This is a genomic window from Paracoccus sp. NFXS7, from assembly GCF_040148865.1.
GTDB lineage: Bacteria > Pseudomonadota > Alphaproteobacteria > Rhodobacterales > Rhodobacteraceae > Paracoccus > Paracoccus marcusii.
Window position 1 is genome coordinate 110,381 of sequence record NZ_JAKEKV010000004.1, and the last position, 55,474, is coordinate 165,854.

The 55,474-nt window shown below is 68.7% G+C and carries 55 protein-coding genes, 1 tRNA gene and 1 other RNA gene (2 of these 57 cut by a window edge); 43 read left to right on the forward strand and 14 right to left on the reverse strand.

Annotated features, from left to right (window positions below; genetic code table 11):
- Positions 1-1,931 carry the 3' portion of a vitamin B12-dependent ribonucleotide reductase gene (locus tag LZ686_RS08995; RefSeq protein WP_349547556.1) on the forward strand. It extends 1,642 nt beyond the left edge of the window, so the window shows 1,931 of its 3,573 coding nt (coding positions 1,643-3,573); its start codon lies beyond the left edge, outside the window; it ends in the stop codon at positions 1,929-1,931.
- Between the two features lie 253 nt (positions 1,932-2,184).
- Positions 2,185-3,612 carry a mannose-1-phosphate guanylyltransferase/mannose-6-phosphate isomerase gene (locus tag LZ686_RS09000; protein ID WP_502921996.1) on the forward strand — a complete coding sequence of 476 codons (1,428 nt, stop codon included), beginning with the start codon at positions 2,185-2,187 and terminating at the stop codon, positions 3,610-3,612.
- Here the strand turns inward: LZ686_RS09000 and LZ686_RS09005 are convergent, their stop codons facing one another.
- Positions 3,613-4,365, reverse strand: a complete 753-nt coding sequence (locus LZ686_RS09005; protein ID WP_349547558.1) for a DsbA family protein — start codon at positions 4,363-4,365, stop codon at positions 3,613-3,615.
- 156 nt (positions 4,366-4,521) lie between these two features.
- On the opposite strand from LZ686_RS09005, the gene LZ686_RS09010 reads away from it, so the two are divergent.
- The 6 genes from LZ686_RS09010 to LZ686_RS09035 all read left to right on the forward strand — a co-directional run bounded on the left by LZ686_RS09010 (position 4,522) and on the right by LZ686_RS09035 (position 12,959).
- Positions 4,522-5,658, forward strand: a complete 1,137-nt coding sequence (locus LZ686_RS09010) for a pyridoxal phosphate-dependent aminotransferase (protein ID WP_349547559.1) — start codon at positions 4,522-4,524, stop codon at positions 5,656-5,658.
- The gene (locus LZ686_RS09015; protein ID WP_349547560.1) at positions 5,655-6,863 is read left to right on the forward strand and encodes an N-acetylmuramoyl-L-alanine amidase; all 1,209 of its coding nucleotides are present in this window, start codon (positions 5,655-5,657) and stop codon (positions 6,861-6,863) included. The genes LZ686_RS09010 and LZ686_RS09015 overlap by 4 nt, the downstream gene beginning before the upstream one ends.
- A 75-nt stretch (positions 6,864-6,938) precedes the next feature.
- Positions 6,939-9,482: a penicillin-binding protein 1A gene (locus LZ686_RS09020; protein ID WP_349547561.1), complete on the forward strand. Its 2,544-nt coding sequence runs from the start codon at positions 6,939-6,941 to the stop codon at positions 9,480-9,482.
- A 217-nt stretch (positions 9,483-9,699) separates the two neighbouring features.
- On the forward strand, positions 9,700-10,824 hold the full coding sequence (gene prfB, locus LZ686_RS09025) for a peptide chain release factor 2 (protein WP_045999394.1): 1,125 nt from the start codon (positions 9,700-9,702) through the stop codon (positions 10,822-10,824).
- Complete coding sequence (locus tag LZ686_RS09030) at positions 10,821-11,807, forward strand: aldo/keto reductase (RefSeq protein ID WP_349547562.1); 987 nt, start codon at positions 10,821-10,823, stop codon at positions 11,805-11,807. The genes prfB and LZ686_RS09030 overlap by 4 nt, the downstream gene beginning before the upstream one ends.
- Before the next feature lie 87 nt (positions 11,808-11,894).
- The gene (locus LZ686_RS09035; protein ID WP_045999393.1) at positions 11,895-12,959 is read left to right on the forward strand and encodes a patatin-like phospholipase family protein; all 1,065 of its coding nucleotides are present in this window, start codon (positions 11,895-11,897) and stop codon (positions 12,957-12,959) included.
- Here the strand turns inward: LZ686_RS09035 and LZ686_RS09040 are convergent.
- Genes LZ686_RS09040 through LZ686_RS09050 form a run of 3 tightly spaced genes read right to left on the reverse strand, consistent with a single transcriptional unit; the run spans position 12,956 to position 15,088 of the window.
- Entirely contained in the window at positions 12,956-13,873 is a 918-nt protein-coding gene (locus tag LZ686_RS09040) for a pseudouridine-5'-phosphate glycosidase (RefSeq protein WP_349547563.1), read from the reverse strand. The two genes, LZ686_RS09035 and LZ686_RS09040, sit on opposite strands and share 4 nt — an antisense overlap.
- Positions 13,870-14,748, reverse strand: a complete 879-nt coding sequence (locus LZ686_RS09045; protein WP_349547564.1) for a PfkB family carbohydrate kinase — start codon at positions 14,746-14,748, stop codon at positions 13,870-13,872. The genes LZ686_RS09040 and LZ686_RS09045 overlap by 4 nt, the downstream gene beginning before the upstream one ends.
- Positions 14,732-15,088, reverse strand: a complete 357-nt coding sequence (locus LZ686_RS09050; RefSeq protein ID WP_330448150.1) for an ArsR/SmtB family transcription factor — start codon at positions 15,086-15,088, stop codon at positions 14,732-14,734. The genes LZ686_RS09045 and LZ686_RS09050 overlap by 17 nt, the downstream gene beginning before the upstream one ends.
- Positions 15,089-15,277: 189 nt before the next feature.
- On the opposite strand from LZ686_RS09050, the gene LZ686_RS09055 reads away from it, so the two are divergent.
- From LZ686_RS09055 to LZ686_RS09075, 5 genes are all read left to right on the forward strand, one after another.
- Positions 15,278-15,652, forward strand: a complete 375-nt coding sequence (locus LZ686_RS09055) for an AtpZ/AtpI family protein (RefSeq protein WP_349547565.1) — start codon at positions 15,278-15,280, stop codon at positions 15,650-15,652.
- Positions 15,653-15,654: 2 nt separating this feature from the next.
- Positions 15,655-16,404: a F0F1 ATP synthase subunit A gene (locus tag LZ686_RS09060; RefSeq protein WP_045999389.1), complete on the forward strand. Its 750-nt coding sequence runs from the start codon at positions 15,655-15,657 to the stop codon at positions 16,402-16,404.
- Between the two features lie 88 nt (positions 16,405-16,492).
- A complete protein-coding gene (locus LZ686_RS09065) occupies positions 16,493-16,729 on the forward strand; it encodes a F0F1 ATP synthase subunit C (protein WP_022707390.1) in 237 nt (78 codons plus the stop codon).
- Between the two features lie 75 nt (positions 16,730-16,804).
- The gene (locus LZ686_RS09070; protein ID WP_084693672.1) at positions 16,805-17,440 is read left to right on the forward strand and encodes a F0F1 ATP synthase subunit B'; all 636 of its coding nucleotides are present in this window, start codon (positions 16,805-16,807) and stop codon (positions 17,438-17,440) included.
- Positions 17,437-18,000 carry a F0F1 ATP synthase subunit B gene (locus tag LZ686_RS09075; protein WP_045999388.1) on the forward strand — a complete coding sequence of 188 codons (564 nt, stop codon included), beginning with the start codon at positions 17,437-17,439 and terminating at the stop codon, positions 17,998-18,000. The genes LZ686_RS09070 and LZ686_RS09075 overlap by 4 nt, the downstream gene beginning before the upstream one ends.
- Positions 18,001-18,061: 61 nt before the next feature.
- Here LZ686_RS09075 and LZ686_RS09080 read toward each other — a convergent pair whose 3' ends face one another.
- Both LZ686_RS09080 and LZ686_RS09085 read right to left on the reverse strand, forming a co-directional pair.
- Positions 18,062-18,844, reverse strand: coding sequence for a FadR/GntR family transcriptional regulator (locus LZ686_RS09080; protein ID WP_349547566.1), 783 nt, complete (start codon positions 18,842-18,844; stop codon positions 18,062-18,064).
- A 99-nt stretch (positions 18,845-18,943) separates the two neighbouring features.
- The gene (locus LZ686_RS09085) at positions 18,944-19,615 is read right to left on the reverse strand and encodes a YiaD family glycine zipper/OmpA-like lipoprotein (RefSeq protein ID WP_045999386.1); all 672 of its coding nucleotides are present in this window, start codon (positions 19,613-19,615) and stop codon (positions 18,944-18,946) included.
- Positions 19,616-19,860: 245 nt separating this feature from the next.
- Between LZ686_RS09085 and nth the strand changes: the two genes are divergently transcribed.
- The 5 genes from nth (at position 19,861) to LZ686_RS09110 (ending at position 24,679) form a co-directional block, all read left to right on the forward strand.
- Positions 19,861-20,523, forward strand: a complete 663-nt coding sequence (gene nth, locus LZ686_RS09090) for an endonuclease III (RefSeq protein ID WP_349547567.1) — start codon at positions 19,861-19,863, stop codon at positions 20,521-20,523.
- The gene (locus LZ686_RS09095) at positions 20,520-21,548 is read left to right on the forward strand and encodes an adenosine kinase (RefSeq protein ID WP_349547568.1); all 1,029 of its coding nucleotides are present in this window, start codon (positions 20,520-20,522) and stop codon (positions 21,546-21,548) included. Before nth ends, LZ686_RS09095 begins: the two co-directional genes overlap by 4 nt.
- Positions 21,549-21,697: 149 nt before the next feature.
- Positions 21,698-22,960 (forward strand): beta-ketoacyl-ACP synthase II, encoded by a 1,263-nt coding sequence (fabF, locus tag LZ686_RS09100; protein ID WP_045999383.1) that lies wholly within the window; start codon positions 21,698-21,700, stop codon positions 22,958-22,960.
- Positions 22,960-24,141, forward strand: a complete 1,182-nt coding sequence (gene mltG / locus LZ686_RS09105; protein WP_176695014.1) for an endolytic transglycosylase MltG — start codon at positions 22,960-22,962, stop codon at positions 24,139-24,141. The genes fabF and mltG overlap by 1 nt, the downstream gene beginning before the upstream one ends.
- A gap of 88 nt (positions 24,142-24,229) precedes the next feature.
- A complete protein-coding gene (locus LZ686_RS09110; protein ID WP_349547569.1) occupies positions 24,230-24,679 on the forward strand; it encodes a hypothetical protein in 450 nt (149 codons plus the stop codon).
- 1 nt (position 24,680) lies between these two features.
- Here LZ686_RS09110 and rnpB read toward each other — a convergent pair.
- From rnpB to gatC, 5 genes are all read right to left on the reverse strand, one after another.
- An RNA gene (rnpB, locus tag LZ686_RS09115) (RNase P RNA component class A) lies at positions 24,681-25,055 on the reverse strand.
- A 33-nt stretch (positions 25,056-25,088) separates the two neighbouring features.
- On the reverse strand, positions 25,089-25,679 hold the full coding sequence (locus LZ686_RS09120; protein ID WP_349547570.1) for an N-acetylmuramoyl-L-alanine amidase: 591 nt from the start codon (positions 25,677-25,679) through the stop codon (positions 25,089-25,091).
- 61 nt (positions 25,680-25,740) lie between these two features.
- Entirely contained in the window at positions 25,741-26,007 is a 267-nt protein-coding gene (locus LZ686_RS09125; RefSeq protein WP_127898309.1) for a hypothetical protein, read from the reverse strand.
- A gap of 29 nt (positions 26,008-26,036) precedes the next feature.
- A complete protein-coding gene (gatA, locus tag LZ686_RS09130; RefSeq protein WP_349547571.1) occupies positions 26,037-27,521 on the reverse strand; it encodes an Asp-tRNA(Asn)/Glu-tRNA(Gln) amidotransferase subunit GatA in 1,485 nt (494 codons plus the stop codon).
- Complete coding sequence (gene gatC, locus LZ686_RS09135; RefSeq protein ID WP_042244485.1) at positions 27,518-27,805, reverse strand: Asp-tRNA(Asn)/Glu-tRNA(Gln) amidotransferase subunit GatC; 288 nt, start codon at positions 27,803-27,805, stop codon at positions 27,518-27,520. Before gatC ends, gatA begins: the two co-directional genes overlap by 4 nt.
- Positions 27,806-27,879: 74 nt before the next feature.
- On the opposite strand from gatC, the gene LZ686_RS09140 reads away from it, so the two are divergent.
- The 8 genes from LZ686_RS09140 to LZ686_RS09175 all read left to right on the forward strand — a co-directional run bounded on the left by LZ686_RS09140 (position 27,880) and on the right by LZ686_RS09175 (position 34,298).
- A complete protein-coding gene (locus LZ686_RS09140) occupies positions 27,880-28,809 on the forward strand; it encodes an AEC family transporter (RefSeq protein ID WP_304615246.1) in 930 nt (309 codons plus the stop codon).
- Between the two features lie 113 nt (positions 28,810-28,922).
- A tRNA-Glu gene (locus tag LZ686_RS09145) sits at positions 28,923-28,997 on the forward strand.
- A 234-nt stretch (positions 28,998-29,231) separates the two neighbouring features.
- On the forward strand, positions 29,232-29,399 hold the full coding sequence (gene rpmG, locus LZ686_RS09150) for a 50S ribosomal protein L33 (RefSeq protein WP_042244479.1): 168 nt from the start codon (positions 29,232-29,234) through the stop codon (positions 29,397-29,399).
- Positions 29,400-29,506: 107 nt separating this feature from the next.
- Complete coding sequence (locus LZ686_RS09155; RefSeq protein WP_349547572.1) at positions 29,507-29,965, forward strand: (2Fe-2S)-binding protein; 459 nt, start codon at positions 29,507-29,509, stop codon at positions 29,963-29,965.
- On the forward strand, positions 29,893-32,190 hold the full coding sequence (locus LZ686_RS09160; RefSeq protein ID WP_349547573.1) for a xanthine dehydrogenase family protein molybdopterin-binding subunit: 2,298 nt from the start codon (positions 29,893-29,895) through the stop codon (positions 32,188-32,190). Before LZ686_RS09155 ends, LZ686_RS09160 begins: the two co-directional genes overlap by 73 nt.
- The gene (locus LZ686_RS09165; RefSeq protein ID WP_349547574.1) at positions 32,187-32,801 is read left to right on the forward strand and encodes a hypothetical protein; all 615 of its coding nucleotides are present in this window, start codon (positions 32,187-32,189) and stop codon (positions 32,799-32,801) included. Before LZ686_RS09160 ends, LZ686_RS09165 begins: the two co-directional genes overlap by 4 nt.
- A gap of 79 nt (positions 32,802-32,880) precedes the next feature.
- Positions 32,881-33,714, forward strand: coding sequence for an XdhC family protein (locus tag LZ686_RS09170; protein WP_349547575.1), 834 nt, complete (start codon positions 32,881-32,883; stop codon positions 33,712-33,714).
- A complete protein-coding gene (locus LZ686_RS09175; RefSeq protein ID WP_349547576.1) occupies positions 33,711-34,298 on the forward strand; it encodes a nucleotidyltransferase family protein in 588 nt (195 codons plus the stop codon). Before LZ686_RS09170 ends, LZ686_RS09175 begins: the two co-directional genes overlap by 4 nt.
- Before the next feature lie 27 nt (positions 34,299-34,325).
- On the opposite strand, the gene LZ686_RS09180 is transcribed toward LZ686_RS09175, so the two are convergent.
- Positions 34,326-35,696 carry an aspartate aminotransferase family protein gene (locus LZ686_RS09180; protein ID WP_349547656.1) on the reverse strand — a complete coding sequence of 457 codons (1,371 nt, stop codon included), beginning with the start codon at positions 35,694-35,696 and terminating at the stop codon, positions 34,326-34,328.
- A 93-nt stretch (positions 35,697-35,789) separates the two neighbouring features.
- Positions 35,790-36,293 carry an Lrp/AsnC family transcriptional regulator gene (locus LZ686_RS09185; protein WP_349547577.1) on the reverse strand — a complete coding sequence of 168 codons (504 nt, stop codon included), beginning with the start codon at positions 36,291-36,293 and terminating at the stop codon, positions 35,790-35,792.
- Here LZ686_RS09185 and ehuR point away from each other — a divergent pair.
- The 7 genes from ehuR to doeB all read left to right on the forward strand — a co-directional run bounded on the left by ehuR (position 36,292) and on the right by doeB (position 43,867).
- Positions 36,292-37,719, forward strand: coding sequence for a MocR-like ectoine utilization transcription factor EhuR (gene ehuR, locus LZ686_RS09190; RefSeq protein WP_349547578.1), 1,428 nt, complete (start codon positions 36,292-36,294; stop codon positions 37,717-37,719). The genes LZ686_RS09185 and ehuR overlap by 2 nt on opposite strands.
- Positions 37,720-37,906: 187 nt before the next feature.
- The gene (locus tag LZ686_RS09195) at positions 37,907-38,932 is read left to right on the forward strand and encodes a TRAP transporter substrate-binding protein (protein ID WP_139597512.1); all 1,026 of its coding nucleotides are present in this window, start codon (positions 37,907-37,909) and stop codon (positions 38,930-38,932) included.
- Positions 38,933-38,996: 64 nt separating this feature from the next.
- A complete protein-coding gene (locus LZ686_RS09200) occupies positions 38,997-39,662 on the forward strand; it encodes a TRAP transporter small permease (RefSeq protein ID WP_349547579.1) in 666 nt (221 codons plus the stop codon).
- Positions 39,659-40,945, forward strand: coding sequence for a TRAP transporter large permease (locus tag LZ686_RS09205; RefSeq protein WP_349547580.1), 1,287 nt, complete (start codon positions 39,659-39,661; stop codon positions 40,943-40,945). The genes LZ686_RS09200 and LZ686_RS09205 overlap by 4 nt, the downstream gene beginning before the upstream one ends.
- 10 nt (positions 40,946-40,955) lie before the next feature.
- Positions 40,956-41,657, forward strand: coding sequence for a maleate cis-trans isomerase family protein (locus LZ686_RS09210; protein ID WP_349547581.1), 702 nt, complete (start codon positions 40,956-40,958; stop codon positions 41,655-41,657).
- A gap of 27 nt (positions 41,658-41,684) precedes the next feature.
- Complete coding sequence (gene doeA / locus LZ686_RS09215) at positions 41,685-42,881, forward strand: ectoine hydrolase DoeA (RefSeq protein ID WP_349547582.1); 1,197 nt, start codon at positions 41,685-41,687, stop codon at positions 42,879-42,881.
- Positions 42,878-43,867 carry a N(2)-acetyl-L-2,4-diaminobutanoate deacetylase DoeB gene (gene doeB / locus LZ686_RS09220; RefSeq protein ID WP_127898323.1) on the forward strand — a complete coding sequence of 330 codons (990 nt, stop codon included), beginning with the start codon at positions 42,878-42,880 and terminating at the stop codon, positions 43,865-43,867. The genes doeA and doeB overlap by 4 nt, the downstream gene beginning before the upstream one ends.
- Here the strand turns inward: doeB and LZ686_RS09225 are convergent.
- Complete coding sequence (locus LZ686_RS09225; RefSeq protein ID WP_349547583.1) at positions 43,864-44,490, reverse strand: alpha/beta fold hydrolase; 627 nt, start codon at positions 44,488-44,490, stop codon at positions 43,864-43,866. The two genes, doeB and LZ686_RS09225, sit on opposite strands and share 4 nt — an antisense overlap.
- Before the next feature lie 90 nt (positions 44,491-44,580).
- On the opposite strand from LZ686_RS09225, the gene LZ686_RS09230 reads away from it, so the two are divergent.
- The 10 genes from LZ686_RS09230 to ihfB all read left to right on the forward strand — a co-directional run.
- On the forward strand, positions 44,581-45,459 hold the full coding sequence (locus LZ686_RS09230; RefSeq protein WP_139597519.1) for a LysR family transcriptional regulator: 879 nt from the start codon (positions 44,581-44,583) through the stop codon (positions 45,457-45,459).
- 90 nt (positions 45,460-45,549) lie between these two features.
- Complete coding sequence (locus LZ686_RS09235; RefSeq protein WP_045999367.1) at positions 45,550-46,023, forward strand: formate dehydrogenase subunit gamma; 474 nt, start codon at positions 45,550-45,552, stop codon at positions 46,021-46,023.
- Positions 46,020-47,537, forward strand: a complete 1,518-nt coding sequence (locus LZ686_RS09240; RefSeq protein ID WP_349547584.1) for a formate dehydrogenase beta subunit — start codon at positions 46,020-46,022, stop codon at positions 47,535-47,537. The genes LZ686_RS09235 and LZ686_RS09240 overlap by 4 nt, the downstream gene beginning before the upstream one ends.
- On the forward strand, positions 47,534-50,461 hold the full coding sequence (gene fdhF / locus LZ686_RS09245) for a formate dehydrogenase subunit alpha (protein WP_349547585.1): 2,928 nt from the start codon (positions 47,534-47,536) through the stop codon (positions 50,459-50,461). Before LZ686_RS09240 ends, fdhF begins: the two co-directional genes overlap by 4 nt.
- A gap of 2 nt (positions 50,462-50,463) precedes the next feature.
- Positions 50,464-51,288, forward strand: a complete 825-nt coding sequence (fdhD, locus tag LZ686_RS09250) for a formate dehydrogenase accessory sulfurtransferase FdhD (RefSeq protein ID WP_084693669.1) — start codon at positions 50,464-50,466, stop codon at positions 51,286-51,288.
- A complete protein-coding gene (locus LZ686_RS09255) occupies positions 51,278-51,481 on the forward strand; it encodes a formate dehydrogenase subunit delta (RefSeq protein ID WP_127898328.1) in 204 nt (67 codons plus the stop codon). Before fdhD ends, LZ686_RS09255 begins: the two co-directional genes overlap by 11 nt.
- A gap of 71 nt (positions 51,482-51,552) precedes the next feature.
- A complete protein-coding gene (locus tag LZ686_RS09260; RefSeq protein WP_349547586.1) occupies positions 51,553-52,509 on the forward strand; it encodes a diacylglycerol/lipid kinase family protein in 957 nt (318 codons plus the stop codon).
- 6 nt (positions 52,510-52,515) lie between these two features.
- Positions 52,516-53,307 (forward strand): metallophosphoesterase family protein, encoded by a 792-nt coding sequence (locus LZ686_RS09265; RefSeq protein WP_349547587.1) that lies wholly within the window; start codon positions 52,516-52,518, stop codon positions 53,305-53,307.
- 187 nt (positions 53,308-53,494) lie between these two features.
- Positions 53,495-55,174, forward strand: a complete 1,680-nt coding sequence (rpsA, locus tag LZ686_RS09270; protein WP_084693668.1) for a 30S ribosomal protein S1 — start codon at positions 53,495-53,497, stop codon at positions 55,172-55,174.
- Between the two features lie 239 nt (positions 55,175-55,413).
- Positions 55,414-55,474 carry the 5' end (the start) of an integration host factor subunit beta gene (gene ihfB, locus LZ686_RS09275; protein WP_045999360.1) on the forward strand. The gene runs 224 nt beyond the window's last position, so the window shows 61 of its 285 coding nt (coding positions 1-61); the start codon lies at positions 55,414-55,416; its stop codon lies off the right edge, out of view.

The following is a 55,474-nucleotide window of genomic DNA, read 5'->3' on the forward strand; positions in this document are numbered from 1 at the left end:
GTCTGCTGATGAACATGGGCCTGGGCTATGACAGCGATCAGGGCCGCGCGATCTGCGGGGCGCTGTCGGCGATCATGACCGGCACGGCCTATGCGACCAGCGCGCGGATGGCCGCCGAACTGGGCGCGTTCCCGGGCCATGCCCGCAACGCCGATCACATGCTGCGCGTGATCCGCAACCACCGCGCAGCGGCGCATGGCACGGCGTGCGAGGGCGTGAACGTCGCCCCCGTGTCGCTGGACGCCGCGAACTGCCCAGATGCCGGCCTGGTCGAGCTGGCCCGCGCAGCCTGGGACGAGGCACTGGCCCTGGGCCAGGCGCACGGTTTCCGCAACGCCCAGACCACCGTCATCGCGCCCACCGGCACGATCGGCCTGGTGATGGATTGCGACACGACCGGGATCGAGCCGGACTTTGCCCTGGTCAAGTTCAAGAAGCTGGCGGGCGGCGGCTATTTCAAGATCATCAACCAGTCGGTCCCGGCGGCGCTGGAAAAGCTGGGCTATGCGCCCGCGCAGATCGAGGAGATCGTGGGCCACGCGGTGGGCCACGCCACCTTGGGCAACTGCCCCGGCATCAACCATGCGTCGCTGGCCGGTCACGGCTTTGGCGCCACCGAGATCGCCAAGGTCGAAGGCGCGCTGCCGTCGGCCTTCGACATCCGCTTTGTCTTCAACCAGTGGACGTTGGGAGAGGATTTCTGCCGCGGCACCTTGGGCATCCCGGCGGACAAGCTGTCGGACCCGACCTTCGACCTGCTGCGCCACCTGGGCTTCAGCAAGGCGCAGATCGACGCGGCCAACGACCACGTCTGCGGGACGATGACGCTGGAAGGCGCGCCGCATCTGCGGGCCGAGCATCTGCCGGTGTTCGACTGCGCCAATCCCTGCGGCAAGACCGGCACGCGCTATCTGTCGGTGGAAAGCCACATCCACATGATGGCCGCGGCGCAGAGCTTCATTTCCGGGGCGATCAGCAAGACGATCAACATGCCCTCCAGCGCGACCATTGGGGACACGCTGGCGGCGTACGAGCTGTCGCACAGCCTGGGGATCAAGGCCAACGCCCTCTATCGCGACGGCTCCAAGCTGAGCCAGCCGCTGGCCAGCGCCCTGATCGACGACGACGACGAGGCCGAGGAGATCCTGGCCCACGGGTCCACCCACGACAAGGCCCGCGTCCTGGCCGAGAAGATCGTCGAGCGCGTCATCGTCAAGGAGATCGTCCGGTCGAACCGCGAGAAGCTGCCGCAGCGCCGCAAGGGGTACACCCAGAAGGCCATCGTCGGCGGTCACAAGGTCTATCTGCGCACCGGCGAATATGACGACGGCAAGCTGGGCGAGATCTTTATCGACATGCACAAGGAAGGCGCGGGCTTCCGGGCGATGATGAACAACTTTGCCATCGCCGTGTCGGTGGGCCTGCAATACGGCGTGCCGCTGGAGGAGTTCGTGGACGCCTTCACCTTCACCCGGTTCGAGCCGGCGGGCATGGTGCAGGGCAATGACAGCATCAAGAACGCGACCTCGATCCTGGACTATGTGTTCCGCGAGCTGGCCGTCAGCTATCTGGACCGCACCGACCTGGCCCATGTCGCCCCCGAGGGCGCGCGTTTCGACGAGATGGGCGGCGGCGAGGACGAGGGGCGCCCCAGCCAGCCGTCCGAGCTGAAGTCGCTGACGATGCTGAAGCAGATCAGCAGCGCGGGCTATCTGCGCAAGCGGATGCCGCAGGACCTGATGGCGCTGCAGGCCGGCGTGTCGGTGTCGGCGGTCACGACGGGCATGGCCACGGGGCTGGACCTGCGCGCCAAGGCCCGGATGCAGGGATACGAAGGCGATCCCTGCGGCGAATGCGGCAACTACACGCTGGTGCGCAACGGCACCTGCATGAAATGCAACACCTGCGGCGGCACCAGCGGCTGCAGCTGAGCATGGGTGGGGAATAAGGCGGCCCCCCGCGCCGTTTCCCCATCGACAGGCCCGGCCCGTCGCAGCAGCAAGCGCGCACAGACGCGCGACGACTGACCCCCGTGCGCGGCCCCGTGCACGGGGGTCTTTTTCACGGCGATTTCAGGGCGTGACTTGACGCTGACGGCGCTTGGCCCTTGACTGCGGGAACGACCGGCTGCAACCGGCAGGAATGATGACAGGGCGGGGTTCGCCCAAGGGGTTTGCGATGACGATGATTACACCGGTGCTGATGGCGGGCGGTTCGGGCACGCGGCTGTGGCCCGTGTCGCGCAAGAGCTTTCCCAAGCAGTTCGCCGCCCTGACCGGGGACGAGACGCTGTTCCAGGCCTCGGCCCGGCGGTTGTCGGGCGCGGGATTCGCGGCGCCGGTGGTGATGACCAATTCCGACTTCCGCTTCATCGTGGCCGAACAGCTGGAACAGGCGGGCATCGCGCCGGGCCGCATCGTGATCGAACCCACGGGCCGCAACACCGCCCCCGCGATCCTGGCGGCGGCGCTGATGGTCGCCGCGGACGATCCCGACGGACTGGTGCTGGTCGCGCCGTCCGATCACGTGATCCCCGATGCCGCGGCCTTTGCCGCGACCGTGGCCCAGGGTGCAGAGGCCGCGGCCCAGGGGCGCATCGTGACCTTCGGCATCACCCCCGACCGCCCGGAGACGGGTTACGGCTATCTGGAACTGGCCGGTGCCGGAGAGGGGCCGCAGCCCCTGGCGCGGTTTGTCGAGAAGCCTGACGCCGATCGGGCGGGCCAGATGCTGGCAGCGGGCAACTATCTGTGGAACGCGGGTATCTTCCTGTTCAGCGCCCGCACCATGATCGAGGCGTTCCGCGCCCACGCCCCCGCCTATCTGGAGCCGGTCCAGCAGGCGCTGGACCAGGCGCATCTGGACCTGGGTTTCTTGCGGCTGGCCAAAGCGCCCTGGGCCGGGGTCGAGGATCAGTCGATCGACTATGCCGTGATGGAAAAGGCCGACAACCTGACCGTAGTGCGGTTTTCGGGTCGCTGGTCGGACCTGGGCGGCTGGGACGCGGTCTGGCGCGAGGCGCTGGACCATGCGCCGTCGGATCACGGCGTGGTCACCGACGGCAATTCCACCGCGATCGACTGTCAGGACGTGCTGCTGCGGTCGGACAGCGACGATCTCAAGGTCGTGGGCATCGGGCTGCGCGACGTGATGGTGGTGGCGACCTCGGACGCGGTGCTGGTCGCCGACCGGGGCCGGGCGCAGGACGTGCGGCTGGCCGTGTCCGCGTTGAAGGCCAAGCGCGCCAAGCAGGCCGAGGCGTTCCCCCGCGACCACCGCCCCTGGGGCTGGTTCGAGACGCTGGCCCTGGCCGACCGCTTTCAGGTCAAGCGCATCGTGGTGAAACCCGGTGCGGCCCTGTCGCTGCAAAGCCATGTCCACCGGTCTGAACACTGGATCGTGGTGTCGGGCACCGCGCGGGTCACCGTCGACGACAGCGTGACCCTGGTGACCGAGAACCAGTCGATCTATGTGCCCCTTGGCGCCGTCCACCGGATGGAGAACCCCGGCAAGGTGCCGATGGTCCTGATCGAGGTGCAGACCGGCAGCTATCTGGGCGAGGACGACATCATCCGCTACGAGGATGTCTATTCGCGCAGCAGCGCCGACTGATCACATGCTTTCGCGGATCTGGGCGATGGTATGGGCCACGCCCGCCCGCGGAACGCCGCGCAGCATCTGGTCGCCGATCACGAAGGTCGGCGTCCCCTGGATCGCCATCGTCTGGCCCAGCTCGTGGTTCTTCTGCAGGACCGTGTTCACCGCATCCGTGTCCATATGCGCCATGATCGCGTCGGCATCGACGCCGATCTCTTCGGCTATGCCGCGCAGCGATTCATCCGTCGCGGGCGCGCGCAGGGCCATCAGCGCGTCATGGGCCTCTTCATAGGCCTCGTCCCCGGCGATCTGGTGGACCGAGATGGCAAAGCGGCTGGACAGCACGCTTTCCTCTCCAAGAATCGGAAATTCCTTCAGGATCAAGCGGATGTTTCCATCTTCCTCGACCGCGTCATGGACCTCGGCGTTGAACTGGCGGCAGACGCCGCAGCGATAGTCGATGAACTCGACCATCGTCAGGTCGCCGTCCGGGTTGCCGCCCACCCAGCTGTGCCCATCGTCGAACAGCGCATCGCTGTTGGTTTCGACCAGCTGCAGGTCGGTCTGCGCCGCATCCTGGGCCTGGCGGTTCTCCAGCACGTTGATCGATTCGATCAGCACCTGCGGGTTCTCCATCAGATAGTCGCGCACCGCCTCGCCGAAGGCGGCCTTTTCATCGTCGGTCATGGCGGAGATGTCGAAGGCCATCGCGGGCGCGGACAGGGCCAGGCTGGTCCCCAGGAAAAAGGCGGCGGTCAGGCGTGTCATGGGCATCCCTTGGTCTGATGTGGGCGACAGCTTGGACCGCCGCGTCCGCGATGGCAAGAACGCCCCCGACACGGCTGCGTGACGGCACGCCCCCGCCTAAAGGCTGGAGCGTGCCGCCGTCCCGCGCTATCACAAGGCAAAAATGAGGCCGAGCGAATGCGACACTCCCTGCGCGGACAGGTTGACCCGTTCATCGTGATGGACGTGATGGAGGCGGCCGCCCGGGCCGAGGCGGCAGGTCGCCACGTCATCCACATGGAGGTCGGCCAGCCCGGCACCCCCGCCCCCCTGGGCGCGCGACAGGCGCTGGCGCAGGCGCTGGAACAGCCTTTGGGATATACCGTGGCCCTTGGCCTGCCGGCGCTGCGACAGGGGATCGCGGACCTGTACCGCCGCTGGTACGGGGTCGATCTGGACCCGGCGCGGGTCGTGGTCACGCCGGGCAGCAGCGGGGCCTTCATCCTGGCCTTTTCGGCGCTGTTCGATGCGGGCGACAGCGTGGCGATGGGCTATCCGGGCTATCCCAGCTATCGTCAGATCCTGCGCGCGATGTCGCTGACCCCGGTCGGCATCCCGACCCGGCCCGAGGACCGCTATCAGCCCCGGCCCCAGGATCTGCCCGACGACGTGCAGGGGCTGATCCTGGCCTCTCCGGGCAATCCGTCGGGGACGGTGCTGACCGTGCCGGAGCTGGCGGGCCTGACCCAGGCCGCTGCCGCGCGGGGCATGGCGGTGATATCGGACGAGATCTATCACGGGCTGTCCTATGCCGACCGCTGCCATTCCGCGCTTGAGGTGACGGATGAGGTTCTGGTCGTAAACTCTTTCAGCAAATACTTTTCCATGACGGGGTGGCGGGTCGGATGGATGGTCGTGCCGCCCGATATGGTGCGCACGGTCGAGCGTCTGGCCCAGAACCTGTTCATCTGTCCGCCCCATGCCAGCCAGGTGGCGGCCCTGGCCGCGCTGGACTGCATCCCCGAGGCCGAGGCCAACCGCGCCGTCTATGCCGAGAACCGCCGCCTGATGCTGGAGGGGCTGCCGCGCGCGGGCTTTGACCGCATCGCCCCGCCCGAGGGCGCGTTCTACATCTATGCCGACGTGTCGCACCTGACCGGTGATTCCGTGGCCTTCGCGGCCGAGATCCTGGACAAGGCGGGCGTCGCGGTCACGCCGGGGCTGGACTTCGACCCCGACCGCGGCGTGCGCACGCTGCGCTTTTCCTATGCCCGCGCAACGGCGGACATCGCCGAGGGCCTGGCCCGGCTGACGGCCTTCATGGCGGCCAGATGAGGCGTCTGCTGCTGATCCTGCTGCTGCTGGCGGGGCCGGTCCAGGCCCAGGAACCGGCACGGCTGATCCTGGGCGGGTCGTCCCTGACGCAGGCGCCGCAGGGCTGGTGGCACCGCGCCTTTGGCCCGCAGCCGCTGGAGCTGTCTCTGGCGCTGGACCGCCCGGTGCCGTGGCGGACATTCCTGGTCGGCGATCCCGCGCGCCTGGTCGTCGACCTGCAGGGCGTCGACCTGAGCGGCCGCAGCCCTGCCGACCTGTTCGGACAGGACCTGGCGCCTGCGATCCGGTGGGGCAGCTTTCGGCGCGGCTGGTCGCGGATGGTGATCGAACTGCCGGGGCCGTTCCGCGTGGCCGAGGCCGGGATGCGCACCCAGGGGGCCGAGGCGCGGCTGCGCATCGCCCTGAACCCCGTCCCGCCCGAGGATTTCGCGCCGCGCCCGTCGGCCGCGGCGGCGCTGCGCAACCTGCCCGATCCGGCGGACCTGCCGCCGCCCGCCACCGCGACGGGGCTGGCGGTGACGCTGGACCCCGGACACGGCGGCTTCGACCCCGGCGCGCAGGCGGGCCCCGATACCGAAGCTGCGCTAGTCCTGACATTCGCGCAGGAGCTGCGCACCGCCCTGGAGGCGCGGGGCGTGACGGTCACGATGACCCGCGACAGCGACGTCTATGTCAAGTTGGAGGACCGGATGACCGCGGCGCGGAGGTCGGGGTCCCACCTGCTGCTGTCGCTGCATGCCGATGCGCTGCCGCAGGGGCAGGCGGCGGGGGCCACGGTCTATGTCTGGAACAGTTCGTCCGACACGCGGGCGGGCCAGCAGCTGACGATGCGCCATCAGCGCGACGACCTGCTGGCGGGGATGGACCTGCGCGGCCAGGACGACGCGCTGGCCACGGTGCTGATGGATTTCGCGCGCACCGACACCCAGCCCCGGTCCGAGGCCTTCGCGCGGCTGCTGACCTCGCGCATGGCGCTGCGGGGGATCGGGCTGCACGGGCGGCCGGTGCAGGGGGCGGCGTTCTCGGTGCTGAAATCGCCCGACATCGCGTCTGTCCTGCTGGAGCTGGGGTTCATCTCGGACCAGACGGACCTTGCGAACCTGACCGACCCCGAATGGCGCGCCCGCATGGTCGAGGCCGTGGCCGAGGCCACGACCGGCTGGTGGCGCGACGAACAGGCGCGCGCGGGGCTGCTTCGTCACTGACACACCCAGTGTTGCTTTGACCGGGGCACCCGTGGCCGCTATAGACGCGGCGAAACCCCGACAAAGGCTGACCCCGTGCTGCGACCCATCCTGTCTTTCTTCGGTGCGATCTTTTCCTGGGTGGTCACCGGGGTGTTCTTTGCGGCCCTGACCGTCGGCGGCATCTTCTGGATCTATTCGCGCGACCTGCCCAGCCACGAGACGCTGGCCCAGTATTCGCCCAAGACCATCAGCCGCATCTATTCCGCCGAAGGCCAGCTGATCGACGAGTTCGCCGAGGAGCGCCGCATCTTCGTGCCCATCGACGAGGTGCCCGACCTGATCAAGCAGGCCTTCGTCAGCGCCGAGGACAAGAACTTCTACAGCCATCCGGGCTATGACCTGCGCGGCATCCTGTCCGCCGCCTTCGAGGCCGCGGTCTCGGGTGGGTCCAGCGTGCGCGGCGCGTCCACGATCACCCAGCAGGTGATGAAGAACTTCCTTCTGTCCAGCGACCGCAGCGTGGAACGCAAGGTCAAGGAGCTGATCCTGGCCGCGCGGCTAGAGCGCAGCCTGTCCAAGGACCAGATCCTGGAACTGTACCTGAACGAGATCTTCCTGGGTCAGAACAGCTTCGGCGTGGCCGCCGCGGCGCAGACCTATTTCAACAAGTCGCTGTCCGAACTGGCCCCGCACGAGGCCGCGATGCTGGCCGCCATGCCGCAGGCGCCCGGCCGCTATCACCCCGTGACCGCCAAGGAGCGCGTGACCGAACGGCGCAACTATGTCCTGCGCGAGATGTGGCAGAACGGCTTCATCGATGAGGCCACCTATGAGGCCGAGGCCAAGCTGCCGCTGCGGTCGGTGCAGAACGGGGACTATCCGTCGTTCCGCCGTGCGCTGCCGCCGCGCGACTATTTCACCGACGAGATCCGCCGCCAGCTGAGCCTGGAGTTCGGCCAGGAGGAATTCTTTGGCGGGGGGCTGACCATCCGCGCGACCGTCGATCCCGACCTGCAGTCGGAGGCTGCAAGCGCGCTGCAGACCGCGCTGGAGGATTACGACCGCAACCGCGGCGTCTGGCGCGGCACCGGAGAGGTGATCGAGGCCGGACTGCTGACCGACGAGGCCAGCTGGCGCGGCGCGCTGTGGGACCTGCGCCTGCCGCGCGACATTCCGGGCTGGCACCCGGCCGTGGTGCTGGAGGTCGGTGCCTCCGACGCCCGCATCGGCATCGAGGGGATCGAGGAGGACGCCGACGGTCACTGGATCCCCGCATCCGACGTGCAATGGGCCCGGCCCCTGGACCGCGAGACGCGCACGCTGGGTTCGCGCGCGCAGGTGGCGGGCGATCTGGTGCGGGTGGGCGACGTGGTCCTGGTCCGCGCCATGATGGATGGTGCCGATTTCAACCGCTGGAGCCTGCGCCAGGTGCCGGAGGTGCAGGGCGGTTTCATGGCGATGGACGTCAATACCGGCCGCGTCCTGGCGATGCAGGGCGGGTTCTCGTACGAGAGCAGCGTCTTCAACCGTGCCACGCAGGCGCAGCGCCAGCCGGGGTCGTCTTTCAAGCCCTTCGTCTATGCCGCAGCGCTGGACAACAACTATACCCCCGCGACCATCGTCGTGGACGAGCCGATCCGCATCAACACGCCCCAAGGCCTGTGGGAACCGCAGAACTCGTCGGGGCGCCATTACGGGCCGACGCCGCTGCGGACGGGGATCGAGCAGTCGCGCAACCTGATGACCATCCGCATTGCCGACGACATCGGCATGGATCGGGTCGCCAAGTATGCCGAGGATTTCGGCGTCTATGACACGCTGGCGCCGTTCCTGGCCAACGCCCTGGGCGCGCAGGAGACGACGCTGTTCAAGATGGTCGCCGCCTATGCGATGTTCGCCAATGGCGGCGAGCGGGTCGAGCCGACGCTGGTCGACCGTGTCCAGGACCGCCGCGGGCGCACCGTCTATCGCCACGACCAGCGCGTCTGCGAAACCTGCGCGATGCAGGCCATGCCCGCCGGGCAGGCGCCGGTAATCGACACCAACCGCGAACGTGTGATGGACGCGGTCACGGCGTATCAGCTGACCTCGATGCTGGAGGGCGCGGTCGAGCGCGGGTCGGGGTCGGGCGTCGATCTGCCCGTGCCGATCGCGGGCAAGACCGGCACGACCAACGATGCCAAGGACGTATGGTTCATCGGCTATTCCAGCAACATCGTGGCGGGTTGCTATCTGGGCTATGACCAGCCGCGTTCGCTGGGCGAACGGGCCTATGGGGGGACGCTGTGCGTTCCGGTCTTCAACGCCTTCATGCGCGAGGCCGTGGCCGAGTATGGCGGGACGGAGTTCACCGTCCCGCCGGGCGGCTATTGGGTCAAGATCGACCGCATCACCGGCCAGCGCTTGCCGGACGATGCCAGCGGTCCGAACGTCATCGCCGAGTATTTCCGCGACGGCACCGATCCCGACTGGCTGACACCCTACGTCGTGTCGGGCTTTGGCGACGAGGTGGTGATCCTGCCCTGGGAAGCCGGGGCCAGCGGTGGGGGGCAGGCGATCACGACCTCGACCGGCGAGAGGCGGGTCATTCCGGGGCGGACCGATTTCGGCACCATGTCGTCGGGCGGGCTGTACTGAGGCCGCGCGCCCGTTTGCGTCCCGCGACGGGCGGGGGGCCTGCTGCCCCCCGCACCCCCCGCCCATCGCGGTGACGATGGGGGGTCTGGGGGGCGTCCGGGGCGGAACCGGTGCGCACATGGCGCATGGGGCGTGGCGTGGGGCCGTGCCGGTCTTGCCCAAGGGCGGCCTTCGCGGTATCACCCCGGACCTGACGCCTGACCGAAGGAATCCGCCCATGCGCGCCGAGACGCAGTCCACCATCGAGGCCATCCGCCGTTCCCTGACCCTGCTGGGCCAGCGCCTGGACTGGACCACCGCGCCGCATCGCCTGGAAGAGATGAACGCCATGATCGAGGATGGCGACCTGTGGTCGGACCCGGCCCGCGCGCAGAAGCTGATGCGCGAGCGGCAGTCGCTGTCGGATGCCATCGAGACCTATCGCCGGATCGAGGGCGACCTGTCGGCCAATGCCGAGATGATCGAGCTGGCCGAGGAGGAGGGCGACGCCGAACTGGTGTCCGAGGCCGAGGGCAACCTCAAGGCGCTGGCCAAGATGGCCGCCCAGAAGGAGCTGGAGGCGCTGCTGAACGGCGAGGCCGACGGCAACGACACCTTCCTGGAGATCAACGCGGGCGCGGGCGGTACGGAAAGCTGCGACTGGGCGTCGATGCTGGCGCGCATGTACGTGCGTTGGGCCGAAAAGAAGGGATACGAGGTCGAGCTGCTGTCCGAGACGCAGGGCGAGGAGACCGGTATCCGCAGCGCCGCCTACAAGGTCAGCGGGCACAACGCCTATGGCTGGCTGAAATCGGAATCGGGCGTGCACCGGCTGGTGCGCATCAGCCCCTATGACAGCGCGGCGCGGCGGCACACCTCGTTCAGCAGCGTCTGGGTCTATCCGGTGGTCGACGACAACATCGAGATCGACATTCCCGACCGGGACATCCGCATCGATACCTATCGGTCGTCGGGCGCCGGCGGTCAGCACGTGAACACCACGGATTCCGCCGTTCGGATCACCCACCTGCCCACCAACATCGTCGTCACGTCGTCGGAAAAATCCCAGCACCAGAACCGCGCCAACGCCATGGCCGCGCTGAAGGCGCGCCTGTATCAGATGGAGCTGGACCGCCGCAACGCGGAGGTGAACGCCCAGCATGCCGCCAAGGGCGATGCGGGCTGGGGCAACCAGATCCGCAGCTATGTCCTGCACCCCTATCAGATGGTCAAGGACCTGCGCACCAGCGAGGAGACCAGCGACACCCAGGGCGTGCTGGACGGCGACCTGGACCGCTTCATGGCCGCGACCCTGGCCCTGGACGTGGCCGGGAAAAGCCGCGCCGAGGCCAACGCCGAGTGATCCCGCGGCGCCAGCTGGGGCAGGGCGGTCCCCAGGTCGGGGCCGTGGCCTTAGGGACGATGAACTTTCAGGGCACCTATGGCGCGGCTGATGCGGCGGAGAGCCAGCGGGTGATCGACGCCTGCATCGACATGGGGATTGACCATATCGACACCTCCGACGTCTATGGCGCGGGCGGGGCCGAGGAGATGCTGGCCCCGGTCCTGGCGCGCCACCGGGGCCGCGTGACCATCGCCAGCAAGGCGGGCATCACCCGCAATCCGGACCATCCCTTCGACAATTCGCCCGCCTATCTGCGCGCCGCGCTGGAGCGGTCGCTGCACCGCATGGGGGTCGAGCGGATCGACCTTTACTATCTGCACCGCCGCGAGGCCGCACGCCCGGTCGAGGAGGCGATGGAGACGCTGATGCGCGTGCACGACGAGGGCAAGATCGGCGCGATCGGCCTTTCCGAGGTGGCGCCGTCCACGCTGGAACGCGCCTGCGCCGTCGGTCCGGTGGCCGCCGTGCAGTCGGAATATTCGCTGTGGTCGCGCCAGGTTGAACTGGGCATGGTCGATGCCTGCGCGCGTCACGGGGCGGCGCTGGTCGCGTTCTCTCCGGTCGGGCGGGGGGTCTTTGCCGATGTGCCGCCGGACCCGGCGGGCTTTGCGCCGGGCGATCTGCGCGCCGGCATGCCGCGATTTCAGGCCGACACCTGGGCGCGCAACCTGCCGCGGTTGCGGGCCTTTGCAGACTGGGCACGCGATCAGGGCGAAAGCCCGGCGGCCGTGGCGATCGCATGGGTGCTGTCGCGCGCGCCGCATGTCATCGCGCTGCCCGGATCGCGCAGCCTGGAGCATTGGCGTCAGATCGCCCGCGGCGCGGGCCTGTCGCTGAGCGCCGATCAGCTGGCCCGGATCGACGCGATCCTGCCCGCCGGGTGGGCGCATGGCGCGCGCTATGGGACCGCGATGGCGCAGGGGCCCGAAGGCTGGGCGTGATGCCGCAGCGCGGCATCGGCGCGGAACTTGCCATGATATCGGACCTTTGTATGATGCTGCGACTGCATCATGAACAAGGGGCGGGCCATGGAGATCAAACGCATCAATCTGGCCCTGCAGGGCGGCGGCGCGCATGGGGCCTTTACCTGGGGCGTCCTCGACCGCCTGCTGGAGGAGGAGTGGCTGGAGTTCGCGGCGATCAGCGGCACTTCGGCCGGGGCGCTGAATGGGGCGGCGCTCAAGGCGGGGCTGGCGGCAGGCAAGGGCCTGGCCGGGCGGCGTGCCGCGCGCGAGAACCTGGATGCCCTGTGGATGCAGGTCGGATCGAAAAGCGACAACCGCGTGGTGCGCTGGACGCAGTCGGTGATGCCCATGTCCCGCGGCATGCAGCGCTGGACCGAGATGGTGTCCCCGGCCGCCTGGATGGACAACCTGACGCGGCTGTTCAGCCCCTATGATTACGGCCCGTTCTACGTCAACCCGCTGGAATCGCTGCTGCGCGACCTGCCTTGGGCGGATTTCACCTGTGATCGGGGGCCGGACCTGTATGTCGCCGCCACGAACGTCCGCACGGGCCGCATCAAGGTCTTCACCGGCGGCCAGGCGACGGTCGATGCAGTGATGGCCTCGGCCTGCCTGCCGACGCTGTTCCGCGCGGTCGAGATCCACGACAGCGACACCGGGCGGATCGAGGCCTATTGGGACGGCGGCTATGCGGGCAACCCGGCGCTGTTCCCGCTGTATCGCGCCAGCCTGCCGCGCGACATCCTGATCGTGGCGATCAACCCGCTGATGCGCGAGGTGCTGCCCCGCACGCCGGTGGAAATATCGGACCGCGTGAACGAGGTCAGCTTCAACAGCAGCCTGATGAACCAGCTGCGCGCGATCAATTTCGTCAAGCGCCTGTTCGCCCAGGGCAAGATGGACGGCGACGCGATGAAGAACGTGCTGATTCACCTGATCGACGACGACAAGCTGATGACCGACCTGTCGGCGCGCTCCAAGCTGATGCCGCGCCCGGGCCTTCTGGCGGCGATGAAGGCGGCAGGCCAGCAGGCCGCCGACACGTTCCTGTCAGACCATGCGGACAAGCTGAACAGGGCCGACAGCTTCGATCTGGCGGCCCTGTTCCCGGCGCAGCGCGTGGTCTAGGCCATCGCGGCGGCGATGCGCGCCGCCAGCCGCGCGTTGTTCAGCACCAGTTCGATATTGCTCTCCAGCGAGCGACCTTGGGTCAGTTCGAAGATGCGCGACAACAGGAAGGGCGTCACGGCCTTGGCGGCGATGCCTTGGGCCGCGGCCTCGGACAAGGCCTGTTCGATCACGGGCATGATCTGGTCCTTCGGGATCTCGGCCTCGACCGGGATCGGGTTCGCGACCAGCTGGCCACCCTTGAGGCCCAGGGCCGCGCGCATCGCGGCGGCGGCGGCGATCTCCTCGGGGCTGTCCATGCGCAGCGGCGCCTTGAGGCCCGAGGCGCGCGACCAGAAGGCCGGCAGCTCGTCCTGGCCATAGGCGATGACCGGCACGCCCAGGGTCTCCAGCACTTCCCAGGTCTTGGGCAGGTCCAGGATGGCCTTGGCGCCTGCGGCCACGACCGTCACGGCGGTCTGCGCCAGCTCCTGCAGGTCGGCCGAGATGTCAAAGCTGTCCTCGGCCCCGCGATGGACGCCGCCGATGCCGCCGGTGGCAAAGACCTTGATGCCCGCCAGCTGGGCGCAGATCATGGTGGCCGCGACCGTGGTGGCGCCGGTGCGGCCGTTCGCGATGCAGACGGCCAGGTCGGCGCGGCTCAGCTTCATCGCGTCTGCCGGCGGGGTCTGGGCCAGGGCGCGCAGGGCCGCAGGCGTCAGGCCGATATGGATCTGGCCGCCCATGACGGCGATGGTCGCGGGGACGGCGCCGCCCTCGCGGATGGTGGCCTCGACCTTCTCGGCCATCTCCAGGTTCTGGGGCCAGGGCATGCCATGGGTGATGATCGTCGATTCCAGCGCCACCACGGGCAGGCCGCGATCCAGCGCGTCGCGAACCTCGGGGGCGAAGGTGAGGGGGGCAGTGTGGGTCACGGGACGTCCTTTCCGGAGACATGCGCGGCCGAGGCCCTGACGGCCTGCCGCAGCGCCGCGTCGCGCGGCATTTCCTTGAGTTCGGCGGCCAGATGGGCCGCAAGAAAGCAGTCGCCCGCACCGGTCACGCGTTCCACGGTGACGGTGGGGGGCTGATGGGTCAGCGTGGGGCCCCCGGCGATCGCCTCGGCCGCGGGATTCGGGCCGTCGGTGACCAGCACGCGGGCGGCGCCGCGCGCCACGACCGCTTCGGCGGCCAGGGCCGCGTTGGCGCAGGCGCGCCCGGCCAGGATCTCGGCCTCCAGCCGGTTCAGATAGAAGCAGCCGCGCCGCGCGGCGATCAGCGGCTCCAGGCGTTCGGCCTTGCCGGGGCTGGCGGGCACCACGCGCAGGTCGGCGCGCATCAGGCGCGGATCGCGGGCAATGGCAGACAGCAGCTCCTCGGTCAGGTTGCCGTCCAGGACCACGGGGCCGGTCCAGGCGGGCAGGGTGTCCAGCGGCGCCAGGATCGCGGCGCCGGCCAGCTCCAGGCTCAACGCGTCGGCCACGGCAGCGATCAGCCCCTCGCTGTCCTCGATTGCCATATAGCAGTCGGTGGGCAGGCCCGCATCGCGCGTCAGATGCTCGGTCATTACGCCAAGGCGCTGCGCCTCGGCGATCAGGCCCTCGCCCTCGGAATCGCGGCCCACGGCGGACAGGACCGACGGTGTCATGCCCCACCGCGCTAATGCGACCGCCACGTTCAGCGCCACGCCGCCCGGCAGGTGGCGGATGCGGCCCGGTACGTCGGCCCCCGGCGCCATGCGGCGCGGCGCGCGGCCGATCACGTCCCACAGCATCGCGCCGATGCACAGCACGTCAGGCCTCTTGCTCATCGTCATCCCCCAGCTGGGCGTTCAGAAAACGTTCGAAATCGTCCAGGTCCACCGGGTCGAACTGCCCGAACCCCTGCATCCAGACCGAGGCCTGGCGCATCCCGTCCGGGTCCAGCTTGCACCAGGTGATCCGGCCGCGCCTCTCCTGCCGGATCAGGCCGGCGGCCGCAAGCACCGCCAGATGCTTGGAGATCGCCGCAAGGCTGACCTGGAACGGATCGGCCACGTCGCTGACCGCCATGTCATCCTCCAGCAGCATCGACAGCACCCGACGCCGCGTCGGGTCCGACAGGGCCGCAAAGATCAGGTCCAGCCGGTCCGGCGGGGTGGGCGGGGTCATGGCGGGGCTTTCTGCGGAGGGCGATGGTCAACCGGGCGGTTGAATGATGGCGCGGCGCGATCGGGATTGCAAGATTGCCGCCACCGAAGAAAGACAATGTGGATCAATGCGTTGCAGGCAGGTCTCAGTTGCTTGACTTGGGGGGCGTCTGCCCCTAGACAGCGCCCAACGACGTCAGGGGCGTGACAGATGGCCGAAAGACCCCATGGCGATGCGGACAGGGCGGCGGATGCCGACCGGCTGCGCGCACTGGAGGCCAAGCTGGCCGCCCTGACGCCAAAACCCGAGGGCCCCGGCCCGATGGGAAAGTACGAACAGGCAAACCTTGCCTGGCGGATGGTGATCGAACTGGTGACCGGCCTGGGGCTGGGCTTTGTGTTCGGTTACGGGCTGGATTATCTGATGGGCACGACGCCCTTCCTGATGGTCCTGTTCATCTTCCTCGGCCTTGCGGCTGGCGTCAAATCCATGATGCGCACCGCGTCCGAGCTTGACAGGAAATCCGGCCCCGCGCCGGAAGGCGAAAAATCCGGCGAACGGCCGGACCGTGACGAAAGGGACTGATCGTGGCGACGGAAGCGACTGGCGGCGGCCTTGAATTCCACCCGATGGACCAGTTCGTGGTCTCGCCGCTGTTCGGTGACGGGCCCGTGGCGTGGTACACGCCCACCAACGTGACGCTGTGGCTGGCGCTGACGGCGCTGGCGTCCATCGCGCTGCTGGTGCTGGGCACCCGCGGCCGCGCCATCGTGCCGAACCGCGCCCAGTCCATCGCCGAGATGGCATACGGCCTGGTCCACAAGATGATCGAGGACATCGCCGGCAAGGATGGCCTGCGGTATTTCCCCTACATCCTGACGCTGTTCATGTTCGTGGTCTTCGCGAACCTGCTGGGCCTGCTGCCGCTGGCCTTCACCACGACCTCGCACATCGCCGTCACCGGCGTTCTGGCGCTGGCGGTGTTCTTCGGCGTCACCATCATCGGCTTCGTCAAGAACGGTGCGCATTTCCTGGACCTGTTCTGGGTGCGCTCGGCGCCGCTGGCCGTGCGCCCGGTCCTGGCCGTGATCGAGGTCATCAGCTACTTCGTGCGTCCGCTGTCGCTGTCCATTCGTCTTGCGGGCAACATGATCGCCGGCCACGCCGTCATCAAGGTTTTCGCGGGCTTCGCGGCCATCGCCGCGGTCGCCCCTGTCGCCATCATCGCGGTCATCGGGATGTACGCCTTCGAGGTGCTGGTCGCCATCGTCCAGGCCTATGTGTTCACCATCCTGACCTGCGTTTACCTCAAGGACGCGCTGCACCCGTCGCACTGACGCGACGGTCCTCGCAGCCCCTGCGCGGTCCCGCATCGGGTCCGCATCCACCAAGATCGACCAACTTCCAACCGCAAGGAGAAATACCATGGAAGGCAATATCGCAGAACTGGGCCAGTACATCGGCGTCGGCCTGACCGCGTTCGGCATGGGCTTTGCCGCCCTGGGCGTCGGCAACGTCGCCGGCAACTTCCTGGCCGGTGCCCTGCGCAACCCGTCGGCCGCTGCCGGCCAGACCGCCACGCTGTTCATCGGCATGGCATTCGCCGAAGCACTGGGGATCTTCTCGTTCCTCGTCGCGCTTCTGCTGATGTTCGCGGTCTGATCCACGGCCATCCTTGCGGCGGGGTGGGGGCCTGTCCCCCGCCCCTTCGTTCGTTCCAAGGCCATGGGGTAGGATATGTTCAGCCTGTTGCAAGAGGCCGCCACCACCGCGGTCGAAACCACTGAGGGCGCGATCGTCATCGACGATGCCGCGACCCACGGCGCCGATGCCGCGACCCACGGGGTCGATGCAGCCGGACACGCCGCCGAAGCCGCGGGCCTGCCGCAGCTGGATATCGCCACATTCGGCAACCAGATCTTCTGGCTGGTCGTCACACTGGTGGTCCTTTATCTGGTCCTGTCGCGCGTGGCCCTGCCGCGGATCGCGGCCGTTCTGTCCGACCGTCAGGGTGCCGTCACCGGCGATCTGATGGCCGCCGAAGAATTCAAGCTGAAGGCCCGCGAGGCCGAGGCTGCCTATGACAAGGCGCTGGCCGATGCCCGCACCGAGGCTCAGGCCATCGTCGCCCGCAACCGTGCCGAGATCCAGGCGCAGTTGGACCAGGCAATCGCTAAGGCCGATGCCGAAATCGCCGCCCGCACCGCCGAATCCGAGGCGCGCATCCGCGAGGTCCGCGCATCCGCCGATGTCAGCGCGCGCGAGGTGGCTCAGGATGTCACCGCCGAACTGGTCCGCACCTTTGGCGGCCAGGCCGACGACGCCACCGTGGGCGCAGCCCTGGACGGGCGCATGAAAGGGGCCGTGCAATGAACCGCATGATCGCAACGCTGATCCTGTTCAGCGCCGGACCCGCCATGGCCGCATCGGGCGACTACGGCTTCTTCTCGCTGCGCAACACCGACTTCATCGTGCTGCTGTCCTTCCTGGGCTTCATTGGGGTGCTGGTCTATTTCAAGGTCCCCGGCCTGATCGGCGGCCTGCTGGACAAGCGCGCCGAGGGCATCCGCAACGACCTGGACGAGGCCCGTCGCCTGCGCGAGGAAGCGCAGGAGATCTATGCCAGCTACGAGCGTCGCTCGCGCGAGGTCAAGACGCAGGCCGACCAGATCGTCGCCAACGCCAAGCGCGAGGCCGAGGCCCAGGCCGCCACGGCACGCGAGGATCTGTCCCGGTCGATCGACCGTCGCCTGCAGGCGGCCCAAGACCAGATCGCCAGCGCCGAGAACGACGCCGTGCGTGCAGTCCGCGACCGTGCGGTCGCCGCGTCCATCGCCGCCGCCGCCGAGATCCTGGCAGGCCAGGTGCGCGCCGGACAGCGTTCGGCCGGCATCGACGATGCCATCGAGGACGTGGCGCGTCGCCTGAACTGAGATCGCCCGGTCCCACACCCGGCCAAGACTGATCGAAAGGGCCCCTTCGGGGGCCTTTTTGCTATGGCGCGCGGCGGTTCTGCAGGCGCAGCCGTGCGACGGCCGCGTGATCGTCGGCACGCCGTTGCGCGGTCAGGGTGCGGGCGACCAGGTCCAGATGATCCTCCAGCACGGCACGGGCGCGGGGGCCGTCGCGGGCCTGCAGCGCATCGTTGATCGCGATATGCTGGTCCAGCAGGCGGTCGCGCAGTTCCGGGCTGGCAAAGATGCGCGGGCGGTTAAATAACATCCCCTGGCGCAGCAGGTCCTGCATCGCGCGCATCAGGTGCAGCGCGATCAGGTTGTGGCTGGATTCCACGATGGCCATGTGGAAATCGGCGTCCAGCGCGGCCTCGATCTGCGGATCGGGGCTGGCATGGGCATGGCGCATGGCCTGGACGATGCGGTCCAGCACGGCCAGATCGGTCTCTCCGGCGGCCATGGCGGCGCGTTCGGCGGCCAGCCCCTCCAGGTCCTTGCGGAAGGACAGATAGTCGTCGGCCGCCTGCGGATGGCGCGCGATCAGGCGAACCAGGGCAGGAGAGAACGCGCTGCCCAGCACGTCGGCCACGAAGACGCCCGCGCCCGGCCGGGTGACCAGCAGCCCGTCGGCCTGCATCGCGGCCAGCGCCTCCCGCAGGGAAGGGCGGCTGACGCCCATGCGTTCGGCCAGTTCGCGTTCGCCCGGCAGGCGTTCGCCGGGGCGCAGCACGCCCTGCAGGATCAGGGCCTCGATCTGGGCCACGACGGCGTCGGACAGGCGGGCGGCGTCAATGGGCTGGAAGGGGCTGTCGGCGTCGGACATGGCGGTATCCCGGGGTTCTGGAAGGCCATCCTAGAACCGGACCCCGCCAATGCAAAGAGGCCGGGCGATGGCCCGGCCTCTGGTCGCGATGCGGCAGGATTACTGCGTCGGACGGATCAGGATCTCAACGCGACGGTTCTGCGCGCGGCCCGCGGCGGTGTCGTTCGATGCGATCGGCTGGTTGTAGCTGGCGCCAAGCGCCGACAGGCGACCCGATGCCACACCGGCGGCGGCCAGGATGCCCGCGACCGATTGCGCGCGGCGCTGCGACAGGTCCTGGTTCAGGGCGGCGCTGCCGGTGTTGTCGGTGTGGCCCACGACCTCGACCCGGCTGTTCGGGTACTGGTTCAGGTTGCGCGCGACAGCATAGAGGTCGGTCTGCGCCGGGCCGGACACGGCGGCCGATCCGGTGGCGAACAGGATGCCTTCCGGCAGGATGACCTGCAGGTAGCTGCCGCGGTTGATGATCTGCACGTTGGGGTTGCTGATCGACTGTTCCAGCGCCGCCGCCTGGCGGTCCAGGATGTTGCCGGCCACGGCACCTGCGGCGGCACCGATGATCGCGGCGCGTGCGGCGTCGCGGCCTTGGTTGTTGCTGTCGCTGTCACGCGTGCCGCCATAGAGCGCGCCCACGGCGGCGCCGGCCAGCGCGCCCTGCTGGGTGCGGCTGAGGCCGGTGGCACCGGTGCCGGTATCGGTCATCGCGGGCGCGCAGGCGCCCAGCAGGGTCAGGCCACAAACGGCCAGGATCGAAGTCTTGCGGAGGTTCATCGGGCTCCCTTTCCTTGGGTCGCGGGCGGGCCTTGGTGCCGCACCCGGTGCGTTCGTGGCTGCCCCGGCGGTTCGGTGGAACCGATTCCGGGATCTGCCGTCAACGCGTGGCAAGCTGTCGCAGTTCCGCGCCAAAGGAAAGTCACTGTTTCGTGGAGGCCACTGGAAACGCGGCAGAAACCCGCCCGTGGCCCGTCGGGACGGGGCGCGCTTGCAAACGGGCGCGGCGGCGGTCACAAGCAGGCATGGCCATCCAGCGTCGCATTCCGCCCCCGTTGCCCTTTGCCGATCAGGTCGCGATCTTTTCGCGCCTGGCCGAGGCGAACCCGGCCCCCGAGACCGAACTGCTGTTCGTGAACCCCTTCACCCTGGTCGTGGCGGTCGCGCTGTCGGCGCAGGCGACGGATGTGGGCGTGAACCGCGCGACGCGGGGCCTGTTCGCGGTGGCCGACACGCCCGAGAAGATGCTGGAACTGGGCATCGAGGGCGTGACCGAGCATATCAGGACCATCGGGCTTTATCGTCAGAAGGCCAGGAACGTCATCGCCCTGTCGCGCATCCTGGTCGACGATTACGCCGGGCAGGTGCCCGACAGCCGCGCCGCCCTGACCAGCCTGCCGGGTGTCGGGCGCAAGACGGCCAATGTCGTGCTGTCCTGTGCCTTCGGCCATCCGGCGCAGGCGGTCGACACGCATATCTTTCGGGTGGGCAACCGCACCCGCATCGCCCCGGGCCGCGACGTCGACGAGGTCGAGCGCGCGATCGAGGACAACGTCCCCGCCCGGTTCCAGACGCACGCGCATCACTGGCTGATCCTGCACGGGCGCTATGTCTGCCAGGCGCGCAAACCCCGCTGCGGCATCTGCCCGATCCGCGACCTGTGCCCCTATGAGGAGAAGACCGCATGACCACCCCGGACCGGACTGGGCCCTATATCATCGGCATCGGCAATGCCGTGATGGACATCATCGCGCCGACCGAGGAAGCGCGGCTGGAGGCCCTGGGCATCACCAAGGGCATCATGCAACTGGTCGACCGAGAGCGGTCGGAATACCTGATGGCCGCCCAGGCCGACGACCATTCGTCGCGCCGCGATCAGGCGCGCATGGTCGCGGGCGGCAGCGTGGCGAACACGCTGGCGGGCATCGGCGTGCTGGGCCTGCGCACGGCCTTCATCGGCAGTGTCGCCGATGACGAGATCGGGCGGCTCTATGCACGCCAGACCGAGGCCGCGGGCACGCGCTTTGTGAACGCGCCGGTGGCGGGGGCGGGGCTTCCCAGTTCGCGCACGATCATCTTCGTCACGCCCGACGGAGAGCGGTCGATGAACACCTATCTGGGCATCTCGGCCGAGCTGGGGCCGGAGGATGTCGCGCCCGAGGTGTTCGACGGCGCGGGCTGGCTGTTCCTGGAGGGCTATCTGTTCGACAAGGACAAGGGAAAGGCCGCGTTCCTGAAGGCCGCCGACTGCTGTCACGCGGCGGGGGGACAGGCGGGCATCGCGCTGTCGGACCCGTTCTGCGTGGACCGTCACCGCGACGATTTCCGCCGCCTGGTCGCGGGTCCGATGGATTACGTGATCGGCAACGTCCACGAATGGCAGTCGCTGTACCAGGTCGAGGACCTGGAGGAGGCGCTGCGCCTGGCGCAGGCGGATTGCGGCACGGTGATCTGCACGCGGTCGGGCGACGACGCGATCCTGATCCGGAGTGGCGAGCGCGTGACGGTGCCGGTCCGGCGCGTCGTGCCGGTGGACGCGACGGGGGCGGGCGATCAGTTCGCGGCGGGGCTGATCTATGGCCTTGCCTCGGGGCATCCGCTGGAGGTCGCGGGACGCATGGGCATCATCGCGGCCTCCGAGGTGATCGGCCATGTGGGCGCGCGCCCGCAATCCGACATCCGGGCCCGGTTCCGGGCCGAGGGCCTGGGCTGATCTGCGTCCCGCGACGTGCCGGGGGGCCAGCCCCCCGGACCCCCCGGCGGCGCGCCGCCATGGCCTGCCCATCGCAATTTCGTGGCGTTGCGCGGCAGGGGGGGCGCGTGTATCAGGGCTGAAATTGCGAGCAGCTGAAGGAATTGCCGATGCGCAGGGTTGTTGTCACCGGGCTTGGGATGGTCACGCCACTGGCGTCCGGCGTCGAGGCGACGTGGGAACGTCTGCTGGCCGGTAAATCCGGCGCGGGGCCGATCACGCGCTTTGACGCGTCCGACGTGGTGACGAAATACGCCTGCGAGATCCCCCTGGGCGACGGCAGCGACGGCACCTTCAACGCGAACGACTGGATGGAGCCCAAGGACCGCCGCAAGGTGGACGACTTCATCCTGTACGGCATCGCCGCCGCGCATCAGGCGGTGACCGACGCGGGCTGGATGCCCGAGGACGAGGAAAGCCGCCTGCGCACGGGCGTGATGATCGGCTCGGGGATCGGCGGGCTGTCGTCCATCGCGGACACGGCGGTGCTGATCAAGGAGCGCGGGCCTAAGCGGGTGTCGCCCTTCTTCATTCCCGGCGCGCTGATCAACCTGATCTCGGGGCAGGTGTCGATCCGCTACGGCTTCAAGGGGCCGAACCATGCGGTGGTCACGGCCTGTTCGACCGGCGCCCATGCCATCGGCGATGCGTCGCGGATGATCCGCTATGGCGATGCCGACGTGATGATCGCGGGTGGCGCGGAAAGCCCGATCAGCGAGATCGGCATCGCGGGCTTCAACGCCTGCAAGGCGCTGTCGACCAAGCGCGAGGACGACCCGCAGGCGGCCAGCCGCCCTTATGATGCGGATCGCGACGGGTTCGTGATGGGCGAGGGCGCGGGCGTCGTCGTGCTGGAGGAATACGAGCACGCCAAGGCGCGGGGCGCCAAGATCTATGCCGAGGTGCTGGGCTATGGCATGTCGGGCGATGCCTATCACATCACCGCGCCCTCCGAGGACGGCGATGGCGGATACCGCGCGATGGAGGCGGCGCTGCGCAGCGCGAACCTGACGCCGGACCGCATCGATTATATCAACGCGCACGGCACCTCGACCATGGCCGACACGATCGAGCTGGGCGCGGTCGAACGGCTGATGGGCGATGCCGCGTCTGGTGCGGTCATGTCGTCGACGAAATCCAGCATCGGTCACCTGCTGGGCGCGGCCGGCGCGGTCGAGGCGATCTTCTGCGTGCTGGCGATCCGCGACCAGATCTGCCCGCCGACGATCAACCTGGACAACCCCGCCGTGACGCCGAAGCTGGATCTGGCGGCCAATGCCGCGGTGCGCCGCAAGGTCGACGTGGCGCTGTCCAACAGCTTCGGCTTTGGCGGGACCAATGCTAGCCTGGTGCTGGGGAAGGTCGCCGGATGATCTGGCGCAACATCGCCTCGAACTTCCTGACGCTGGCCATCGTGCTGCTGATCGCGGCGGCGGCGGCGGTGGCCTGGGCCAAGCGCGAATTCAGCGGGCCGGGCCCGAGCGCCATCGCGCAATGCGTCCAGATCTCTCCGGGCGCCAGCCTGAACGCGGTCAGCAACCAGCTGGCGGCGCAGGGGGCGATCTCGAACGCCTATATCTTCCGCGCGGGCGCGGACTACATGGACAAGGCGCGCGACCTGAAGTTCGGCAGCTTCCTGATGCCGCCGCAGGCCAGCATGGAGCAGATCGTCGAGACGGTGACCGCGGGCGGCCCCTCGACCTGCGGGACAGAGGTCGTGGTGCGCGTCGGCGTGCGCGAGAACACTGTCCTGCTGCGCGACACCAACCCCGAGACCGGCGCCTATGAGGAAATGGCGCGCTGGACCCCCGGCAGCGGCGACCGCCCCGCGCCCCTGGTCCAGGCCCAGGACCGCGCCGACGTGCGCCTGTCGCTGGTCATGGCCGAGGGCGTCACCAGCTGGCAGGTGGTCGAGGCGCTGCGCGCCGCCGATTTCCTGACCGGAGAGGTGGCCGAGATCCCGGCCGAGGGAAGCCTGGCGCCCGACACCTACCTGCTGGAGAAGGGCGGCGACAGGAACGCGATCCTGGCCCAGATGGCCAGCCGCCAGGCTGCCATCCTGGCGCAGGAATGGGAGGCGCGTCCCTTCGGCATGCCCTATGAGACGCCCGAGGAGGCGCTGATCATGGCCTCGATCGTCGAGAAGGAGACGGGGCAGGCGGACGAACGCCCGCAGGTCGCCAGCGTTTTCGTGAACCGCCTGCGCCAGGGGATGCGCCTGCAGACCGACCCCACGGTGATCTATGGCGTGACGAACGGGCAGGCGGTGCTGGACCGCGGCCTGCGCCGGTCGGAGCTGGACACGCCCACGCCTTTCAACACCTACCGGATCGACGGGCTGCCGCCCACGCCCATCGCCAATCCGGGCCGGGCTGCGATCCGCGCGGCGCTGAACCCCGACGAGACGGACTATCTGTACTTTGTCGCGGACGGCACCGGCGGGCACGCCTTCAGCCGCACGCTGGAGGAGCACAACGCCGCCGTCGCCCGCTGGCGCGAGATCGAACGGCAGCAGGGCCTGCCCGCGGACAGCCCGGTCCAGACCGCGGATTGATCGCGCAGGTTTGACAAACACGGCCCCCGGACGCAGGCTTGCATCCGGGGGCCTTTCTCATGGCCCCATAGCCTTGGGAGGAGCCGTGATGATACTGCCCGACATGCTGAAGACGCTGACCGACAATGCCCGCCAGTTCCAGGAACGCCTGACCGAATGGCAGGCCGCGATGGCCAAGGGCCAGGAGGAGGCGATGGAGCAGGCCCGCCAGTGGCAGGCCCAGGCCATGCAGCAGCAGCAGGAGGTCAACGCCCGCGTCATGGCCCAGATGGAAGGCGCCAGCGAGGCCATGCAGAGCCAGTGGCAGCAGATGCAGAAGGCCTGGGAGGACCAGTTCGCCACCATGCAGAAGCAGGGCGAGGAGATGCGCGCCAAGGCCATGTCCGCCGCGGGCGGCACCGGCGGCAGCGCATTCGCCGATTGGGCCGAGACGTACGCCGCGCAGATGGTCGCCTTCACCCAGAAGATGCAGGGCGAATCCGCCAAGGCGATCGCCACCGCGACCGAGGCGCGGGGCAAGGGCGGCAAGAATGCCTGAGTTGCGCGGAGGGCCTGTAAGCCGGATTTTGTCCACCGCTTGCGCGGCTGGATGACCATTCCTCTGGTCCGTCCGTTACCGGACGGATCTAGCTGCCTACCCGGATCTGCTGGGGCAAGGCGGCCCTGCGGATTGCTCCGCGCGCGATCCCTATTCGGCATTGCTCCTGGTGGGGCTTGCCATGCGGGCGCTGTTGCCAGCCCCCCGGTGGGCTCTTACCCCACCGTTTCACCCTTACCCATCCGGGGATGGGCGGTCTGTTCTCTGTGGCGCTATCCCTGGGGTTGCCCCCGCCGGGCGTTACCCGGCACCATCGCCTCATGGAGTCCGGACTTTCCTCGACAGGTCGCCCTGCCGCGGTCATCCAGCCCTCCGCGCGCCGCCCGTATGGGACGCGGCGCGGGGGGCGTCAAGGGGCCGCGGTCCCAAGAAGCCGCGCGACGGTGCGGCGGTCGTCGGCCGTCTCCGGGCCCGCGGCCCAAGGACGGTGGCGCAGGCGGAACGCATCCAGGCGCGCCGGCACGTCGGGATAGCCCAGGGCGGACAGGCCCTCCGCCAGAGCGGGGTCAGGGTCGGTCGGCGCGGGGCGGGCGAATGTCGCCAGACCCTCGGCCGCCAGGGCCTCCCAGTCAAAGCGCGGGCCGGGGTCGATCTTGCGGCCCGGCGCCAGGTCGGAATGGCCGATCACGGCGGCGGGCCCGATGGACCAGCGGTCCATGATGTCGCGCAGCAGGCGGCGCAGCGCGTCCATCTGCGGCGCGGGATAGGGGCGGTCGCCGGGATTGGCCAGCTCGATCCCGATGGACCGGCTGTTGACGTCGTCCAGCCCCTGCCACCGTCCGGCCCCCGCATGCCACGCCCGGCGGGTTTCGCAGACCAGCTGCTCCGTTGTGCCGTCCGCATCGACCAGCCAATGGGCGCTGACCTCGGCCGCGGCATCGCACAGCCGCGCGCGTGCCGACGGTCTGTCCGCCATGCCGGTATAGTGGATCACGATCAAGGACGGCACCTGCCCGCGGCGGTCGCCGTGATTCGGACTGGGAAAGGCTGTCACGGTCGCCCTATGGCGCGGGGCGCCGGATGCGCAGGCCCATCGTGGGCGGGATCGGCACGGGGTCCGAGCCCGCGATCTGCGCGCCGGTGGGCGCCTGGACCGGCAGGGCGATGGGGATCGTCGCGGCCGGGGTCGTGCCGGTGACCAGCGCCGCCTCGCGTGCGGTGCGGTACTGGCCGTACCGGTCGGCCTCGAACTGATAGTTCGGGTTCCAGCCCCGATGTTCCCCGCATCCGGCCAGCGCCAGCACCCCGATCATCCACCAGCCGCGCATGACGCCTCCATCGGTCCGTTTCGCGGACGTTACCACCAGCGATCCGGCTTGGCCACAAATCCCGAAGCGCGTTCCAGCACCTGCGCCTGGTTCAAGAGATCGCCCTCCTCGAAGGGGCGACCGATCAGCTGCAGGCCCAGGGGCAGGCCCTGCGCGTCCTGTCCCACCGGCACCGCGATGCCGGGCAGGCCCGCCAGGTTCAGCGTCACCGTGAAGACGTCGTTCAGATACATCTGCACCGGATCGCCCTTGTCGCCCGAACCAAGCGGGAAGGCCGCCGAGGGCGTCGCGGGCGCCAGGATCGAATCGACGCCGGCCGCAAAGGCCTGGTCGAAATCGCGCTTGATCAACGCGCGCACGCAGCGGGCGCGGTTGTAATAGGCATCATAGAAGCCCGCCGACAGCACATAGGTGCCGATCATCACCCGGCGCTGGACCTCGGGGCCGAAGCCTTGGGCGCGGGTCTTCTCGTACATCTCGGTGATGCCGTCGCCCTTGCCCAGGGTCGCGCGGTGGCCGTAACGCACGCCGTCATAGCGGGCCAGGTTCGACGAGGCCTCGGCGGGCGCGATCACGTAATAGGCGGGCAGGGCGTATTTCGTGTGCGGCAGGCTGATGTCGACGATCTCGGCGCCCGCATCGCGCAGCATCTCGGCCCCCTGACGCCACAGGGCGTCGATGGCGTCGGGCATGCCGTCCACGCGGTATTCACGCGGGATGCCGATGCGCTTGCCACGGATGTCGCCGGTCAGCGCGGCCTCGAAATCGGGGACGGGCAGGTCGGCGCAGGTGCTGTCCTGGGGATCGGCGGATGCCATCGCGCCCAGCATGATCGCGGCGTCCCGCACCGTGCGCGTCATCGGCCCCGCCTGATCCAGGCTGGAGGCATAGGCGATGACGCCCCACCGGCTGACCCGGCCATAGGTCGGCTTCAGCCCCACCGTGCCGGTGAAAGCCGCGGGCTGGCGGATCGATCCGCCCGTATCGGTGCCGGTCGCGCCCAGGCACAGATCGGCCGCGACGGCTGCGGCCGAACCGCCGGAACTGCCGCCCGGGGTCAGCTGCGCGCCGTCAGGCCCGCGCCACGGGTTCACCGCCGGACCATAGCAGCTGGATTCGTTGGTCGATCCCATCGCGAATTCGTCCTGGTTCAGCTTGCCCAGCATCACCGCGCCCGCGTTCCACAGGTTCTGCGTCACGGTCGATTCGTATTCCGGGGTGAAGCCCTGCAGAATGCGGCTGCCGGCCTGCGACGGCACGCCCTTGACGCAGAAGACGTCCTTGACGCCCACCGGGATGCCGGTCATCGGCGCGGCATCACCCGCCTTGATGCGCTGATCGGCGGCGCGGGCCATGTCGCGCGCCATGTCGGGCGTGTGATGCACGAAGGCGTTCAGCGCGCCCGCGGCGTCGATGGCGCCCAGGCAGGCATCGGTCAGCTCGACCGAGGTCAGATCGCCTGCGCGCAGCGCGTCGCGCGCGTCGGCAATGGTCAGTCGGTTCGCGTTCGTCATTCCACCACCTTCGGCACGGCAAAGAACCCCTCGCGGGCGTCGGGGGCGTTGGACAGGATCTTGTCGGCCATGCCGCCCGAGGTCACGACATCCTCGCGCCGCTTCAGGCGCATGGGGGTGACGCCGGTCATGGGTTCCACGCCCTCGACATCGACCTCGTTCAGCTGGTCCATGAAATGCAGGATGCCGGACAGATCGCGCGCCAGGGCGGGCAGGGCGGCATCATCGACCGCGATGCGCGCCAGATGGGCGACCTTGCGGGCCTGATCCTCGGTGATCGACATGACGTTTCCTTTCGTTGGCCGCGGGTCTACAACCCCGCGCGAAAGGCCGCAAGACGCACGGCCGAAAGGTCCCCATGCAAGCAGCCCTGGCCGTCATCCCCGTCATAGCCCTCGTCCTGCTGGGCCATCTGGCGCGGCGGGGCGGGCTGATTCCCGCCGCCAGCTGGCCGGGAATCGAGCAGTTGGGATACCGCGTGCTGTTCCCGGCGATCCTGCTGACGTCGATCTATCGGTCGGAGCTGTCCCTGGGGCGGCTTGGCCCCTATCTGGGCGCGATGGCGCTGGCCTTTGCGGCGACCGGGGCGCTGGCGCTGATCTGGGCCGCACGCCGGGATCAGACCGGGCCGCGCAGCAGCTCGCTGTTCCAGGGCGCGCTGCGGTTCAATTCGCTGCTGATCCTGGCGGTCGCGGCCCAGGGCCTGGGCGGGCAGGCGCTTGGCGACCTGGCGGTGGCCTTTGCGTTCCTGATCCCGGCGTTCAACATCTCGGCCATCGTGGCGCTGACGCTGCTGTCGGACGGGCCGCGCCCCGCGGGGGCGACGGCCCGCATCGGCGCCGAAATCGGCCGCAACCCGATGGTGCTGTCCTGCGCGGCGGGGCTGGCGCTGAACCTGTCGGGCGTCGTCCTGCCCGCGGTGGTGCTGTCACCGCTGGACTGGCTGGGGCAGGGGGCGCTGGCCGTGGGTCTTCTGGCGGTGGGGGCGGGGATCGATCCCGCGCGCCTGTGGCAGCGCGATCCGGCGCTGTGGCTGGGGGTGTGGTTGCGGCTGGCGCTGTGCCCGGTGATCTTCCTGGCCGCCGCGCTGGCCATCGGCCTGCCTGCGGGGCAGGTCGCGTCGGGCGTGCTGGCCACGGCCGCACCGGGGGCGCCCGTCGGCTATATCCTGGCGCGCCAGATGGGCGGGGACGCCGATTTCTATGCCGCGATCTTCACCTGGCAGACTGTCCTTGCGGCACTGACCTTGCCCTTGTGGCTTATTTTCGCAGGATTTCTTGGGGCCTGAGGGCCGCGTGCGATTTTTTTCGGGCAGGTCCGTTTTTTTGGCTTGCAGCCTCTCGCGGCTTTGCCTAAACACCGCCTCACGCCGCCAGGGAAGACTGGCAGCGGACAGAAAGTGGCCCGTTCGTCTATCGGTTAGGACGTCAGGTTTTCAACCTGAAAAGAGGGGTTCGACTCCCCTACGGGCTGCCACTTCTTTCCCCACATCGACGGACTGACCAACGCCTCGGCTTCGTGCCAGGGTCGTTTCGCATGGTGCAGGGCGTTTATCGGCGGCGCGCCGTTTTCTGCGACCAAGACCCATGTTTTCGTGCCAATCCGCGGCTTTGGCGGTTGACTCCGCCACCTGCGGGGCTAAAAGGCGGCTTCGATAAGAATTCCACGGGGTTTGCGGCGCGCGATTGCCCCGAAGCAGGAGCAACAACCATGGCGAAGCCGACCACCATCAAGATCCGGCTGAACTCGACCGCCGGCACCGGCCACTTCTATGTGACCAAGAAGAATGCCCGCACGATGACCGAAAAGATGTCCGTCCGGAAATACGACCCGGTCGTGCGTCAGCACGTCGAATACAAGGAAGGCAAGATCAAGTAAGATCTTCCCGTCCGACTGTGCAAGGGCCGCCATCCGCAAGGACTGGCGGCCTTTTGCCATGGATGCGCCCGCTTGCGCGACGCGGCGGGCTGCGGCAGATTGCGTCCATGCGACTGATCGTCAACGGAAACACCCATGACCTGGACGCCGACCCGCAGATGCCGCTGCTGTGGGCGCTGCGCGATCTGCTGGGCCTGACCGGCACGAAATACGGCTGCGGCATCGCGCAATGCGGGGCCTGCACGGTGCACATGGATGGCATGGCGGTGCGCGCCTGCCAGATCCGCCTGGCCGACGTGGCCGGAGAGATCACCACGATCGAGGGGCTGGGCACGCCCGAGGACCCGCACCCGGTCCAGGCCGCCTGGATCGAACAGCAGGTCGCCCAATGCGGCTATTGCCAGTCCGGCCAGATCATGCAGGCCGCGTCCCTGCTGGCGCTGAATGCAGACCCGTCAGACGCGGACATCGACCGCGCGATGTCGGGCAACCTGTGCCGCTGCGCGACCTATCCCCGCATCCGCGCGGCGATCTGGTCGGCGGCGATCCGCATCGGGCCTGCCTGATGTCGCGTGCGGGGCGCATCGCGCGGCGTGGTTTCCTGATCGGGTCGGTCGCCGTGGCCGGGGGCGTGGCCTTTGGCGCCTGGCGCTATGCGCGCCCGCTGCCGGATCCTTTTGCGGGGAGGGATGCGGGGGCGCTGAACCCCTATGTCTTGATCGACGCGGATGGCGTCACGCTGGTCGCGCCGCGCGCCGACAAGGGGCAGGGGGCGCGCTGGCTGCAGGCCGCCCTGATCGCCGAGGAATTGGACATCGACCCCGCCACCGCCCGCATCGTGCCCGGCCCGGTCAGCGCCACGTACTATAACCGCGCGTTGATCGCGGATTTCATGCCCTTTGCGCCGACAGATACCGGTTGGCTGGCCGAAACCGCGCGGGGCGCCGCCGACATTCCCGCGCGCCTGCTGGGCTGGCAGATGACCGGCGGGTCCAGTTCGACCACCGACGGCTTCGACAAGCTGCGCCAGGCGGGCGCCGTCGCGCGCGAGACGCTGAAGCAGGCCGCCGCCTTGCGCCACGGGCTGGACCGCACCGATCTGGACACCGCAGAGGGCGCGGTGATCCTGCCCGACGGCACGCGCATCCCCTATCCCGACCTGGCCCGCGACGCCGCCGCGATGCCCCCCGTGACCCAGATCGTGCTGCGCGACCGGTCGCAGTGGCGCTGGCTGGGCAAGCCGATGGCGCGCACCGACGTGGTCGCGAAATCGACCGGCACGCAGGTCTATGGGATCGATCTGGTCCTGCCCGACATGCTGCACGCGACGGTGCGGATGGCGCCCTGGGGCGGGACGGTCGCACGGCTGGACCCCGTCGCGGCCGAAGGCCTGCCCGGCGTCATGCGCGTGCTGCCGATCACCGGGGGTGTCGCGGTTCTGGCGCGCGACACCTGGTCCGCGATGCGCGCCGCGCAGGCGCTGTACGTCGAATTTGCGGCCCCCGATACGGCGGGCGATCAGCAGGCGATCTGGGCGGCGCTGCAGGCCGCCCATGACGCGGGCGACATCGACAGCCGCAAGCGGGACGATGGCGACGTGGATGCGGCCATCGGCCCCGGCGATTTCACCGCCGAATACCGCGTGCCCTTTCTGGCCCATGCGCCGTTGGAGCCGATGAACGCCACCGTGCTGGTGACGGACGATGCCTGCACCATCTGGGCCGGCACGCAGGTCCCCGATTTCGCGGTCGCCCGCGCCGCCGCCCTGACCGGCCTGCCCGAAACCGCGATCCGGCTGGAGAACCAGATGATCGGCGGCAGCTTCGGCCGCCGGCTGGAGATCGACTTCATCGCCCAGGCTGTCCAGATCGCGATGGCCGTCCCCGGTCGCCCGGTCAAGCTGACCTGGTCGCGCGAGGAGGATTTCGCCCATGACCAGCCCCGCCCCGCGCAGATCGCCCGCGTCCGGGGCCGCGCGACCGCCGATGGCGTGCAGGCGCTGGACCTGACGGTGGCCAGCCCATCGGTCATCGCCTCCTGGTTCGGGCGCGTGGCCAGCGCGCCCCCCGGACCTGACCTCAGCATCACCACCGGCGCATGGGACCAGCCCTTTGCGATCCCGCATTTCCGCGTGACGGGCCTGCGCGCGCCCGAATCGGTGCCGGTCAGCAGCTGGCGGTCGGTGGGCGCATCGTCGAACGGCTTCTTCCTGGGCACCGCCCTGGACGAGATGTTCGCGCAGGCCGGCATCGACCCGCTGGAGGGGCTGTTGCGCCTGTGCGACCACGCCCCCTCGCGCGCGGTGCTGGAGGGGGTCCGCGACCTGTCGGGGTGGACCGGCCGCGACGCGGGGCAGGGGCGCGGGCGGGGGGTGGCGTTCTGCCTGTCCTTCGGCGTGCCCTGCGCCCAGGTGGTCGAGGTTCAGGACACACCGCAGGGCATCCGCCTGACACAGGCCTTTGCCGTGGCCGATGTGGGCATCGTGCTGGACCCGGTGAACGCCGATGCGCAGCTGTCGGGCGGCATGCTGTTCGGGCTGGGCCATGCGATGAACTGCGAACTGACCTATCGCGACCACCGCCCCGATCAGACCAATTTCCATGCCTACGAGGGGTTGCGCATGCACCAGGCCCCCGCCGTTCAGGTCCGCCTGCTGGAGAACGGCCCCCTGCGGGGCCTGGGCGAACCCGGCGTTCCGCCCGCCGCCGCGGCCTTGGGCAATGCGATCTTCGCCGCGACGGGCCTGCGCCTGCGCGACCTGCCCTTTGCCCGGGGGGTGCGGTTCGCATGATGCGCCTGCTGGCCCTGCTGCTGATGACCGGACCGGCCTGGGCCGAGGGTGTCATGCCCTCGATCGTCGCTCCGCCTGCGGCGGGATCGGTCAGCACTGCCGACGGTCTGGCGGCATGGGACCGTGTGCGGCAGGTCGTGTCGCATCCGCGCTGCGCCAACTGCCATGTCGGGCCCGATCACCTGCCCATGTGGTCCGGTCCCGAATATCCCGAACCCCGCCCGCACGGCATGCATGTCAGCGGCGGCGACAGCCGCATGGGGGTCGAGACGCTGCCCTGCGCCACCTGCCACGTCACCGCATCGACGCTGGAATCGGATCCGCATCAGGCACCGAACGCAATGATCCTCTGGCAGCTGCCCCCGGTCGAGATGGCATGGTTCGGCCTGGACGGTCCCGCCCTGTGCCGCCAGCTGCGCGACCCGCAGCGGAACGGCGGGCGCGACTGGGTCGCACTGGCCGAACACCTGCGCGACGATGCCAGCCACGGCGGCTTTGTCGCCTGGGGTTTCGCGCCCGGCGGGGGCCGCGAACCCGCGCCCTTCGGCCTGCAGGCGCATATCGACGACGTGCTGAAATGGGGGGCAGCCGGACAACCCTGTCCGGAATGACCATCCTGGTCGCTTTTTCGGCATCCAAATCGGGCCGACTGCGTTAGGCTGCCAGCACCGATTGCCGAAAGACTGCGCCATGTCGATTTCCGCCCCCATCACCGCCACCGCCGACTGTCCCGTCAAGGCGCTGCTGCGCCGTCCCGGCGGGTCGCTGGCCATGCTGACCGATGCCAAGGGCGGCTTTCCCCGCCGCCCCGGCGCGATGATGGCGCTGTGGCCCGATGGCGGTCGCGTGGGCCGTCTTGGCGCGGGCTGCATCGATGCGGACATCGCGGCGCATCTGGACGCGCCCGGCCCGGTGACGCGGCTGACCTATGGCGTGGGCGGCCCCGTCGATCTGCCGCTGCCCTGCGGCGGCACGGTGCAGATCGCGCTGATCCATAAGCCCGACCCCGACTGGTTGGGCGCCATCTGGGACGACCGCATCCGCCGGCGGACCGGCAGATGGTGCCTGAACCTGCGCACCGGTGCGCCCTGCCGCGCGGGCGATCCCGACCCCGACGACTTTTCCCTGGTCCTGCCGCCGCCTCCCGCGTTCCAAATCCATGGAGAGGGGGACGAGGCGCAGGCCCTGACCACCCTGGTCGCGGCGATGGACATGCCCGTGATGGGACAGGATGCGACGCCGGATGCCCATACCGCCGTGGTAACGCTGTTTCACGACCACGACCGTGAACTGCCCGCGCTGGCCCGCGCACTGCGGTCAGAGGCGTTCTACATCGGCGCGCTGGGGTCGCGGCGGGCGCAGGCGGCACGGCTGGCGGCACTGACCGAACAGGGGTTCGACCTGGCGACGCTGGACCGGATCACCGGGCCCATCGGCGTCGTCAGCCCGGCCCGCGATCCGCGCCTGATCGCGGCCTCGGCCCTGACCCAGATCCTGGCCGCCTACGAGGTGCTGACAGCGTGACCTGCACCGGCCTGCTGCTGGCGGCTGGTGCCTCGCGCCGTTTCGGTCCCTCGGACAAGCTGCTGGCGACGGTTGCGGGGATGCCGCTTGTAGCGCATGCCGCGCAGGCGATGCGGGCCACTCCCTTGGACGACCGCATCGCCGTCATCGCCAATCCCGCACTGGCACCGTTGCTGGATGGTTTCCGCATCATCCTCATCGCGCAGGGCCAGCAGTCCGACAGCCTGCGCGCGGGCCTGTCCGCTGCCGGCAATCCTGACCGCCTGCTGATCGCGCTGGGCGACATGCCCGACGTCACTGCGGCGCATCTGACGCAGATCGTCAGCCTGGCCGCGGGTGGTCTGCCGTCCTGCAGCCATGACGGTATCGCGTCCCTGCCCCCCGCCTGCTTTCCGCGCGACTGGCTGCCCCGGCTGGCGCAGCTGACCGGGGATCAGGGCGCGGGTCGGCTGCTGCGCGATCTTGCGCCGTCCAGACAGGTTCCCGCGCCGGGCCTTTTGCGCGACATCGACCTGCCCGAACAGATCAGCCCTCCGCCACCGACGCGGCCGCACGAAGCCACAGGGGGGTGCGGGGGGATGTGAAATCCCCCCGCCGTCGCGGGACGCAATTCAGCCCAACACCTCGGCGACCGCCTCGGTCGTGACGGCGACGATCCGGTCGGCCTCCTCGCGCGTCAGGCACAGGGGCGGGGCAAAGCCCAGGATGTCGCCCTGCGGCATTGCCCGCGCGATCACGCCGCGCTTCAGCATCGCCGCCACGACCTTGGCGCCCTTGCCCTCGGACGCGTCGAAAAAGCGCCGGGCATCGCGGTCCGCGACCAGTTCCACGGCGCACAGCATCCCTTCGCCGCGCACCTCTCCGACATGGGGGTGATCGCCCAGGGCCGCCTGCATCCGCGCGTTCAGATAGGCGCCGACGGTGCCCGCATTCCCGACCAGCCCCAGGCTGTCGATCAGCTTCAGGTTCGCCACCCCGGCCGCCGCGCCGATCGGATGGGCGGAATACGTCCAGCCATGCCCCATCACGCCGTTCTCGTCCGTGCCGCGCGCCAGCACGTCCCAGACGCGCTGGCCCACGATGCTGGCCGACAGGGGCGCATAGGCGCTGGTCAGGCCCTTGGCGCTGGTGATCAGGTCGGGGCGCATGCCGTAATGGTCCGACCCGAACATCGTTCCCAACCGGCCAAAGCCCGTCACCACCTCATCCGCGATCAGCAGGATGTCGTGGCGGTCCAGAACCTCCTGGATGGCGGGCCAGTAACCCGCGGGCGGCGGCACGATGCCCCCCGTGCCCAGCACCGGCTCTCCGATGAAGGCCGCAATGGTGTCGGCGCCGTGTTCCGCGATCAGCGCCTCCAGTTGCGCCACGCAATGGCCGACGAAGTCCGCCTCCGACATGGCCGCGTCGGGGCGGCGGAAATAGTACGGCGCCTCGGTATGGATCACCTGGTCCAGCGGCAGGTCGAACTTGGCGTGAAACAGCTGCAACCCTGTCAGCGATCCGGTCATCAGGCCCGACCCGTGATAACCCCGCCACCGGCTGATGATCTTCTTCTTCTTCGGGCGGCCCAGGATGTTGTTGTAATACCAGACCAGCTTGATGTTCGTCTCGTTCGCATCCGACCCCGACAGGCCGAAATAGACCCTCGCCATGCCCTGGGGCGCGCGGTCCATGACCATCTGCGCCAAGGTGATTGCGGCCTCGGACCCGTGGCCGGCATAGGCGTGGTAATAGGCCAGCTGATGCGCCTGATCGGCGATGGCCTGTGCGATCTCGGGGCGGCCATAGCCCACGTTCACGCAATAGAGGCCCGCAAAGGCGTCCAGCAGGCGGTTGCCGTCGCGGTCGGTGATGTGACAGCCCTCGCCCCCGGTGACGATGCGCTGCGGCGCTTCGCCCCGCGCGAATTGCGCCAGATGGGTCGAGGGGTGGAAAAAGCTCTCGCGGTCCCAACGGGCCAGTTCGTCATTCGTCAGCATCATCGCTCCTGTTCCTGCTGGGGGCAGGATAGGGCGGTGGGGCCCGAAGATTTCTCTGATCCGATGGGTCCTGCCCGAGGAAATCCCTGAACTTCAGCCCTCAAGCCGATGATGTTCCAGCATGGCGCCCAGGGCGGGCTGATCCTTGACCGGCTTGGTCACGATATAGCTGAAATAGCGCCTGACACCCGCGCCGCTGTCCAGCAGCCCGTCCATGAACCCCTGGAACGCGGCCACGTCTGGGGCGATCACCGACATCAGATAGTCGAACCCCCCGCCGATCGCCCAGCAGCCGGTGACGGCGTCCATGCGCGCGATCACCGCCTCGAACCGCTGAAAGCTTTCGCTGCGGTGCTGGTCCAGTTCGACCGTGACGAAGACCTGCACATGCGGCCCCAGGGCGGCAAGGTCGATCTGGGCGCGGTATCCCCGGATCAGGCCCGCCTGTTCCAGCCGCCGCATCCGGTCCCAGCAGGGGGTGGGCGACAGGTTCACGCGGGCGGCCAGGTCGGTCTTGGTGATGCGTCCCTCGCGCGACAGCACCGCCAGGATGGCGATGTCGCGGTCGTCCAGGCGCAGGCTGCGGGGCGGGATCATGGCGCGCATGTTCCCGCGCGCGGCCCGCTTGTCAATCCGCGCGCGGCGGGCGATCCTGCATCCCATGTCCCACTGGCCCCTGAGACGCACCGACATCACCCGCCCCGCCTATCGCAGCCTGGCCCAGGGTATCGCCGCGGCGATCGACTCGGGCAGCCTGCCGCCCGGCACGCGCCTGCCGCCGCATCGCGACCTGGCCTGGCAGCTGGGCGTCAGCGTCCAGACCGTCAGCCGCGCGTACGAGGAGCTGATCCGCGCCGACCTGATCTCGGGAGAGGTCGGGCGCGGCAGCTTCGTGCGATCCGGCCCGCGCGAGACGATCGAGGTGCCGTGGTTCCGCGCGCCCACCGACCGCCCGCCGATCGACCTGTCGATGATGACCCCCGTGGCGCTGCCCCAGATCCGCACGGCCTGGAGCGAGACGTTGCTGCGCCTGTCGGACCGTCTGCCCGATCCGGCGATGCTGTCCTTTCGCCCGCGCCAGACGATGTCGCTGTATGGCGGCATGGCCGCGGCGTGGCTGGCGCGCTGCGGGATGGTGGTCCCGGCGCAGCGGATCCTGATCACCAACGGGACCACGCCTGCGATGTTCGTCGCGCTGCAATGCGTGGCGTTGCCGGGTGACATCATCGCGACCGAATCCGCCACCTGCCACACGCTGCGGCCCGCGGCCCAGCATCTGCACCTGCGCCTGCAGGGCATCCCCGACGACGAACACGGCATGGACCCCGACGCGCTGATCCGGGCCGCGCGGGCGGCGGGCGGGCGGATGAAGGCGGTGTTCCTGCTGCCCTCGGGCGGGGGGCCGCGGGCGCGGGTGATGGACCGAGACCGGCGCGAGGTCCTGGCCCGCGCCGCGACCCAAGCCGGGCTGATGATCCTGGAAAGCGACCCCACGGGGCCGATGCCGCCGCGCCGCCCGCCCGCCCTGTCGGGATTCGCGCCGGAGCGCAGCTTCTATTTCACGGGCCTGTCGAAATGCCTGTCGCCGGGCCTGCGCCTGGGTTTTCTGGCGATGCCCGAAAAAATGGCAGAAGCTGCGCTGAACCGGCACCTGTCGATGGCCTGGATGGCCACGCCCCTGATGGCCGAGATCGCGCATGACTGGATCACCGGCGGCACGGCGGACGCGCTGCTGGCGGCGCAGCGCAGCGAACTGGCCGCAAGGAACCGGCTGGCCGTGCGCGTCCTGGGCCAGCGTGCGCAGGGGTTCCTGCACGGTTTGCACCGCTGGATGCCGCTGGACCCCGGCACCGACGAAGGCGCGGCCCTGGCCACCGCGCTGTCCCACCAGGTCGCGCTGGCGCCCGGCGCGGGCTTTGCGATCCTGCCCCAGGGGCCGGCGCTGCGCGTGTCGCTGGGCGGGGCCACGACGCGCGATCTTGAACAGGCGCTGCGCATCGTCTCGGCAGTTCTTCCGGGCTGAGGGCAGGACAATCGGGCGACCTGTTTGACTCTCGCGGTCAGAATTGTCATGATTTAATACATCAATTGACTTGGATTCCGCTTGTCCCGAACCATCGGGTCCAATCGGAACGGTCCGAAAGGTCCGAATCCTGCCGCAGAAGGGCCCGTGCGATCCGCGCGCAGGGCCCGCCCCAACAGGAGGTATCATGACCATCACCACCCGCCCCGCATTCCGCCTTGCCACCGCCAGCCTGACCGCCCTGATCCTGGGATCGGGGGCCGCCATGGCCGACACCTGGCGCTATGCCTTCGAGGAGGCGCTGGACGAGGTCCAGGGCGTCTATGCCCAGAAGTTCAAGGAGGAGGTCGAGGCCAATTCCGACCATGAGGTCCAGTTGTTCCCCTTTGGCACGCTGGGCGAATCCGACAACATCATGGAACAGACTCAGTCGGGCATTCTGCAGTTCGTGAACCAGTCGCCCGGCTTCACCGGATCGCTGATCCCCGAGGCGCAGGTGTTTTTCGTGCCCTATCTGCTGCCCGAGGATGACGACCAGCTGTTCGCCTTCTTCCGCAATTCCGAGGCGATCAACACGATCTTCCCCGAGCTGTACGCCCAGCAGGGGCTGGAGCTGCTGAGCATGTACCCCGAGGGCGAGGTGATGGTCACCTCGAACCGGCCCATCGCGGCGCCGGCCGATTTCGACGACGTCAAGGTGCGGGTGATGACCAACCCGCTGCTGGTCAGCAGCTATCAGGCGTTCGGTGCCACGCCGACGCCGCTGCCCTGGGGCGAGGTTTATGGCGGCCTGCAGACCGGCATCGTCGATGCGCAGGAGAACCCGGCCTTCTTCATCGAATCCACCCGCATGTACGAGGTGCAGGACCACATCACCCGGCTGGGCCACAACAACTTCACCACTGCGCTGATGGCCAACCAGGAGTTCTTCGAGGGCCTGTCCCCCGAGGACCAGCAGGTGGTTCGCGACGCCGCCAAGACGGCGTTCGACCACATCATCGAATATCAGCAGGGCCTGACCGAAGCGTCGCTGGAGAAGATCACCGCCGACCGCCCCGAGGTCACCGTGACCACCCTGACCGAGGAGCAGCGCGCGCCCTTCCGCGACACCGCCGCCCAGGTCGAGGAGACCTTCCTGGAGATCGGCGGTCCCCGCGCACAGGAGGTCCTGGACCAGATGAAGGCGGACCTGTCCGCCGCGGCCCAGGGCTGATCCCGGTGCCCCGTCCCGGCCTGCGGGGCGGGGCGCCTAAGCGAACGATGATGGACAGGTGGCCATGACGCCAGAGACCAAAGGTGACCGGCCCCCAGGCCCGGCCGACTACCCGGACATCCTTGCCGCGGCCGAGGCGACGCAGGCGCAGGACGACATCGACGATGCGCTGTACGAATCCGGTCTGCCCGGCGTCCTGGGCGTGGCCGACCGCGCCGTCGCCCGGCTGGAGGCCGTGGCGCTGGCGATCGGCGTGCTGGCGATGGCGTTCAACACCGTCGCCAATGTCGTCGGCCGCTTCGTCTTTGGCCGCTCGCTTTATTTCGCCGAAGAGGTCAACCAGGCGCTGATCGTCCTGGTGACGTTCGCCGGCATGTCCTATGCCGCGCGGCACGGGCGCCACATCCGCATGTCGGCCATCACCGACGCGCTGCCGCCCAGGGCGCGCAAGGCGATGCTGGTGGCGATCTCGGCGCTGACTGCGGTGCTGCTGCTGGTGCTGGCGTGGTTCGCGCTGTCCTATGTCATGAGCCAGGCGGGCCGGGGCAGGGTTCTGCCCGCGCTGCGCATCCCGCAATGGTGGATCATCGTCTGGGTTCCCGCCGGCTTCTTCCTGACCGGCCTGCAATACGCGCTGACCGCGCTGAAGAACCTCAGGGACCCCGACATCTGGCTGTCGACCGCCGTGCGCGACGGGTACGACCTGCCGCAGAAGGACGCCGACGCATGACCACCGCCATCCTGGGCACGATGATCGTGCTGCTGCTGCTGGGCTTTCCGATGATGGTCCCGCTGATCGTCGCGTCGGTCGTGGGCTTCGTCGCGATCTTCGGCGGCATCGGCCACCTGGAGACGCTGGTCCAGCAGGTCATTGCGGGCATCCAGCCCGCCAGCCTGATCGCGGTGCCGATGTTCATCTTCGCGGCCGAGATCATGACCCGCGGCCAGTCCGCGGGCCGCCTGATCGACGTGGTCATGGCCTTTCTGGGCCACGTCAAGGGCGGGCTGGCCATCTCGACCGCGGGGGCCTGCACCATGTTCGGCGCGGTGTCGGGGTCGACGCAGGCCACGGTCGTTGCGGTGGGCGGCCCGATGCGGCCGCGCCTGCTGAAGGCGGGCTACAGCGACCGGTTCACGCTGGCGCTGATCATCAACGCATCCGACATCGCCTTTCTGATCCCGCCGTCGATCGGCATGATCATCTATGGCGTGGTGTCGGGGACATCGATCGCAGAGCTGTTCCTGGCGGGGATCGGGCCGGGGCTGCTGATCCTAGTGATGTTCTCGATCTATTCGTATGTCTATGCGGTGCGCCACAATGTGCCGACGGAACCGCGCATGCCCTGGCCCGACCGGCTGCGCGCGGTGCGCCGTGCCATCTGGCCGATGGGCTTTCCGGTGCTGATCATCGGCGGCATCTATGGCGGGGTCTTCTCTCCGACCGAGGCCGCGGCCGCCTGCGTCCTCTATGCCCTGGTGCTGGAAATGCTGGTCTTTCGACAGGTGTCGCCCCGCCAGCTGTTCGCGACCGCCAAATCGACCGGGCTGATCACCGCGGTGGTGTTCATCCTGGTCGGCGCCGGCGCGGCCTTCAGCTATGTCATCAGCTTCGCCCAGATCCCGCAGGAGATCCTGGCCGGCATCGGCATCGACGGCATGGGCCCTTATGGCGTGCTGTTCACCATCTCCATCGCGTTCTTCATCGGCTGCATGTTCGTGGACCCGATCGTGGTGATCCTGGTGCTGGTGCCGATCTTTGCGCCGGTGGTGCAGGCGACGGGGCTGGACCCGGTGCTGGTCGGCACGATCATCACCCTGCAGGTCGCCATCGGCAGCGCCACGCCGCCCTTCGGCTGCGACATCTTCACGGCCATCGCGGTGTTCCGCCGGCCCTACTGGGAGGTCATCCGCGGCACGCCGCCCTTCGTGATCATGCTGCTGACGGTATCGATCCTGCTGATCTTTTTCCCGCAGATCGCGTTGTTCCTGCGCGACCTGTCCATCGACGGGTAAGGGGAGCCGCATGCAGGACAATCTGAACCGGTTCGGGCTGGTGGCCCTGGCCACCGACCTGACGATCGAGGGTGACGCGGCCAGCCTGATGCCGCCCGGAACCCGGCTGCACGTCACGCGCATCGCCTTCGACAACCCCACGACCGAGGACAACCTGCGCGCCACCGGCCCGCGCCTGCGCGACGCGGTGGATCTGCTGGTGCCGGGCGTGGCGCTGTCGGGCATCGGCTTCGGCTGCACCTCCGCCGCGGCGGTGCTGGGCGACACGATGGATGCGCTGGCCGGGGGTCGCGCGCCGGTGACCACGCCCGCGGGCGCGGCGCTGCGGGCGTTCGCGGCGCTGGGCGTGGCGCGGGTCGCGCTGATGACGCCCTATCTGGCGGCGACGACCGACCTGGTCGGCGATCATTTTGCATCCCACGGCATCGACGTCGTCCGCCGGTCGTCGATGGGTCATGCCGACGACCGCGACATGGCCATGCTGAACCCGACCGAGATCACCGAGATGGCGCTGGCCAGTGACCATCCCGACGCGCAGGCGCTGTTCATGTCCTGCACCGCGCTGCCCGCGCTGGACCTGATCGACACGCTGGAGGGGCTGCTGGGCAAACCGGTCGTCACCTCGAACCAGGCGCTGTTCTGGGCGATGCTGGACCGCGCGCGCATCCCGGGCCGCGGGCCGGGCGCGCTGTTCCGCACCCGCAGCTGGTAATTCACCCCCCGACGCAAGGTCCGTCCCATGCCTGAACTGCAACGCACGCCCGAACGTTTCGCGACCGAGGAATACGAGGCCCGGCTGGCCGGCACCCGCGCCCGCATGGCGCGCCAGGGCCTGGACGCGCTGATCGTCAGCGACCCGTCCAACATGGCCTGGCTGACCGGCTATGACGGCTGGTCGTTCTATGTGCATCAATGCGTGATCGTCGGGCCGTCGGGCCCGCCCGTCTGGTTCGGGCGCGGGCAGGACGCGCAGGGCGCGCTGCGTACCGTCTGGATGCCCGAGGACGCGATCATCGGCTATCCCGACCATTACGTCCAATCGACCGAGCGTCACCCGATGGAATACCTGGCCGCCCGTCTGACCGATCTGGGCTGGAACCGGGGCACCATCGGGGTCGAGATGGACAACTACTGGTATTCGGCCAAGGCCAATGCCTGCCTGGCGGCGGGCATGCCCGATGCGCGGCTGACGGATGCCGCGTCGCTGGTCAACTGGCAGCGCGCCGTCAAGACGGAGAAGGAACTGGAATACATGCGCAAGGCCGCGCGCATCGTCGAGCGCATGCACCGCCGCATCGCCGACAAGGTCGAGGTCGGCATGCGCAAATGCGACCTGGTGGCCGAGATCTATGATGCGGGCCTGCGCTATGACGAGTGGTCGGGGCATGGCGGCGATTATCCGGCCATCGTGCCGCTGCTGCCGTCGGGGCCGGATGCGGGGGCGCCGCACCTGACCTGGGACGACCAGCCGATGAAGCCCGAGGAGGGCACCTTCTTCGAGATTGCCGGCTGCTATCAGCGATACCACGTGCCGCTGTCGCGCACGATCTTTCTGGGCACGCCCCCCGACGCCATGCTGGAGGCCGAGAAGGCCGTCCTGGAGGGCATGGACGAGGGGCTGGAGGCCGCCCGCGCCGGCAACACCTGCGAGGATGTCGCCAACGCCTTCTTCCGGGTGCTGGACCGCCACGGCATCGTCAAGGACAACCGCACCGGATACCCGATCGGCCTGTCCTATCCGCCCGACTGGGGCGAACGCACCATGTCGCTGCGCCGGGGCGACAAGACCGTGCTGAAGCCGGGCATGACGTTCCATTTCATGACAGGGCTGTGGATGGACGACTGGGGGTACGAGACGACGGAATCGATTATCATCACCGATGGCGCGCCCGACCTGTTCTGCACCCTGCCGCGCCGGATGCTGGTGAAGGGATGACCGCGATCACACCCACCATACCGCTTGACGCGCCGGGCAAGCATCACGGCTTTCTGCGTCTGCCCTACAGCCGCAACGACAGCGCCTGGGGCAGCGTGATGATCCCGCTAACGGTGATCCGTGGCGGCGACGGGCCCACCGCCTTGCTGACCGGGGGCAATCACGGTGACGAATACGAAGGCCCCCTGGCGCTGCAGCAGCTGGCATGGGAGCTGGAGCCCGCGCAGGTGATGGGCCGCGTGATCATCCTGCCCGCGATGAACGCGCCCGCGGTCGCGGCGGGTACGCGGGTCAGCCCCATCGACGGGGTGAACATGAACCGCGCCTTTCCGGGGCGCCCCGACGGTTCGGTCACGCAGAAGATCGCGGATTACCTGGCGACGGTCCTGGTGCCCGCCGCCGACCTGGTGCTGGATTACCATTCGGGGGGCAAGACGCTGGACTTTCTGCCCTATGCCGCGGCGCATTACCTGGACGACGCGGATCAGCAGGCGGCCTGCGTGGCCGCGATGCGGGCCTTTGGCGCGCCCTGGTCGATGATGATGCGGGAAATCGACGCGGTGGGCATGTTCGACACGACCGTGGAACAGCAGGGCAAAGTCTTCGTCACCACGGAACTGGGCGGCGGCGGCACGGCCACTGCGGCGACCGTGTCCATCGCGCTGCGCGGGGCACGCAACGTGCTGCGCCATGCGGGCATCCTGTCCGGCCCGGTCGAGGGGGTGGACGACAGTCGCATGCTGGACATGCCCGACGATGCCTGCTTCCACTTCGCGCCCCAAGGCGGGTTGCTGCACCCCCTGGTCGATCTGGGTCAGGACGTGGCCGAGGGGCAGCCGCTGGCCTGCATCTGGCCCGTGGACCGCACCGGCATCGCGCCCGTGACGGTCTGCGCGAACCGCCCCGGCCTGCTGGCTGCGCGGCACTTTCCGGGGCTGGTGCAGACCGGCGACTGCCTGGCGGTGGTGGCCGTCCCCGCGCCCTAGCGCGCGATCGCGTCGATCAGGTCGGCCAGAGCCTGCGGGTCGGACTGGAAGGGCGAATGCCCCCAGGGCCGGTGGTGCAGGTGATCGACCGGCGCGCGGTCCAGCATCGCGCGCTGCGCGGCAGGCAGGATGGCGCGGTCCCGGTCGCACAGGACATAATGGCGGGTGGTCTGCTTGCGCGGGCCCGGCAGCGTGTCGCGCAGCGGGCCGACCGGCTGGGGCCGCAGGCGGGACAGATCGGCGTCGGCGCAATCGTCATACAGCATCGCCCGCGCGGCGTCTGGCGGCAGAACCAGCCGCCCCAGGTCGTCGCGCGGCCAGTTCCGGGGCGGCGCGGGGATCAGCCTGTCCAGCGACGCCACGCTGTCGCCCGGTAACGGCAGATAGGAACACAGGTGGATCAGCACCCGCGGTGCCGGGTCCATCGCCTCGGCCAGCATGCCGCCCAGGGAATGACCCACCACCACCGGCGCCCAGGGCAGGGCCGCGGCGCAGGTGGCCAGGGTGTCGCCCGCGACATCGGGACAGGCCACGCGCCAGGCTTGCGCCCGCAGCAGGGCCGCGGTCCGGTCCCAGCACCAGCCGCCGTGCCATGCTCCGTGGATCAGCAGGATATCGGTCATGCGCCGACCCTGACCCTCGACGGCCCGCGCGGCAAGTCCTTGACCGCGCCCGCCCGGACGCGCCTGATGGCGGCCAAAGGGGGACCGCGCATGATCGACAAGCTGGAGATGTTCCTGGCCGTGGCCAAGGAGGGCCATTTTGGCCGCGCCGCCGCGACCATCGGCGTGACCCAGCCCACCCTGTCCGCCGGGATCAAGCAGCTGGAGGAGAGCCTGGGCGTCCTGCTGATCTTTCGCGGATCGCGCTATGGCGGGCTGACACCCGAGGGGCAGCAGGCCCTGGTCTGGGCACGGCGCATTGTGGGCGACACCCGCCAGCTGCGCGACGAGATGCGGGCCGTCCGCCACGGCCTGTCGGGCCGGCTGCGTATCGCGGTCATTCCCACCGCGCTGACCTGGGCCGCGCGGATCAGCGCCCGGTTCGGGGCGGCGCATCCGAACGTGGGCTTCACCATCCTGTCGCGCACCTCGGCCGAGATCCTGCAGATGATCGACGACCTGGAGGTGGATGCCGGCATCTCGTATCTGGACAACGAACCGCTGGGCCGGGTCAGCAGCGTGCCGCTGTACGACGAACGCTATCTGCTGGTCGCGCATCAGGATCACCCGCTGGCGGCGCAGGCGCAGGTCGCGTGGTCTGATCTGGACGGTCAGCGGCTGTGCCTTCTGTCCCAGGACATGCAGAACCGCCGCATCATCAACCGCACCCTGACCGCCGCAGGCGTGGTGCCGCAGGCCACGGTGGAATCGAATTCCACCGTGGTGCTGGTGTCGCATGTGATGGCCGGTGGCTGGCTGACTATCCTGCCCGAGGATATCGCCGGTTTCCTGGCGCAGGGCAAACCCTTGCGCCTGATCGCGCTGGAAGGGTCGGCACCGGGCCACGCCGTGGGCCTGATCGCCCCTTGGAGAGAGCCGCACACCCCGGTTCTGGAGGCGCTGCTGAGCGAGGCGCGGCGCATGGTTTGATAGAAATGCTCTATCGTTCAACGGAACTGCGATATTGATTTCAGATGATCCCCGCTGTCTTCTGGGGAACGGATATCTGAAAGGCCAGCCATGCTGAACGACGCGCCAGCCCCGACCGCGGACGAGATCCGCGATGTCGTCACCCCCCTGACCGCGCTGGAGGGGCCGCTGCTGCCGATGCTGCATGCCATCCAAGCGGAATGGGGGCACGTGCCGCAAGCCGCCGTGCCGGTGCTGGCCGACGTGCTGAACCTGGGCCGGGCCGAGGTGCATGGCGTCATCAGCTTCTATCACGATTTCCGCGACCATCCCGCCGGGCGTCACATCCTGAAGATCTGCCGCGCCGAGGCCTGCCAGTCGATGGGCGGCGCCGCGATGGCCGCTGGCGTTCTGGACCGGCTGGGCGTGGACTGGCACGGGACCACCGCCGACGGGGCCGTGACGGTCGAGCCGGTCTATTGCCTGGGCCTGTGTGCCTGCGGTCCGGCCGCGATGCTGGACGGGCAGCTGATGGGTCGGGTCGACGGCGACCGGCTGGTCACCGCGCTGGAGGCCGCACGATGAGGATCTTTGTTCCCCTGGACAGTGCCGCCAAGGCGCTGGGTGCCGATGCCGTGGCCGATGCCCTGACGCAGCAGATCGCCGTGCGGGGTCTGGATGCCCAGGTCGTGCGCAACGGGTCGCGCGGCATGGTCTGGCTGGAGCCCCTGGTCGAGATCGAGGCCGACGGCCGGCGTGTGGCCTATGGCCCGGTGACGCCCGCCGATGTGGGCGCGCTGCTGGATGGCACGTTGCCCTGCCTTGGCCAAGTCGAGGACATTCCCTTCTTCGCGCGCCAGACGCGGCTGACATTCGCGCGCTGCGGGCTAATCGACCCGCTGGACCTGGACGAATACGAACGCCATGGCGGTCTGGCGGGGCTGCGCCGCGCGATCGGCATGGACGGCGCGGCCATCGTGGCCGAGGTCACGGCCAGCGGGCTGCGCGGGCGCGGCGGCGCGGGCTTTCCGACCGGCATCAAGTGGAAGACCGTGGCCGATGCGGTCGCCGATCAGAAATACATCGTCTGCAATGCCGACGAGGGCGACAGCGGCACCTTCGCCGACCGGATGATCATGGAGGGCGATCCCTTCACCCTGATCGAGGGGATGGCGATCGCCGCCCTTGGGGTCGGGGCGACGCGCGGCTATGTCTACATGAGGTCGGAATACCCCGTGGCGATCGACGTGCTGGAACGCGCGGTCGTCATCGCCCGCCAGCGCGGCATGCTGGGTGCGGATGTGCTGGGCTCGGGGCGGGACTTCGACATGCAGGTGCGGGTCGGCGCCGGCGCTTATGTCTGCGGAGAGGAGACCAGCCTGCTGAACAGCCTGGAGGGCAAGCGCGGCACGGTGCGCGCCAAGCCCCCGCTGCCCGCGCTGGAAGGGTTCCTGGGCAAGCCGACGGTCGTCAACAACGTCATCAGCCTGGCCACCGTCCCGGTGATCTTCGAACGGGGCGCGCAGGCCTATGCCGATTTCGGGCTGGGGCGGTCGCGGGGCACCGTGACCCTGCAGATCGCCGGCAACGTCGCGCGCGGCGGCCTGTTCGAGACCGCCTTCGGGATGTCGCTGGGCGAGGTCGTCAACGACATCGGCGGCGGCACCGCGACCGGGCGTCCGGTCAAGGCCGTGCAGGTCGGCGGGCCGCTGGGCGCCTATATGCCCGTCAGCAAGTTCGACACGCCGATGGGATACGAGGATTTCGATGCCGCGGGCGGGCTGATCGGCCATGCTGGCCTGGTCGTGTTCGACGACAGCGCGGACATGCTGCAGATGGCGCGTTTCGCGATGGAGTTCTGCGCTGTCGAATCCTGCGGCAAGTGCACGCCCTGCCGGATCGGCGCCGTGCGCGGGGTCGAGACGATCGACCGCATCGCCGCGGGCGATCCGGGTGCCGCCGCCCTGCTGACCGATCTGTGCGAGACGATGAAGGACGGGTCGCTGTGCGCCCTGGGCGGCTTCACGCCCTATCCGGTCATGTCCGCGCTGACGCAATTTCCCGACGATTTCGCCACCCATAAGGAGGCCGCGGAATGAAAGACTTCATCATCCCGGAATTCGCGCCCGGCGACGACCGCGACATGGGCACGCCTGCGCGCAGCGGCGCCCCGGTCGCCCTGACAATCGACGGCATCGCGGTGATCGTGCCCGAGGGAACGTCGGTGATGCGCGCCGCCATGATGGCCGACGTGCAGATCCCCAAGCTGTGCGCCAGCGACAACATGGAGGCTTTCGGGTCGTGCCGCCTGTGCGTGGTCGAGATCGAGGGGCGGCGCGGCACGCCCGCATCCTGCACGACCCCCGTCGCCGAGGGGATGGTGGTCCACACGCAGTCCGCCAAGATCCGCAAGCTGCGCAAGGGCGTGATGGAGCTGTATATCAGCGACCACCCGCTGGATTGCCTGACCTGTTCGGCCAATGGCGATTGCGAGTTGCAGGACACGGCCGGGCAGGTGGGCCTGCGCGACGTCCGCTATGCGCCGGGCGACAACCATTTCGATCCGTCGGGAACGGGCGCGCGGTCGCAGGCCGAGGCCCGGCTGCGCGGGGGGCATGACAACCCGCAGTTTATCCCCAAGGACAACTCCAACCCCTATTTCACCTATGATCCCAGCAAGTGCATCGTCTGTTCGCGCTGCGTGCGGGCCTGCGACGAGGTGCAGGGGACGTTCGCCCTGACCATCGAGGGCCGGGGCTTTGACAGCCGCGTCAGCGCCGGGACCAGCGCCGACGATTTCTTCTCCAGCGATTGCGTCAGCTGCGGTGCCTGCGTGCAGGCCTGCCCGACCGCGACCCTGCAGGAGAAGTCGGTGGCCGAACTGGGCACGCCCACGCGGTCGGTCATCACCACCTGCGCCTATTGCGGCGTCGGCTGCAGCTTCAAGGCCGAGATGAACGGCGACCAGCTGGTGCGCATGGTGCCCTACAAGCACGGCAAGGCGAACCGCGGGCACAGCTGCGTCAAGGGGCGGTTCGCCTATGGCTATGCCGCCCACCAGGATCGCATCCTGAAGCCGATGATCCGCGAGCGGATCGAGGATCCGTGGCGCGAGGTCGCCTGGGACGAGGCGCTGGCCTTTGCCGCCGAGCGGATGCGCGGGATCCAGGAACGGCACGGGCGGCGGTCGGTGGGGGTCATCACCTCCAGCCGCTGCACCAACGAGGAGACCTATCTGGTCCAGAAGCTGACCCGTGCGGTGTTCCTGAACAACAACACCGACACCTGTGCGCGGGTGTGCCATTCGCCCACGGGATACGGGTTGGGCAAGACCTTCGGCACCTCGGCCGGGACGCAGGATTTCGACAGCGTGGAACAGACCGACGTGGTGCTGATCATCGGGGCCAACCCGACGGACGGCCATCCGGTCTTTGCCAGCCGCCTGAAGAAGCGCCTGCGCCAGGGGGCCAAGCTGATCGTCGTCGATCCGCGCCGCACCGACATCGTGCGTTCCGCGCATGTCGAGGCATCCCATCACCTGCCGCTGCGCCCCGGCACCAACGTCGCCGTCATCAGCGCCATGGCGCATGTGATCGTGACCGAGGGGCTGATGGACGAGGCCTATATCCGCGACCGCTGCGATTGGGACGAGTTCCAGCATTACGCCGAGTTCATCGCCGATCCCCGCCACGCCCCCGAGGCGACCGAGACGCTGACCGGCGTGCCCGCCGCAGAGCTGCGCGCCGCCGCACGGCTGTTCGCGACGGGCGGGAACGGCGCGGTCTATTACGGGCTGGGCGTGACCGAGCACAGCCAGGGGTCGACGACCGTGATGGCGATCGCGAACCTTGCGATGCTGACCGGCAATATCGGGCGGCCCGGCGTGGGCGTGAACCCGCTGCGCGGTCAGAACAACGTGCAGGGCGCCTGCGACATGGGGTCGTTCCCGCACGAGCTGCCGGGATACCGCCACGTCAAGATGCCCGACGTGCGCGCGATCTTCGAGAACGCCTGGGGGGTCCAGATCGACCCCGAGCCGGGCCTGCGCATTCCCAACATGCTGGATGCCGCGGTCGAGGGGACGTTCAAGGGCCTGTACTGCCAGGGAGAGGACATCCTGCAATCCGATCCCGACACGCATCACGTGGCGGCGGGCCTTGCCGCGATGGAATGCGTGATCGTCCACGACCTGTTCCTGAACGAGACGGCGAATTACGCGCATGTCTTCCTGCCCGGGTCGTCGTTCCTGGAGAAGGACGGGACCTTCACCAATGCCGAACGCCGTATCAACCGCGTGCGCAAGGTCATGGCGCCCCGCAATGGTTATGAGGACTGGGAGATCACCCAGATGCTGGCCAACGCGATGGGGGCGGGGTGGCAATACACCCACCCGTCCCAGATCATGGACGAGATCGCCGCGACCACGCCCAGCTTTGCGGGCGTCAGCTATGAGCGGCTGGAGGAGCTGGGCTCGGTGCAGTGGCCCTGCAACGAGGCCGCGCCCACGGGCACGCCGCTGATGCATGTCGACGGGTTCCAGTCGGGGCGCGGGCATTTCGTGATCACCGAATACATCCCGACCGACGAACGCACCGGACCGCGGTTCCCGCTGCTGCTGACCACCGGGCGCATCCTGTCGCAATACAATGTGGGCGCGCAGACCCGGCGGACCGAGAACACCGCCTGGCACGGCCAGGACGTGCTGGAGATCCATCCGCATGACGCCGAGACCCGCGGTATCCGCGACGGCGACTGGGTCCGGCTGGCCAGCCGGGCGGGGGAGACCACGCTGATGGTGACGCTGACCGAACGGGTGTCGCCGGGGGTGGTCTATACGACCTTCCACCATCCGGCGACGCAGGCTAACGTGGTGACGACCGATTTTTCGGACTGGGCGACGAATTGCCCGGAATACAAGGTCACCGCGGTGCAGGTCAGCCCCTCGAACGGTCCGTCGGACTGGCAGGAACGCTATACTGCACAGGCCGAAAGGTCGCGGCGGATCCTGTCAGCCGCGGAGTGACGATGAACCTGCCCGACCCCACGACCCAAGCCCCCGCCACCCATGTCCGCGCGGCCAGCCGCGCGGATGTCACCCGGACCCTGCCGGAGGAGACGGCCGTGGCGATGGTCTATGGCGGATCGACCCAGGCCGTCATGATGGCCACGCCCGCGGACCTGGAGGATTTCGCCGTGGGCTTTTCCCTGACCGAGGGGATCGTGACCGACCCGGCCCAGATCGAGCGTCTGGAGGTTCTGGCCCATCCCCGCGGCGTCGAGGCGCAGATGTGGATCGCGGATGACCGCACGGACGCGCTGGCGGCGCGGCGCCGCTTCATGGCGGGGCCGGTGGGCTGCGGGCTGTGCGGGATCGACAGCCTTGAGGAGGCGGTACGCGCGCTGCCCGACCTGTCGGGCGCTGGGCCGGTGCTGGATGCGAGCCAGATCGCGCGGGCGACCGACGATCTGCGCGGCTGGCAGCCATTGCATGACCGGACCCGCGCGGTCCATGCGGCGGGCTTCATGATCCCCGGACGGGGGATCGTGCTGGCGCGCGAGGATGTGGGCCGCCATAATGCCTTGGACAAGCTGATCGGCGCGATGGCGCGGCAGGGCATGGATGCGGGGCAGGGCGCCTTTGTGCTGACCAGCCGCGTGTCCGTCGAGATGGTGCAGAAATGCGCCCTGGCCGGGGGCGCGGTGCTGATCGCCGTGTCCGCCCCCACCGCCCATGCGCTGCGCCTGGCGCAGGGCGCGGGCATCACCCTGGCGGCCTTTGCCCGCGGCGAAGGCTTTGATCTGTTTTCCCACCCCGAACGGCTGCGCGCCGAGGTGTCCGATGTCGCCTGACAAGATGGTCCTGATGGTCAACCAGATCGCCGGTTTCTTTGACACCCAGCCCGGCGGCGCAGCACCCGAAAAGATCGCCGCCCATCTGCGCGATTTCTGGGAGCCGCGGATGCGCGAACAGCTGGTCGCCTTTGTCGGCGGCGGGGGGCAGGGGCTGAAACCGTCGGCCGAGGCGGCGGCCCGGCTGCTGTAGATGCAACCCTGCGGCGGGGTCGGGTGTTCGGTGCCCAGCAGATGACAATCACGGCCGGGGACAGTCCAGCGATGCAGCACAAGACCGATGGGTTCGACCTGGCCAGTGCCAAGGTCTGTGTCGTGATGAACCGCGGATCGGGCAAGAAGAAGCATGTCGAGCTGCGCGAGATGCTGAACGAACGGCTCGCTCCGGCCTGCGGCAGCTTCGAGCTGCGCGAGAGCCGGAAGGGGAGCGACCTACCCGCGCTGGCGCGCAGGGTCGCGGCCGAGGGGTTCGATCTGGTGATCGCCGCGGGTGGCGACGGCACGCAATCAGCGGTGGCCGGGGCTCTGGTTGATCGTGACGTCGTGATGGGCGTCCTGCCGGGCGGGACGTTCAACTACTTTGCCCGCGACCTGGGCGTCGGAGAGACCGTCGAGGAGGCGCTGGACACGATTTTGGACGCGCGGGTCGAGGCGGTCGATGTCGGCGACGTCAACGGGCTGATCTTTCTGAACAATGTCAGTCTGGGCGCCTATCCGCAGATCCTGAAGACGCGCGAGGGGATCTACAAGCGGTGGGGGCGGTCGCGGATGGCGGCCTATTGGTCGGTGCTGGTGGCGCTGCGGCGTCTGCGCCGCCCGATGCAGCTTGTCGCCCGCGTCGACGGGCAGGAGAGCCGCTATACCAGTGCCTTGGTCTTTGTCGCGCGCAGCGCCTATCAGCTGGACAGCTTTGGTCTGGAAGGGGCGGAGGAGATCCGGCGCGGCGAACTCGCGGTCCTGATCGCCAAGGCGAAGCACCCCCTGCCGCTGATGCGGTCCGCCCTGCGCATGGCGATGGGCAAGAGCGCCAAGAACGACGATTTCGACCTGATCCTGACGGACGAGCTGACCATCGAGACCCCCAAGCGGCGCCAGCTGATCGCCCATGACGGCGAGAAGACCGCGTTGGAGAGCCCCTTCCGGCTGAAGGTGCGCCATGACGGGCTCGAGGTCCTGCTGCCCCGCGATGGGGTCAGCAAGACCGAGCAGCCGAAGGGCTGACGACCGGTGACGCGCATTCTTCACCTGACCGACCTGCATTTCGGATTTCACCGTGCCGCATTGGAGGAGCCGCTGCTGGCGCGGATTGCGGCGCTGCGCCCCGACCTGGTGGTCATCGGCGGCGACATCACGCATCGCGCGCTGCCCGCGCAGATGCGGCAGGCACGCGCCTTTCTTGACCGCATCGAGACGCCCTTGATGTGCATGCCGGGCAATCACGACGTACCGGCATGGAACCTTGTGGCGCGGATGTTCTGGCCCTTTGCGGGGTTCCGGCGGCATTTTGGTCCCGTGCTGACCCCGGTGGGGCGGGCGGGCGACGTGCGGGTCATGGCGCTGAACAGCGCCGATCCCTATGCCTGGCAACGCGGCAAGATCCGCGAGGGCGAGATCGGCCGCATCATTGGCAATGTCGACGCGATGGGCACGAATATCGTCGCGCTGCATCATCCGCTGCAGCAGCTGCCGCGGGTCGACAAGGCGCTGGCACGGCGCGCGTCCGAGGCGCTCTACCGGCTGGAGGCATCGGGGGTGCAGGTGGTCCTGTCGGGGCATCTGCACCGGTGGGCGACGGACGCGTTGCTGGCGACGGGGCGCCATCCGCGCGTGCTGCAGATCCAGACTGGCACGGCACTGTGTGCACGCATCACCGACGGGCAGAACGAGTTCGTGCTGCTGGAGATCGACGGCCCCGACCTGCGGCTGGAGCGGCATGTCGCGCCGATGGACGGGGGCGCTTTCGGCGCCCCCGAGATCGCGGATTACAGCCGTGCGTCGGGCGTGTGGAGACGCGTTTAGGCGTTGAAATTGGCGTCAAACACGGGTATTGGGGCCGCAGTCACACGGGCGACATGGTCAGAACAGACCGCATTCCAACGGGTCGGGCGTCATGCCGCGACCCTTTGGCGTTGCCCCAACGGCACCATAAAGACCGGCGGAGCCAACCGTCAGGCCGGAAAACAGACACAAAGGATACTGAATACGTATGTGCGCTAAAGCGACCATGGAGGAGTTCGAGGCCCTTCTGAATGAAAGCCTCGAGATTGACACCCCCGACGAGGGCAGCGTTGTCAAAGGCCGCGTCATTGCCATCGAGGCAGGCCAGGCCATCATCGACGTCGGCTACAAGATGGAAGGCCGCGTCGATCTGAAGGAATTTGCCAATCCCGGCGAAGAGCCCAGCATCAAGGTCGGCGACGAGGTCGAGGTCTATCTGGACCGCGTCGAGAACGCCCGCGGCGAAGCGTCGATCAGCCGTGAGAAGGCCCGCCGCGAGGAAGCCTGGGATCGCCTGGAGAAGGCCTACGAAAGCGAAGAGCGCGTCGAGGGCGCCATCTTCGGTCGCGTCAAGGGCGGCTTCACGGTCGACCTGGGCGGTGCCGTCGCCTTCCTGCCCGGTTCGCAGGTCGATGTGCGCCCCGTGCGCGATGCCGGCCCGCTGATGGGTCTGAAGCAGCCGTTCCAGATCCTGAAGATGGACCGTCGCCGCGGCAACATCGTCGTGTCGCGCCGCGCCATCCTGGAAGAGAGCCGCGCCGAACAGCGCGCCGAAGTCATCGCGAACCTGACCGAAGGTCAGTCGATCGACGGCGTGGTCAAGAACATCACCGAATACGGTGCGTTCGTTGACCTGGGCGGCGTCGACGGCCTGCTGCACGTCACCGACATGGCCTGGCGTCGCGTCAACCACCCGTCCGAGATCCTGGCGATCGGTGAGACCGTCAAGGTCCAGGTCATCAAGATCAACAAGGACAGCCACCGCATCAGCCTGGGCATGAAGCAGCTGCAGGCCGATCCGTGGGATACGGTCGCCGACAAGTTCCCGATCGAGTCGGTCCACCAGGGCCGCGTGACCAACATCACCGATTACGGCGCCTTCGTGGAGCTGGAAGCCGGTGTCGAGGGTCTAGTCCACGTTTCGGAAATGAGCTGGACCAAGAAGAACGTCCACCCGGGCAAGATCGTCTCGACCTCGCAGGAAGTCGAAGTGATGGTTCTGGAGATCGACGAGGCCAAGCGCCGCGTGTCCCTGGGCCTGAAGCAGACGATGCGCAACCCGTGGGAAGTGTTCGCCGAAACCCATCCGACCGGCACCGTCATCGAGGGCGAGGTCAAGAACATCACCGAGTTCGGTCTGTTCATCGGCCTGGAAGGCGACATCGACGGCATGGTCCACCTGTCGGACATCAGCTGGGATGCCCGCGGCGAAGACGCGATCCAGGACTTCCGCAAGGGTGACGTCGTCAAGGCGGTCGTCCAGGACGTGGACGTCGAGAAGGAGCGCATCAGCCTGTCCATCAAGTCGTTGGAAAACGAGAACATGGCCGAGGCCGTTGATGGCGTGAAGCGTGGCACCATCGTCACCGCCGAAGTCACCGCGATCGAAGAGGGTGGCATCGAGGTCGAGTACAACGGCGTCAAGTCGTTCATCCGCCGCAGCGACCTGGCCCGCGACCGTGCCGACCAGCGCCCCGAGCGTTTCAGCGTCGGCGACAAGGTCGACGCCCGTGTGACCAACGTCGACACCAAGACCCGCCGTCTTGGCCTGTCGATCAAGGCTCGCGAGATCGCCGAGGAAAAGGAAGCCATCGACACCTATGGCAGCTCGGATTCGGGCGCGTCCCTGGGCGACATCCTGGGTGCGGCACTGAACCGCAACAGCTGATCGGCCCAACCCGATCGATCCTTGCCCGCCCCGGTTCGTCCGGGGCGGGCTTTTTCTTGCCCACGGCCGGGCGGATGCGCGCCATCCCGCTTGCGCGTTTGGGGCAAAGCTGGCAACGCTATGAAACCAGTGACTTCTGTCGGGCGTTGAACGGAAACATGAAGGGCGGTATTGCAACGGCCTTGCGGTTTGACGTGCTGACTTTGACGGCAGGAAGACCCGTCCAATTGGGGGAACATATGATCCGGTCCGAACTGATCCAGAAGATCTCAGACGAAAACCCCCACCTGTTCCGCCGCG

Bases quoted from the DNA above. Each gene is read 5' to 3' on its own strand.
- LZ686_RS09000 (WP_502921996.1), top strand. From the start codon at position 2,185: ATGATTACACCGGTGCTGATGGCGGGCGGTTCGGGCACGCGGCTGTGG.
- LZ686_RS09005 (WP_349547558.1), bottom strand. From the start codon at position 4,365: ATGACACGCCTGACCGCCGCCTTTTTCCTGGGGACCAGCCTGGCCCTG.
- LZ686_RS09010 (WP_349547559.1), top strand. From the start codon at position 4,522: ATGCGACACTCCCTGCGCGGACAGGTTGACCCGTTCATCGTGATGGAC.
- LZ686_RS09015 (WP_349547560.1), top strand. From the start codon at position 5,655: ATGAGGCGTCTGCTGCTGATCCTGCTGCTGCTGGCGGGGCCGGTCCAG.
- prfB (WP_045999394.1), top strand. From the start codon at position 9,700: ATGCGCGCCGAGACGCAGTCCACCATCGAGGCCATCCGCCGTTCCCTG.
- LZ686_RS09035 (WP_045999393.1), top strand. From the start codon at position 11,895: ATGGAGATCAAACGCATCAATCTGGCCCTGCAGGGCGGCGGCGCGCAT.
- LZ686_RS09045 (WP_349547564.1), bottom strand. From the start codon at position 14,748: ATGAGCAAGAGGCCTGACGTGCTGTGCATCGGCGCGATGCTGTGGGAC.
- LZ686_RS09050 (WP_330448150.1), bottom strand. From the start codon at position 15,088: ATGACCCCGCCCACCCCGCCGGACCGGCTGGACCTGATCTTTGCGGCC.
- LZ686_RS09055 (WP_349547565.1), top strand. From the start codon at position 15,278: ATGGCCGAAAGACCCCATGGCGATGCGGACAGGGCGGCGGATGCCGAC.
- LZ686_RS09065 (WP_022707390.1), top strand. From the start codon at position 16,493: ATGGAAGGCAATATCGCAGAACTGGGCCAGTACATCGGCGTCGGCCTG.
- LZ686_RS09070 (WP_084693672.1), top strand. From the start codon at position 16,805: ATGTTCAGCCTGTTGCAAGAGGCCGCCACCACCGCGGTCGAAACCACT.
- LZ686_RS09075 (WP_045999388.1), top strand. From the start codon at position 17,437: ATGAACCGCATGATCGCAACGCTGATCCTGTTCAGCGCCGGACCCGCC.
- LZ686_RS09080 (WP_349547566.1), bottom strand. From the start codon at position 18,844: ATGTCCGACGCCGACAGCCCCTTCCAGCCCATTGACGCCGCCCGCCTG.
- LZ686_RS09085 (WP_045999386.1), bottom strand. From the start codon at position 19,615: ATGAACCTCCGCAAGACTTCGATCCTGGCCGTTTGTGGCCTGACCCTG.
- nth (WP_349547567.1), top strand. From the start codon at position 19,861: ATGGCCATCCAGCGTCGCATTCCGCCCCCGTTGCCCTTTGCCGATCAG.
- LZ686_RS09095 (WP_349547568.1), top strand. From the start codon at position 20,520: ATGACCACCCCGGACCGGACTGGGCCCTATATCATCGGCATCGGCAAT.
- fabF (WP_045999383.1), top strand. From the start codon at position 21,698: ATGCGCAGGGTTGTTGTCACCGGGCTTGGGATGGTCACGCCACTGGCG.
- LZ686_RS09110 (WP_349547569.1), top strand. From the start codon at position 24,230: ATGATACTGCCCGACATGCTGAAGACGCTGACCGACAATGCCCGCCAG.
- LZ686_RS09125 (WP_127898309.1), bottom strand. From the start codon at position 26,007: ATGCGCGGCTGGTGGATGATCGGGGTGCTGGCGCTGGCCGGATGCGGG.
- gatA (WP_349547571.1), bottom strand. From the start codon at position 27,521: ATGACGAACGCGAACCGACTGACCATTGCCGACGCGCGCGACGCGCTG.
- gatC (WP_042244485.1), bottom strand. From the start codon at position 27,805: ATGTCGATCACCGAGGATCAGGCCCGCAAGGTCGCCCATCTGGCGCGC.
- LZ686_RS09140 (WP_304615246.1), top strand. From the start codon at position 27,880: ATGCAAGCAGCCCTGGCCGTCATCCCCGTCATAGCCCTCGTCCTGCTG.
- rpmG (WP_042244479.1), top strand. From the start codon at position 29,232: ATGGCGAAGCCGACCACCATCAAGATCCGGCTGAACTCGACCGCCGGC.
- LZ686_RS09155 (WP_349547572.1), top strand. From the start codon at position 29,507: ATGCGACTGATCGTCAACGGAAACACCCATGACCTGGACGCCGACCCG.
- LZ686_RS09165 (WP_349547574.1), top strand. From the start codon at position 32,187: ATGATGCGCCTGCTGGCCCTGCTGCTGATGACCGGACCGGCCTGGGCC.
- LZ686_RS09170 (WP_349547575.1), top strand. From the start codon at position 32,881: ATGTCGATTTCCGCCCCCATCACCGCCACCGCCGACTGTCCCGTCAAG.
- LZ686_RS09180 (WP_349547656.1), bottom strand. From the start codon at position 35,696: ATGCTGACGAATGACGAACTGGCCCGTTGGGACCGCGAGAGCTTTTTC.
- ehuR (WP_349547578.1), top strand. From the start codon at position 36,292: ATGGCGCGCATGTTCCCGCGCGCGGCCCGCTTGTCAATCCGCGCGCGG.
- LZ686_RS09185 (WP_349547577.1), bottom strand. From the start codon at position 36,293: ATGATCCCGCCCCGCAGCCTGCGCCTGGACGACCGCGACATCGCCATC.
- LZ686_RS09195 (WP_139597512.1), top strand. From the start codon at position 37,907: ATGACCATCACCACCCGCCCCGCATTCCGCCTTGCCACCGCCAGCCTG.
- LZ686_RS09200 (WP_349547579.1), top strand. From the start codon at position 38,997: ATGACGCCAGAGACCAAAGGTGACCGGCCCCCAGGCCCGGCCGACTAC.
- LZ686_RS09205 (WP_349547580.1), top strand. From the start codon at position 39,659: ATGACCACCGCCATCCTGGGCACGATGATCGTGCTGCTGCTGCTGGGC.
- LZ686_RS09210 (WP_349547581.1), top strand. From the start codon at position 40,956: ATGCAGGACAATCTGAACCGGTTCGGGCTGGTGGCCCTGGCCACCGAC.
- doeA (WP_349547582.1), top strand. From the start codon at position 41,685: ATGCCTGAACTGCAACGCACGCCCGAACGTTTCGCGACCGAGGAATAC.
- doeB (WP_127898323.1), top strand. From the start codon at position 42,878: ATGACCGCGATCACACCCACCATACCGCTTGACGCGCCGGGCAAGCAT.
- LZ686_RS09225 (WP_349547583.1), bottom strand. From the start codon at position 44,490: ATGACCGATATCCTGCTGATCCACGGAGCATGGCACGGCGGCTGGTGC.
- LZ686_RS09230 (WP_139597519.1), top strand. From the start codon at position 44,581: ATGATCGACAAGCTGGAGATGTTCCTGGCCGTGGCCAAGGAGGGCCAT.
- LZ686_RS09235 (WP_045999367.1), top strand. From the start codon at position 45,550: ATGCTGAACGACGCGCCAGCCCCGACCGCGGACGAGATCCGCGATGTC.
- LZ686_RS09240 (WP_349547584.1), top strand. From the start codon at position 46,020: ATGAGGATCTTTGTTCCCCTGGACAGTGCCGCCAAGGCGCTGGGTGCC.
- fdhF (WP_349547585.1), top strand. From the start codon at position 47,534: ATGAAAGACTTCATCATCCCGGAATTCGCGCCCGGCGACGACCGCGAC.
- fdhD (WP_084693669.1), top strand. From the start codon at position 50,464: ATGAACCTGCCCGACCCCACGACCCAAGCCCCCGCCACCCATGTCCGC.
- LZ686_RS09255 (WP_127898328.1), top strand. From the start codon at position 51,278: ATGTCGCCTGACAAGATGGTCCTGATGGTCAACCAGATCGCCGGTTTC.
- LZ686_RS09260 (WP_349547586.1), top strand. From the start codon at position 51,553: ATGCAGCACAAGACCGATGGGTTCGACCTGGCCAGTGCCAAGGTCTGT.
- rpsA (WP_084693668.1), top strand. From the start codon at position 53,495: ATGTGCGCTAAAGCGACCATGGAGGAGTTCGAGGCCCTTCTGAATGAA.